General features: G+C 71.6%; 57 protein-coding genes (2 of these 57 only partly in view). 18 read left to right on the top strand and 39 right to left on the bottom strand.

From position 1 onward, the window contains the following. On the top strand, positions 1 to 420 hold the final stretch of the coding sequence (locus ACFVTR_RS14735; RefSeq protein ID WP_387038428.1) for a serine hydrolase domain-containing protein. It extends 942 nt beyond the left edge of the window; only the last 420 of its 1,362 coding nucleotides appear in the window; its start codon lies off the left edge, out of view; the stop codon is at positions 418 to 420. 19 nt (positions 421 to 439) lie between these two features. On the opposite strand, the gene ACFVTR_RS14730 is transcribed toward ACFVTR_RS14735, so the two are convergent. Beyond that, positions 440 to 622, bottom strand: a complete 183-nt coding sequence (locus ACFVTR_RS14730; RefSeq protein ID WP_387038426.1) for a hypothetical protein — start codon at positions 620 to 622, stop codon at positions 440 to 442. Positions 623 to 745: 123 nt separating this feature from the next. Here ACFVTR_RS14730 and ACFVTR_RS14725 point away from each other — a divergent pair, with 123 nt between their 5' ends. Both ACFVTR_RS14725 and ACFVTR_RS14720 read left to right on the top strand, forming a co-directional pair. Further along, the gene (locus tag ACFVTR_RS14725; protein ID WP_387038424.1) at positions 746 to 1,540 is read left to right on the top strand and encodes an HAD-IIA family hydrolase; all 795 of its coding nucleotides are present in this window, start codon (positions 746 to 748) and stop codon (positions 1,538 to 1,540) included. A 40-nt stretch (positions 1,541 to 1,580) separates the two neighbouring features. Next, positions 1,581 to 2,072, top strand: a complete 492-nt coding sequence (locus tag ACFVTR_RS14720) for a hypothetical protein (RefSeq protein ID WP_387038422.1) — start codon at positions 1,581 to 1,583, stop codon at positions 2,070 to 2,072. A gap of 48 nt (positions 2,073 to 2,120) precedes the next feature. On the opposite strand, the gene ACFVTR_RS14715 is transcribed toward ACFVTR_RS14720, so the two are convergent. Beyond that, on the bottom strand, positions 2,121 to 3,128 hold the full coding sequence (locus tag ACFVTR_RS14715) for an aldo/keto reductase (RefSeq protein ID WP_387038420.1): 1,008 nt from the start codon (positions 3,126 to 3,128) through the stop codon (positions 2,121 to 2,123). A 110-nt stretch (positions 3,129 to 3,238) separates the two neighbouring features. Between ACFVTR_RS14715 and ACFVTR_RS14710 the strand changes: the two genes are divergently transcribed. After that, positions 3,239 to 4,723: a PLP-dependent aminotransferase family protein gene (locus tag ACFVTR_RS14710; protein WP_387038418.1), complete on the top strand. Its 1,485-nt coding sequence runs from the start codon at positions 3,239 to 3,241 to the stop codon at positions 4,721 to 4,723. A 46-nt stretch (positions 4,724 to 4,769) separates the two neighbouring features. On the opposite strand, the gene ACFVTR_RS14705 is transcribed toward ACFVTR_RS14710, so the two are convergent. From ACFVTR_RS14705 to ACFVTR_RS14690, 4 genes are all read right to left on the bottom strand, one after another. Further along, positions 4,770 to 4,973 carry a hypothetical protein gene (locus ACFVTR_RS14705; RefSeq protein WP_387038416.1) on the bottom strand — a complete coding sequence of 68 codons (204 nt, stop codon included), beginning with the start codon at positions 4,971 to 4,973 and terminating at the stop codon, positions 4,770 to 4,772. A gap of 69 nt (positions 4,974 to 5,042) precedes the next feature. Beyond that, on the bottom strand, positions 5,043 to 5,228 hold the full coding sequence (locus ACFVTR_RS14700; RefSeq protein ID WP_387038414.1) for a hypothetical protein: 186 nt from the start codon (positions 5,226 to 5,228) through the stop codon (positions 5,043 to 5,045). A gap of 51 nt (positions 5,229 to 5,279) precedes the next feature. Further along, positions 5,280 to 5,984, bottom strand: a complete 705-nt coding sequence (locus tag ACFVTR_RS14695) for an NUDIX hydrolase (RefSeq protein WP_387038413.1) — start codon at positions 5,982 to 5,984, stop codon at positions 5,280 to 5,282. Positions 5,985 to 6,016: 32 nt separating this feature from the next. Next, entirely contained in the window at positions 6,017 to 6,559 is a 543-nt protein-coding gene (locus tag ACFVTR_RS14690) for a peroxiredoxin family protein (protein WP_387038411.1), read from the bottom strand. Between the two features lie 62 nt (positions 6,560 to 6,621). Between ACFVTR_RS14690 and ACFVTR_RS14685 the strand changes: the two genes are divergently transcribed. After that, positions 6,622 to 7,047, top strand: a complete 426-nt coding sequence (locus ACFVTR_RS14685; RefSeq protein ID WP_387038409.1) for a MarR family winged helix-turn-helix transcriptional regulator — start codon at positions 6,622 to 6,624, stop codon at positions 7,045 to 7,047. 53 nt (positions 7,048 to 7,100) lie between these two features. Here ACFVTR_RS14685 and ACFVTR_RS14680 read toward each other — a convergent pair whose 3' ends face one another. The 8 genes from ACFVTR_RS14680 to ACFVTR_RS14645 form a co-directional block, all read right to left on the bottom strand. Next, positions 7,101 to 8,033 (bottom strand): nucleoside hydrolase, encoded by a 933-nt coding sequence (locus tag ACFVTR_RS14680; RefSeq protein WP_387038407.1) that lies wholly within the window; start codon positions 8,031 to 8,033, stop codon positions 7,101 to 7,103. Then, positions 8,030 to 8,989 carry a ribokinase gene (locus ACFVTR_RS14675; RefSeq protein WP_387038404.1) on the bottom strand — a complete coding sequence of 320 codons (960 nt, stop codon included), beginning with the start codon at positions 8,987 to 8,989 and terminating at the stop codon, positions 8,030 to 8,032. The genes ACFVTR_RS14680 and ACFVTR_RS14675 overlap by 4 nt, the downstream gene beginning before the upstream one ends. A 1-nt stretch (position 8,990) precedes the next feature. Next, positions 8,991 to 12,623: a septum formation family protein gene (locus tag ACFVTR_RS14670; protein ID WP_387038403.1), complete on the bottom strand. Its 3,633-nt coding sequence runs from the start codon at positions 12,621 to 12,623 to the stop codon at positions 8,991 to 8,993. After that, positions 12,623 to 13,195, bottom strand: coding sequence for an orotate phosphoribosyltransferase (gene pyrE / locus ACFVTR_RS14665; protein WP_387038401.1), 573 nt, complete (start codon positions 13,193 to 13,195; stop codon positions 12,623 to 12,625). The genes ACFVTR_RS14670 and pyrE overlap by 1 nt, the downstream gene beginning before the upstream one ends. A gap of 9 nt (positions 13,196 to 13,204) precedes the next feature. Beyond that, on the bottom strand, positions 13,205 to 14,632 hold the full coding sequence (locus tag ACFVTR_RS14660; protein WP_387038400.1) for a threonine/serine exporter ThrE family protein: 1,428 nt from the start codon (positions 14,630 to 14,632) through the stop codon (positions 13,205 to 13,207). Positions 14,633 to 14,645: 13 nt separating this feature from the next. Next, entirely contained in the window at positions 14,646 to 16,001 is a 1,356-nt protein-coding gene (locus ACFVTR_RS14655) for an anaerobic C4-dicarboxylate transporter family protein (RefSeq protein ID WP_376943188.1), read from the bottom strand. After that, on the bottom strand, positions 15,998 to 16,738 hold the full coding sequence (locus ACFVTR_RS14650; RefSeq protein WP_387038398.1) for a Type 1 glutamine amidotransferase-like domain-containing protein: 741 nt from the start codon (positions 16,736 to 16,738) through the stop codon (positions 15,998 to 16,000). The genes ACFVTR_RS14655 and ACFVTR_RS14650 overlap by 4 nt, the downstream gene beginning before the upstream one ends. A 303-nt stretch (positions 16,739 to 17,041) precedes the next feature. Further along, positions 17,042 to 17,164, bottom strand: coding sequence for a hypothetical protein (locus ACFVTR_RS14645; protein WP_281349888.1), 123 nt, complete (start codon positions 17,162 to 17,164; stop codon positions 17,042 to 17,044). A 139-nt stretch (positions 17,165 to 17,303) separates the two neighbouring features. Here ACFVTR_RS14645 and ACFVTR_RS14640 point away from each other — a divergent pair, with 139 nt between their 5' ends. Then, complete coding sequence (locus ACFVTR_RS14640; protein ID WP_387038395.1) at positions 17,304 to 18,227, top strand: LysR family transcriptional regulator; 924 nt, start codon at positions 17,304 to 17,306, stop codon at positions 18,225 to 18,227. Between the two features lie 32 nt (positions 18,228 to 18,259). On the opposite strand, the gene ACFVTR_RS14635 is transcribed toward ACFVTR_RS14640, so the two are convergent. Beyond that, complete coding sequence (locus tag ACFVTR_RS14635) at positions 18,260 to 18,856, bottom strand: dihydrofolate reductase family protein (RefSeq protein ID WP_387038393.1); 597 nt, start codon at positions 18,854 to 18,856, stop codon at positions 18,260 to 18,262. 69 nt (positions 18,857 to 18,925) lie between these two features. Between ACFVTR_RS14635 and ACFVTR_RS14630 the strand changes: the two genes are divergently transcribed. Both ACFVTR_RS14630 and ACFVTR_RS14625 read left to right on the top strand, forming a co-directional pair. Further along, positions 18,926 to 19,765, top strand: a complete 840-nt coding sequence (locus ACFVTR_RS14630; RefSeq protein ID WP_387038391.1) for a helix-turn-helix transcriptional regulator — start codon at positions 18,926 to 18,928, stop codon at positions 19,763 to 19,765. A 132-nt stretch (positions 19,766 to 19,897) separates the two neighbouring features. Next, on the top strand, positions 19,898 to 20,671 hold the full coding sequence (locus tag ACFVTR_RS14625) for an enoyl-CoA hydratase/isomerase family protein (protein ID WP_387038389.1): 774 nt from the start codon (positions 19,898 to 19,900) through the stop codon (positions 20,669 to 20,671). An 18-nt stretch (positions 20,672 to 20,689) separates the two neighbouring features. Here ACFVTR_RS14625 and ACFVTR_RS14620 read toward each other — a convergent pair whose 3' ends face one another. The 9 genes from ACFVTR_RS14620 to ACFVTR_RS14580 all read right to left on the bottom strand — a co-directional run bounded on the left by ACFVTR_RS14620 (position 20,690) and on the right by ACFVTR_RS14580 (position 30,752). Next, complete coding sequence (locus tag ACFVTR_RS14620) at positions 20,690 to 22,183, bottom strand: CoA-acylating methylmalonate-semialdehyde dehydrogenase (RefSeq protein ID WP_387038388.1); 1,494 nt, start codon at positions 22,181 to 22,183, stop codon at positions 20,690 to 20,692. 25 nt (positions 22,184 to 22,208) lie between these two features. Further along, entirely contained in the window at positions 22,209 to 23,531 is a 1,323-nt protein-coding gene (locus tag ACFVTR_RS14615; RefSeq protein WP_387038386.1) for an aspartate aminotransferase family protein, read from the bottom strand. A gap of 73 nt (positions 23,532 to 23,604) precedes the next feature. Then, positions 23,605 to 24,753 (bottom strand): ABC transporter substrate-binding protein, encoded by a 1,149-nt coding sequence (locus ACFVTR_RS14610; protein WP_387038384.1) that lies wholly within the window; start codon positions 24,751 to 24,753, stop codon positions 23,605 to 23,607. Positions 24,754 to 24,771: 18 nt separating this feature from the next. Further along, on the bottom strand, positions 24,772 to 25,611 hold the full coding sequence (locus ACFVTR_RS14605; RefSeq protein WP_387038382.1) for an ABC transporter permease: 840 nt from the start codon (positions 25,609 to 25,611) through the stop codon (positions 24,772 to 24,774). After that, positions 25,611 to 26,513 carry an ABC transporter ATP-binding protein gene (locus tag ACFVTR_RS14600; RefSeq protein ID WP_387038381.1) on the bottom strand — a complete coding sequence of 301 codons (903 nt, stop codon included), beginning with the start codon at positions 26,511 to 26,513 and terminating at the stop codon, positions 25,611 to 25,613. Before ACFVTR_RS14600 ends, ACFVTR_RS14605 begins: the two co-directional genes overlap by 1 nt. Next, complete coding sequence (locus ACFVTR_RS14595; protein ID WP_387038379.1) at positions 26,510 to 27,394, bottom strand: ABC transporter permease; 885 nt, start codon at positions 27,392 to 27,394, stop codon at positions 26,510 to 26,512. The genes ACFVTR_RS14600 and ACFVTR_RS14595 overlap by 4 nt, the downstream gene beginning before the upstream one ends. Continuing rightward, entirely contained in the window at positions 27,391 to 28,407 is a 1,017-nt protein-coding gene (locus tag ACFVTR_RS14590) for a TIGR03842 family LLM class F420-dependent oxidoreductase (protein ID WP_387038378.1), read from the bottom strand. Before ACFVTR_RS14590 ends, ACFVTR_RS14595 begins: the two co-directional genes overlap by 4 nt. A gap of 40 nt (positions 28,408 to 28,447) precedes the next feature. Next, the gene (gene hydA / locus ACFVTR_RS14585; RefSeq protein ID WP_387038377.1) at positions 28,448 to 29,890 is read right to left on the bottom strand and encodes a dihydropyrimidinase; all 1,443 of its coding nucleotides are present in this window, start codon (positions 29,888 to 29,890) and stop codon (positions 28,448 to 28,450) included. A gap of 13 nt (positions 29,891 to 29,903) precedes the next feature. Beyond that, on the bottom strand, positions 29,904 to 30,752 hold the full coding sequence (locus tag ACFVTR_RS14580) for a nitrilase-related carbon-nitrogen hydrolase (protein WP_376943160.1): 849 nt from the start codon (positions 30,750 to 30,752) through the stop codon (positions 29,904 to 29,906). A gap of 263 nt (positions 30,753 to 31,015) precedes the next feature. On the opposite strand from ACFVTR_RS14580, the gene ACFVTR_RS14575 reads away from it, so the two are divergent. From ACFVTR_RS14575 to cofD, 5 genes are all read left to right on the top strand, one after another. Next, complete coding sequence (locus ACFVTR_RS14575) at positions 31,016 to 32,410, top strand: PLP-dependent aminotransferase family protein (RefSeq protein ID WP_387038375.1); 1,395 nt, start codon at positions 31,016 to 31,018, stop codon at positions 32,408 to 32,410. Positions 32,411 to 32,447: 37 nt separating this feature from the next. Further along, positions 32,448 to 32,837, top strand: coding sequence for an MmcQ/YjbR family DNA-binding protein (locus ACFVTR_RS14570; RefSeq protein ID WP_387038373.1), 390 nt, complete (start codon positions 32,448 to 32,450; stop codon positions 32,835 to 32,837). 82 nt (positions 32,838 to 32,919) lie between these two features. After that, positions 32,920 to 33,981 carry a DNA polymerase IV gene (locus ACFVTR_RS14565; RefSeq protein ID WP_387038504.1) on the top strand — a complete coding sequence of 354 codons (1,062 nt, stop codon included), beginning with the start codon at positions 32,920 to 32,922 and terminating at the stop codon, positions 33,979 to 33,981. A 27-nt stretch (positions 33,982 to 34,008) separates the two neighbouring features. Then, entirely contained in the window at positions 34,009 to 36,162 is a 2,154-nt protein-coding gene (locus ACFVTR_RS14560) for a bifunctional lysylphosphatidylglycerol flippase/synthetase MprF (RefSeq protein ID WP_387038371.1), read from the top strand. Between the two features lie 21 nt (positions 36,163 to 36,183). Further along, on the top strand, positions 36,184 to 37,197 hold the full coding sequence (gene cofD / locus ACFVTR_RS14555; protein WP_387038368.1) for a 2-phospho-L-lactate transferase: 1,014 nt from the start codon (positions 36,184 to 36,186) through the stop codon (positions 37,195 to 37,197). A 50-nt stretch (positions 37,198 to 37,247) separates the two neighbouring features. Here the strand turns inward: cofD and ACFVTR_RS14550 are convergent, their stop codons facing one another. Beyond that, positions 37,248 to 37,628 (bottom strand): VOC family protein, encoded by a 381-nt coding sequence (locus ACFVTR_RS14550; protein WP_387038366.1) that lies wholly within the window; start codon positions 37,626 to 37,628, stop codon positions 37,248 to 37,250. Between the two features lie 89 nt (positions 37,629 to 37,717). Here ACFVTR_RS14550 and ACFVTR_RS14545 point away from each other — a divergent pair, with 89 nt between their 5' ends. Continuing rightward, positions 37,718 to 38,461 (top strand): TetR/AcrR family transcriptional regulator, encoded by a 744-nt coding sequence (locus ACFVTR_RS14545; protein ID WP_387038364.1) that lies wholly within the window; start codon positions 37,718 to 37,720, stop codon positions 38,459 to 38,461. A gap of 65 nt (positions 38,462 to 38,526) precedes the next feature. Here the strand turns inward: ACFVTR_RS14545 and ACFVTR_RS14540 are convergent, their stop codons facing one another. Beyond that, complete coding sequence (locus tag ACFVTR_RS14540) at positions 38,527 to 39,945, bottom strand: cellulase family glycosylhydrolase (protein ID WP_387038362.1); 1,419 nt, start codon at positions 39,943 to 39,945, stop codon at positions 38,527 to 38,529. Between the two features lie 166 nt (positions 39,946 to 40,111). On the opposite strand from ACFVTR_RS14540, the gene ACFVTR_RS14535 reads away from it, so the two are divergent. Beyond that, entirely contained in the window at positions 40,112 to 41,041 is a 930-nt protein-coding gene (locus tag ACFVTR_RS14535) for an EamA family transporter (protein ID WP_387038360.1), read from the top strand. Between the two features lie 76 nt (positions 41,042 to 41,117). Further along, complete coding sequence (locus ACFVTR_RS14530; RefSeq protein WP_387038358.1) at positions 41,118 to 41,360, top strand: hypothetical protein; 243 nt, start codon at positions 41,118 to 41,120, stop codon at positions 41,358 to 41,360. Between the two features lie 37 nt (positions 41,361 to 41,397). Here ACFVTR_RS14530 and ACFVTR_RS14525 read toward each other — a convergent pair whose 3' ends face one another. The 5 genes from ACFVTR_RS14525 to ACFVTR_RS14505 are packed head-to-tail and all read right to left on the bottom strand — an operon-like array spanning position 41,398 to position 45,634. Continuing rightward, positions 41,398 to 41,745, bottom strand: a complete 348-nt coding sequence (locus ACFVTR_RS14525; protein ID WP_387038356.1) for a hypothetical protein — start codon at positions 41,743 to 41,745, stop codon at positions 41,398 to 41,400. Continuing rightward, positions 41,742 to 42,587, bottom strand: coding sequence for a hypothetical protein (locus tag ACFVTR_RS14520; protein ID WP_387038355.1), 846 nt, complete (start codon positions 42,585 to 42,587; stop codon positions 41,742 to 41,744). Before ACFVTR_RS14520 ends, ACFVTR_RS14525 begins: the two co-directional genes overlap by 4 nt. 11 nt (positions 42,588 to 42,598) lie before the next feature. Continuing rightward, entirely contained in the window at positions 42,599 to 43,462 is an 864-nt protein-coding gene (locus tag ACFVTR_RS14515; protein WP_376943136.1) for an amidohydrolase family protein, read from the bottom strand. Next, entirely contained in the window at positions 43,459 to 44,625 is a 1,167-nt protein-coding gene (locus ACFVTR_RS14510; protein WP_387038353.1) for a CaiB/BaiF CoA transferase family protein, read from the bottom strand. The genes ACFVTR_RS14515 and ACFVTR_RS14510 overlap by 4 nt, the downstream gene beginning before the upstream one ends. After that, the gene (locus ACFVTR_RS14505) at positions 44,615 to 45,634 is read right to left on the bottom strand and encodes an alcohol dehydrogenase catalytic domain-containing protein (protein WP_387038351.1); all 1,020 of its coding nucleotides are present in this window, start codon (positions 45,632 to 45,634) and stop codon (positions 44,615 to 44,617) included. Before ACFVTR_RS14505 ends, ACFVTR_RS14510 begins: the two co-directional genes overlap by 11 nt. A gap of 260 nt (positions 45,635 to 45,894) precedes the next feature. Here ACFVTR_RS14505 and ACFVTR_RS14500 point away from each other — a divergent pair, with 260 nt between their 5' ends. Continuing rightward, positions 45,895 to 46,974 (top strand): ABC transporter substrate-binding protein, encoded by a 1,080-nt coding sequence (locus ACFVTR_RS14500; RefSeq protein WP_387038349.1) that lies wholly within the window; start codon positions 45,895 to 45,897, stop codon positions 46,972 to 46,974. A 151-nt stretch (positions 46,975 to 47,125) separates the two neighbouring features. Here ACFVTR_RS14500 and ACFVTR_RS14495 read toward each other — a convergent pair whose 3' ends face one another. The 8 genes from ACFVTR_RS14495 to ACFVTR_RS14460 form a co-directional block, all read right to left on the bottom strand. Next, a complete protein-coding gene (locus ACFVTR_RS14495; RefSeq protein WP_387038346.1) occupies positions 47,126 to 47,374 on the bottom strand; it encodes a hypothetical protein in 249 nt (82 codons plus the stop codon). Between the two features lie 222 nt (positions 47,375 to 47,596). After that, positions 47,597 to 48,004 (bottom strand): RidA family protein, encoded by a 408-nt coding sequence (locus tag ACFVTR_RS14490; protein ID WP_387038344.1) that lies wholly within the window; start codon positions 48,002 to 48,004, stop codon positions 47,597 to 47,599. Beyond that, complete coding sequence (locus ACFVTR_RS14485; protein WP_157423589.1) at positions 48,001 to 48,840, bottom strand: ABC transporter permease; 840 nt, start codon at positions 48,838 to 48,840, stop codon at positions 48,001 to 48,003. The genes ACFVTR_RS14490 and ACFVTR_RS14485 overlap by 4 nt, the downstream gene beginning before the upstream one ends. Then, positions 48,837 to 49,673, bottom strand: a complete 837-nt coding sequence (locus ACFVTR_RS14480; protein WP_387038342.1) for an ABC transporter permease — start codon at positions 49,671 to 49,673, stop codon at positions 48,837 to 48,839. Before ACFVTR_RS14480 ends, ACFVTR_RS14485 begins: the two co-directional genes overlap by 4 nt. Beyond that, positions 49,670 to 50,509: an ABC transporter ATP-binding protein gene (locus ACFVTR_RS14475; RefSeq protein WP_387038340.1), complete on the bottom strand. Its 840-nt coding sequence runs from the start codon at positions 50,507 to 50,509 to the stop codon at positions 49,670 to 49,672. The genes ACFVTR_RS14480 and ACFVTR_RS14475 overlap by 4 nt, the downstream gene beginning before the upstream one ends. A 123-nt stretch (positions 50,510 to 50,632) precedes the next feature. After that, on the bottom strand, positions 50,633 to 51,625 hold the full coding sequence (locus ACFVTR_RS14470; protein WP_387038338.1) for an LLM class flavin-dependent oxidoreductase: 993 nt from the start codon (positions 51,623 to 51,625) through the stop codon (positions 50,633 to 50,635). A 1-nt stretch (position 51,626) separates the two neighbouring features. Continuing rightward, entirely contained in the window at positions 51,627 to 53,042 is a 1,416-nt protein-coding gene (locus ACFVTR_RS14465) for a dihydroorotase family protein (RefSeq protein WP_387038336.1), read from the bottom strand. Then, the gene (locus ACFVTR_RS14460) at positions 53,039 to 54,016 is read right to left on the bottom strand and encodes an alpha/beta hydrolase (RefSeq protein WP_387038334.1); all 978 of its coding nucleotides are present in this window, start codon (positions 54,014 to 54,016) and stop codon (positions 53,039 to 53,041) included. The genes ACFVTR_RS14465 and ACFVTR_RS14460 overlap by 4 nt, the downstream gene beginning before the upstream one ends. A 281-nt stretch (positions 54,017 to 54,297) precedes the next feature. Between ACFVTR_RS14460 and ACFVTR_RS14455 the strand changes: the two genes are divergently transcribed. Continuing rightward, a protein-coding gene (locus tag ACFVTR_RS14455; RefSeq protein ID WP_387038332.1) for a putative F420-0 ABC transporter substrate-binding protein crosses the window boundary here: on the top strand, positions 54,298 to 54,758 show its start. Its footprint extends 562 nt past the window's final position; the window shows 461 of its 1,023 coding nt (coding positions 1-461); the start codon lies at positions 54,298 to 54,300; its stop codon lies off the right edge, out of view.

The following is a 54,758-nucleotide window of genomic DNA, read 5'->3' as shown; positions in this document are numbered from 1 at the left end:
TTCGAGCCCGACGCGGCCGGCACGCCCGTCTGCTCCTCGTACCTCTGGGCGACGCCGCGCGACTGGGCCGCGATCGGCCAGTTCGCGCTGCAGAACGGCGAATGGAACGGCGAGCAGCTCCTTCCCGCCGACTGGATGGCGAAGAGCCTCGAGGTCCTGCCGGTCGACGCGACCGACGACCCCGGCTACGGCATGGGTTGGCGGGTCAACGTGCTCGCCGACGGCAGCCTGCGCTGGCCCGAGCTTCCCGAGGACACGTACTACGCGTCCGGCCACGACGGTCAGAAGGTCATCGTCGTGCCGTCGGAGGACCTCGTCGTCGTGCGCATGGGCTTCACGCCCGAGGTCGACGACGAGCCGAGCGAGGTGCAGCTCGTCGCCGACGTGATCGCCGCGCTCGGCGCGGACGCGGCGGGATAGGCGTGGGCTCGCCGCCGCCTCACCCGACGTAGCCGTCGCGGCGGCCCTGCTCCCTGAGCTGCTCCGCCTCGGCCCTCGCCTGGTCGCGCCAGGGCTCCGCCGGGAGTCGCTTCCCTCGCGCCCGCACGATCAGGAGCACCACGACCGAGATGACGGCGATCCCGACGATGCCGCCGAGTCCGATCCAGAACGTTCCGTCCACGGCACGCTCCCTCCTCGATAGGCGTCACGATAGTCCTCCGACCCCGGCGCGGCCAGTGCGGGCGACTCGCACCGGTAACCGCGGCGACGCGGCCCGGTCACGTGTGCGGCCTAGGCTTGACCCATGGGACGACGTGACGAAGTCGAGTGCTGGCTGACCGACATGGACGGCGTGCTCGTGCACGAGAACCACGCCCTGCCGGGCGCCGCCGAGCTGCTGCAGCAGTGGGAGGACGCGGGCACCCCGTACCTCGTGCTCACGAACAACTCCATCTTCACCGCCCGCGACCTCTCGGCGCGGCTGCGGTCGAGCGGGCTCAACGTGCCCGAAGACCGCATCTGGACCTCCGCGCTCGCGACGGCCGACTTCCTCAAGCAGCAGCTGCCGGGCGGCTCGGCGTTCGTGATCGGCGAGGCCGGCATCCTGACGGCGCTGCACGACGCCGGCTACATCATGACCGAGACGAGCCCCGACTTCGTCGTCGTCGGCGAGACGCGCAACTACTCGTTCGAGGCGATCACGAAGGCCATCCGGCTGATCGATGCCGGCGCGCGCTTCATCGTCACGAACCCCGATGCCACGGGGCCCAGCGCCGACGGTCCGCTGCCGGCCACCGGCGCGATCGCCGCACTCATCACGAAGGCGACGGGCAAGGAGCCGTACGTGGTCGGCAAGCCGAACCCGATGATGTTCCGCTCGGCGCTGAACAAGATCGGTGCGCACTCCGAGAACACCGCCATGATCGGCGACCGCATGGACACCGACATCGTCGCGGGCATCGAGGCCGGCCTGCACACCGTGCTCGTGCTCACCGGCATCAGCGATCAGGCCGAGATCGAGAAGTACCCGTTCCGGCCCGACGAGATCCTGTCGGGCGTCTCCGAGCTCGTCGGCGACCCCGCCGAGACCGAACTCTGACCGCAGCAACCCCGAACCGCTTCACCCGAAGGACAGCACCATGATCGAACTCACCGACATCGACCTCGACGAGGACGGCGAGCTCAGCGCCGTCGTCAGCCTCCCCGGCGACCGCCAGGTCGCCGTCCTCTTCGCCCTCGACGAGGGCGAGGAGCTCGAGTCCGCGGTGATGCTCGCCACCGCGCAGCGCGCGCTCACCCCGCTGACGGCCGAGCAGCTCGACCGCCTCGAGCAGGAGATCGTGCGCGAGCTCGTCGACTCGGAGTTCGAGGGCGGCGAGCAGGAGGCGACCGACGACGACTACACCGAGCTCGCCGACGAGGTCGAGCTGCAGGGCGCGATCGTGTCGAGCGACGCGACCCTCGTGCTCGTCTACGAGGCGCCGACGCAGTACGCGGGCCTCGTGATCTACGCGCAGCTCGACGAGGACCTCGAGATCGAGGTGCTGAGCGTCGCCGCGACCGACGAAGACGAGCTCGACGATGCGGACGACGCAGCCGACGCGGAGGAAGAGGTCGAGCAGGGCGACTGACACCGCCCAGCTCGACCCGGCGTGCTCGCGACGCGAGCACGCCGCGCCCTACGCCGCGAGCGGCGCCTCCTCGGGGTCCGCGTCGAGCCGCGCCCGCACCTCGGGGTCGAGGTCGAGCTCGGCCGCGCCGAGCACCTCCTCGAGCTGCGCGACGCTCGACGGCCCCGCCACGGGGATCACGGGCACCTCGCGCCCGAGCAGCCACGCGAGCGCGACCTGGTTCGGCGTCGCGCCGACGTCGCGGGCGACCTCGCGCAGCAGCGCGATGCGCGCGTGCGTGGTCGGGTGGTTCACGCCGCCCCAGAGCTTCTTGTCGTTCCGGGTGAACGCGCCCTGGTGCAGCGGCGAGTAGGCCGTCACGGCGAGCGGCGGGCGGCCGTCGACCCCCGTGGATGCCGCGTACGAGAGCAGCTCGGGCGTCACGAAGTTCTGCCGGCCGAGCTTCGGCGCGGGGTAGACGTAGCTGTACTGCTGCTGCACGAGGCCGTAGGGGGCGATGCCCTGGCGGATCGCCTCCTCGCGCGCCTCGACGATGCGCCAGAGGGCGACGTTCGAGATGCCGGCGACGCCGACGAGTCCCTCCTCCTGCAGCGCGCCGAAGGCGCCGACGGTCTCGGCGAGCGGGGTCTCGAGGTCGTCGACGTGCCCGTAGACGACGTCGAGGTGGTCGACCCCGAGGTGCTTCGCACTCTCGCGCGCCTCCCAGTCGATCGTCGCCGCACCGAGCCCCTGGAAGTTCGTCGGCGGCGTGTTCGAGAGCGGCAGCGCCGGGTCGGCCTTGGCAGCGCCGAGCTTCGTGGCGATGCGCAGCCGGTCGCGCACGCCGCGCGACGTCAGCCAGCGGCCGAGGAGGTCTTCGCTGTCGCGGCCGTAGCCGCCGTCCCAGAAGCTGTAGTTGTTGGCGGTGTCGATGAAGGTGCCGCCGGCCTCGACGAAGCGGTCGAGGATCGCGAACGAGGTCGCCTCGTCGATCTTGGTGCCCATCTGCATGGTGCCGAGGCAGATCGTCGAGACGTCGAAGCTCGTGCGGCCGTTGCCGATCGTGCGGTATCGCATGGGATGTTCCTCCGTTGGTGTGGGTGACGTCGTCCAGCGTAGGAATCGATCGGTTCGGGCATACACTCCAATCACGACAACGTTCACCAGACCAATCGAGAGGCGACCGGATGCCTCGCTCCCGCCCCGCGCCGGGCCCCTCCCTCGCCTGGGAGACCCTCCTCGACCTCGGCCCGGGACCCGAGCCGCTGCGCGATCGGCTCGAGCGCGCCATCCGCGACGCCGTCACGAGCGGGCGAGCCCCCGCCGGGGCGGCGCTGCCGCCGAGCCGGGGCCTCGCCGAGACGCTCGGCGTCTCGCGGTGGGTCGTCACCGAGGCGTACGGGCAGCTCGTCGCTGAGGGCTTCCTCGAGGCGACGGTGGGCTCGAGCACGCGGGTGCCCACCACCGCGATTGCTTCTGCAGGAGATCTGACGCGAGGCACGCCCTCAGCAGACCATGGAGCCCATTCTCCTGCAGGAGCAGCGCGGGATGCTGGGCTGCGCCCCGAGTACCGGCGACCGCCGTACGACCTCGGGCCGGGCGTCGCCGACCTGCGGCACGCGCCTCGCGCGCGATGGGCGGCCGCCGTGCGGCACGCCCTCGAGGTGCTGCCCGATGCCGAGTTGGCGGTCGTCGATCGGCTGGGGCATCCGACCGCGCGTACGGCGGTCGCCGACTACCTCGCCCGGTCGCGCCGTGCCGTCGCCGCGCCCGACGACGTCGTGATCACGCACAGCGCGACCGACGGCATGACCGCGGTGGTGGCCGGGCTCCACGCCGCCGGGCACCGATCGATCATCGTCGAGGATCCGAGCTGGTCGCGCCTTCGCGAGGTCGCCGCCGCGGCCGGCCTCACCCCCGTGCCGGTGCCGGTCGACGGGGACGGGATCGACGTCGACCGGCTCGTCGCGGCCGCGGCCAGAACGGGCGCCCGCGCCGCGCTCATCACGCCTGCGCACCAGTTCCCGCTCGGCGCGGCGCTGTCGCCGGCGCGACGCGACGCGATCGTGCGCTGGGTGCGCGAGGTCGACGGCGTGCTGATCGAAGACGACTACGACGCCGAGTTCCGCTACGACCGGCGCCCGATCGCCGCCCTGCAGAGCCTCGCTCCCGAGCGCATCGTGCTCGTCGGCTCGCTCTCGAAGTCGATGGCGCAGGCGTACGGACTCGGCTGGGCCCTCCTTCCCGCGACGCTCCGCGAGCGGGTGCGGCTCGCGGAGCGCCCGCGGCCCTCGACGCTCGAGCAGGCGGCGCTCGCGCGATTCATCGAATCGGGCGACCTCGAACGACACCTCCGAGCGGCCCGCGGCCGGTTCAAGCGCCGGCGCACGGCGCTGCTCGCCGCGCTCGACCGGGAACTGCCCGCGCTCGAGGTGACCGGCATCGCCGCAGGCATGCACGCGGTGCTCGCGCTGCCGCCGGGGGTGCGCGCCGTCGAGGTCTCGGCCGCCGCGGCCGAGCACGGCATCGCGGTCTCGGACCTCGCGCGCTACCGCGCGACCGGCGCGCAGGCCTCGCCCGAGGCACTCGTCCTCGGCTACGGCAACCTCTCCGACGCGCTCGTCGACGAGGCGGTCGCGCGTCTCGCGCGGGTCATCCGATCGCTCGCCTGAACCGCGCGCGGCGACAGAACCTCAGGACGAGCGCCGCGTGCCGGGCTCAGAAACCGGTCGGCCCGTGCTTCGACTGATCCTTCGCCTGCTCCCTCGCGCGCTCGGCATCGAGAACACCGTCGGCCGCTTCGGGGTTGCGCCCTCGCGCCTTCTCCGAGGTGCGACGCGCTGAGAACGCCCATTTGACGACCACCCAGACCACGACGATCACGCCGAGCCCGACCCAGAATGTCCAGTCCATCTCGACCACCCCTCGCACCGAAGCTACTCCGACTCTCCCACGAAAGGCAATGAGGATTCCTCAGCTAAGACAAGTCCGTCAACCGCCGAACGTCGTCCAGAACCCGCCTCGCGCCTTGTCGCGCTCGACCTCCAGCATGCCGTCGGCGGCCTCGCGGTTGCGCCCCCGGATCTTCTCCGATCCGCGCCGGAGCGAGAACGCCCACTGCGGCAGCACCCACGCCACGAGGATGACCCCGATCAGCAGCCAGCCGGTCCAGTCCATGATGCCGCCTCTCCGTCGAAGTCCCCCGAGTCTACGGTCAGCGCGTCGAGCTCAGGGCGTGAGCTCGAACTCGTGCGCCGGGTCCCACGGCTCGGCCCAGCCGAGCCGGTCGAGCATGCGGTCGAGCACGAGCGCGGTGAAACCCCACACGAGGTGCCGCTGCCCGTCGACCGTCGGCAGGAACCCCGGCCCTCGCCACTCCTGCCCGGCTCGGCGGGCGACCGTCGTGACCCGGTTGCGAGGATCGACGAGGTCGGCGACCGGCGTGCGGAACACCGCCGATGACTCGGCGACATCGACGACCCCGACGGGCGACGGCGCCCGCCACCAGCCGAGCACCGGCGTCACGAGGTGCCCCGAGTACGGCACCGGGATGGACGGCAGCGCACCGAGCACTTCGACCCCGGTGGTGTCGAGCCCGGTCTCCTCGCGCGCCTCGCGGAGCGCGGCGTCGACCGGCCCGCGATCCTCGGGGTCGAGCCGTCCGCCGGGGAAGGCGACCTGCCCGGCGTGCGATCGCAGGGTCTCTGCACGCGCGAGCAGCAGCACGTCGAGGTCGCGGGAGACCGCACGGTCCTGCGCGGCATGATCGCTCGGAAGGTCGTCGAGCACTCCGAAGAGGATCAGCACGGCCGCGTCGCGCAGCTCGACGTCGCCGAACCGTTCGTCAACCGGCCAATCGGCGAAGAGCCGGGCGTCGCGCGCGAGCGCGGCCAGTTCATCGCGGGCGGCTCCGACTCCGTCGAGTGCAGTCACCCTCCCGAGGCTACCCCGCGGCGACCGTCTGCTCAGCTGTCCGATCCGGCCGCGGGCGCACGCTCCTCCGTCTCGCGGTCGACGTCGGGCATGGGGTCGACCGGCGACAGGGCCTCGACCGCCCTCATGATCGCGGTGCGGTCGTAGGCACCGGTCGGCAGCGTGGATCCGAGCGCGTACTGCACGATCCCGGTGCCGTCGATCAGCAGGGTGCCCGATTGCCGCATCACCCCGAAGACGCGGCGCGTGAGCCCGACCTCCTCGTGCGCCGTACCCGACCCGCCGGTCACGACAGGGAACGGGATGCCTCGCCGCAGCCGCCAGGCCTCGGCCTCGTCAGGCCTCTCGGGCACGACGAGGAGCACGCGCACGCCGCGTGCGGCGAGCTCGTCGGCGTGCCGCTCGAGGTCGCGGACGTGCGCGTTGCAGATCGGGCAGCTCGCGGTTCGCATGAAGAAGACGAGCAGGCCGCCCGCCCCGAGTTGGTCGCGGAGGCGCTGCGGCCGGCCCGAGCTGTCGAGCAGGTCGAGGTTCGGAATCGGGGTGCCGACGCTGATCATGTTCGCTCCAGTCAATTAATAAGGGTACCTGATCGACAGGCTACCTGATGAATCTTCGCTCGACTACCGTTGAGGGCATGGCTCAGGAGCACGCAATTCCACTCGGGATGCTCGCCGCGCGCCTGGCCAAGGAGTTCGAGAACGAGGTCTTCGAACAGCTGACCCTCGCCGGGTATCCCGAGCTGCGGGTCCGCCACTCGGTGCTGCTGAGCGCGCTCGACGGCACGGCGCTCCGTCTCGGCCAGCTCGCCGCCCAGGCCGGCATGACGCCGCAGGCGATGGGCGAACTGGTCGACGACCTCGAAGCCGGGGGCTACCTCGCCCGGCACAACGACCCCGCCGACCGCCGGGCGCGACTCATCGTGGCGACCCCCCGGGGCGAACGCGCACTCGCCGAGTGCCTGCGCATCGTGGCGACGATCGAGGAGTCCTACGCGACGGCGCTCGGCGCCGACCGCCTCGACGACGCGAAGCAGGCCATCACCGAGCTCCTCCGCCCCTGACGGCGCACCGGGCGCACCGGGCGCACGGCGGGGTCCGCCGACGCACCGGCCGCTCAGGCGAGGCGGGCGACCGCCGTCTCGACGAGGCCCCAGAACCGCTCGACGTCGAGGTCCACGGCGACGTGCGCATTGGGCTCGCGGCGGAGCATCCCGTCGAAATCGACGCTCGTCGCGCCGAGCGTCTCGGTGCCCGTGAGCTCGATGTCGAGGCGCGTGCGCCGCAGCGTCACGACGTCGGGGGCGACGAGCACCGCGACCGCGACCGGGTCGTGCAGCGGCCCGTCGGGCATGCCGAACACCTCGTCGTTCGTGCGGCAGAAGAACTCGAGCAGCTCGTCACCGAACGCGGCCGTGCGGGTGCCCGTCGCCGAGAGGCGGTCGCGCACCGACTGCGTCACGAGCGCCCGATGAGTGACGTTGAGCCCGACCATCGTGAAGTCGACGCCGCTGCGCACGACGAGGTCGAGCGCGTGGGGGTCGACCCAGGCGTTGAACTCGGCGTAGGGGGTGGCGTTGCCGCGCTCCGTCGAGCCGCCCATCCAGACGATCCGGGCGATGCGCGCCGCCAGCTCGGGACGATCGCGCAGCAGGATCGCCACGTTCGTGAGCGGACCCGTCGCGATGATCGCGACGGGCTCCTCCGCAGCCAGCAGGGTGTCGGCGATGAGCTCGGTCGCCCCGCGCGCCTCGAGCGGCACCGTCGCCTCGGGCAGCTCGGGGCCGCCGAGGCCGTTCTCCCCGTGGATCCACTCGGCCGTCTCGAGCTCGCGCACGAGCGGGGCGGCGGCGCCCGCCGCGACAGGCACCCCCGTGACCCCGGCGATGCTCAGCGCGACGCGGGCGTTGCGGCTCGTGTGCTCGAGCGCGACGTTGCCGCCGACAGTGGTCACCGCGCGAAGGTCGAGGGCCGGATGCCCCGCGGCGAGCCAGAGGGCGAAGACGTCGTCGTGTCCGGGGTCGCAGTCGACGATCACGGGCAGGGTCATGCGGGCGAGGCTCCTTCGTCGTCGAGCTGCGCGGCGGCGAGCACCGCCGCGCGTGGGGCGTACGAGTCGACCGTGCCGCGCGCCTGCACGGCGAGGGCGCCGGCGACCACGGCGATGCGCATCGAATCGGCGAGTCCTCGACCTTCGGCGAGGAACGCCGCGAGGGTGCCCGTGAAGCAGTCGCCCGCCCCCGTCGTGTCGACGGCGACGACCTCGGGCGCGGGCTCCGCCCAGTCGCCCTCGAGCGACGCCCCGACCGCGCCCATCGCACCGAGTGTCACGACCACCGATCGCGCGACCCGGCCGACCGCGGCGGCCGCATGCGAGCGCCACTCCTCCAGCGGTGCGCCGACCGGGACCTCCGAGCCGATGCCGATGGCCCGCGCCTCGTGCTCGTTGAGGACGAGCGGGTCGCACACCGCGAGCGCCTCGGCGGAGACCGCGACGGGCGGTGCGAGGTTCACGACGAGCCGCACGCCGAGCGCCGTGCAGTGCTCGGCGAGGCGCTCGATCGTCGCGATCGGGAGCTCGCCCTGGCTCAGCACGAGCGCGGCCGAGGCGAGGCTTGCGCGCTCGGTGTCGAGCGCTTGCGGATCGAGTGCGAGGTTCGCCCCGCCCGTGACGATGACCGTGTTCTCGCCCGAATCGGCGACCGTGATCTGCGCGACGCCGGTCGGGGCATCCGCGACCCGCCCGACGCCCCCGGTCGCGAGACCGAGACGTTCGAGCACGCCGAACGCGAGCGCGGCGTTCGCGTCGTCGCCGACCCGCGCGACGAGCTCGACCTCGGCGCCGGCCAGGTGGGCGGCCACCGCCTGGTTCGCGCCCTTGCCGCCGAGCGCGGTTCGGAACGTGCGCGACGTCACCGTCTCGCCGGGTTCGGGGAACCGCTCGACGTAGCTCGTGGCGTCGACGTTCAGCGAGCCGACGACGACGACCCGGGCGCCGCGTGCCAACTCAGGCCGCCGGCCCCGGGCCCGCGATGCTCGCCGTCAAGGGCTCGCCGCCCGAACGGTTGGCGAAGCAGTAGTAGTCGCGCGCTCCGGCCTCCCACTGGGCGGCCTCGGCCGGGTACGACGCCTGGACCTGCAGGTCTTCCATGCCCGAGACCGCGGACACGTTGATGACGCCCGACGCCGTGCACAGCAGGTTCATCTGCGTGGCGAGTTCGGCCTCGCCCGGGTAGGGCGCGGCGGCGTCGCCCGGGAGCGTGCCGCGGTAGACGAGCTGCGCGGCATGCGGCGTCGCGCAGTCGACGACCGTGTACTCCTCCTGCCAGGCGTCGGTGAAGGGCTCGAGGCATTCGCCGCCGAAGAGGGTGTTCCAGGCGTGGACGCCCGCGGGCTGCGGAGCGGTCGGCACCGGAGTCGGCGTCTCGCTCGCGCTGGCCGACGGGGAGTTGCTCGGCGTGTCGGCGCCGGCGCCCTTCGTGAGCATCGTGCCGAGGAAGAACAGCCCGGCGAGCACGAGCAGGGCGACGAGCCCGCCCGCGATCCAGACGAGCGGTCGGATGCCGCCCTTGCCGCCGCCGTCCTTGCCGCCGCCGGCGTTGCCACCGTTGCCCGAGGAGCCGTTGCCGAAGCCGCCTGCGCCCGCTCCGGAACCGGAGCCCGACGACCCTCGAGGGCCCTGGCCCCCGCCTGCGAAGCCGCCGCTCGCGCCGCTGCCGCCGGCCGCGAAGCCGCCCGTCGCGCCGGAGCCGCCCGCGAAGAGCTGCGCGGTCGCATCCGTCTGCAGCAGCGCGGTCGCCGGATACGCCTCGGCCGGCCGACCGGCCGACGGATCGACGAGTCGGAGCGGACCGGTCGCGGTGACGCTGCCGAACAGCGCCGCGAGACCGTCGTCGGCATGATCGGCCGGCTCGGCATGCGCGTCGAAGCGGTCGTCGGCCGTGACATCCGCGGCCCACGGGTCGGACTCGGCCTCGAACGGCTGAGCGCCGAACTGCTGCTCCGCGTCGAACGCGTCGAACGTCGCGGTGCGCGGGTCGAGGGCGTCGAAGAACTGCTCGTCCGGCGCGAACTCCGCCGCGTGCTCGGCGGCGAGGTCGGCCGCCGGGTCGAACTCGGGCTCGGGCTCGGGCTGCGGCGCGATCCGCACGAGCGATCCGAGGCCGCTGCTCATGGGCGGCTCGTCGACGACCGCGGTCGCACCGCTCGCCGGGGCACCTCCCGCGAGGATCGCGGACACCGAACCCGGCGACTCGGCACGCGGGTCCTCGGCGGTCGGGTCGGGCTGGAGGTTCCAGAGGTAGCCGGGCTCCTCGGAGGCGTCGTCGAACTCGTCGTCAGCGGAATCGGCGCGGTCGACCTCGTCGAGTCGCCGGTCGGACGAGAACGACCGGCCCCGGCTCCGCGGCTCCTCGACGACCTCGTCGTCGGGACCGTGGTCGTCGTCGGCGTCATCGGCGTCATCGGCTCCGAAGGCGAGACCGAGTCGGTCGAAGGCATCGGTGCCGGTAAGGGCGGACTGGGCTGCCGCCCCGGCCGCGACGCCCGTGAACGCGGCGCCCGCCGCTGCGGCCGTGGGTGCCGCGGGGGTCTCGGCGGCCGCGGCTCCCCCGCCGAGTGCGGCGAGCAGGTCGTCGACCGGCGGGACGGCGCCGAACGAGGTGGGCGCGGGGCGGGAGTCCGCCGCGGCGAAGGCGGGGAACGGCGCTCGCGGTGCCGCGAGCATGCCGTCGGCCGGGTGCTGCTGCTCGTGCAGGGCCGGCAGGGCGACGGTCTGCGGGTCGGATGCCTCGACCCCCCGATCGTCGAACGCCTGCGGCGCCTCGACCTGGTCGAGGGCGGCGCGCCGCTCGGCGCGAGGAGTCCACTCGAGCTCCTCGGCGAACGCGTCGAAACGGCCGGCGCGGCGGGGAGCGGGCTCGACGTCGTCGGAGAACCCAGGAGCCGTCTGCTCAGTGCGGCCGAAGTCCTCCGAGACCGTCTCGACGGGCGTCGAGCCGGGTTCGGGGTACTCGGGTGCGGCGTACTCGGGTGCGGCGAACTCGGCCGCCGGGTATGCGGGCGCGGGATGCTCCGTCGCCGGCGCCGGAGCGCCGTACTCGACCGGCAGGGCCGGCGCCTGCGAGAACTGATCGGGCTCCGCGACCGGTCGAGGCTCGACGGCCGTCTCGGGCTTCGCGGCGGCGAAATCGGTCCAGGCACGACCCGGCGTCCACGACGGCGCCGCTGCTGCGGCCGTCGCGTCGGGCTGAGAGGCACCGGGAACGATCGGATCGGCCTCGTACGTCGGCGCCGGAGCGGGCGCGGGAGCGGGCGTCACGGGCGCCGACGGCGCGAGCGACGGGGCCTGCGCGGACCGACTCGTCGGCTCGGGCTCGTTGAGCGCCGCCCACAGCTCGTCGTCGTAGCTGGCCGCACGCGGCGCTGGGGCCTCGCCCCACCCGGCCGGAGCCTCGGGCGGCGCGGTCGGGTGCGGCTGCTGGACCGGGATGCCGCCCACCGGCGTGAACGAGCTGCGCGCCACCGCGGGCGCGGAGAAGCCCGCGAACGGGCCGTCCTCGATCGGCGCCCTCGGCTCGGCCGGGGCCGGCTCGGGCACGACGGGCTCGGCGACGGGCGCCTGCGGGGCGACCGGCTGGGCGGGGCCGCTCGTCGGCGCCGGGTCGCTCGTCTGCAGCGGGTCGTTCGTCTGCACGCCGAGCGACGCGGTGCTCTCGGAGAGCTGCTGGAACGCCGCCCGGAGCGCGGCCTCGGACTCGAGCTCCTGATCGCCCCAGGTGAGCGCGAAGGATGCGGGCGGCGTCACGGGCCCGGGCGGCGGCGCCTGCGTCGGGGAGGGCGGCGGCGCGACTGGCGCCGTCGACGCGGCGGGCGGCACCGGGCTCGCCTGGGGCGGCTGCCAGGGCGCCGCGGGCGGCTGGGCCGAGGCCATCGGATTCGGATCACCGAACTGCGGAATCGGCGCAGGCGCAGGGGCGGGCGCAGGGGCGGGAGCGGCCGCGGGTGCGGCCGGAGCGGTTCCGACGGGCGGCTCGACCTCGGTCAGACGGACGGTCGGCGCCGGCGGCGCGACGGTGAAGGGCGGGGACCAGGTCGGCAGCCCCGACTGGACGGGCGGCAACGCGGCCGCACCGGGGCCGGTGGCACCGGCTCCCGCGCCGTTCGCGACTCCGGCGGCACCGGCAGCTCCCGCGGCGCCGGCGAATCCGGTCGCACCGGCGGCACCGGCGGCGCCGGCCACGAAGCCGGCATCGCGCCACGGCGCCGGCTGGGCAGACTCGAGCGGTGCCGACGGGTGCGCGGGTGCGGGCGTGTACCCGGGGTCGCCGATGACGGGCAACGCCCGGGTGGCCGAATCGTCACGCGCGGGCGGCTCGGCCAGCGAGAACCAGTCGAGCACCTCCTCGTGGTGCGACCGACGCGGCGGGGTCGCGGGCGCGGCGGGCGGCTGCGGCGTCGGGGCGAGGTGCGGGGAGACCGGGGCGGGAGCGGCGGGCGCGGCTGGGGCTGCGAACGCCGATGGAGCCTGCGGCGGGGACTGCGGCGGGGACGACTGCGGCGCGGAGCCGGAGGCTCCGCCGCCCGCGAGCTGCGCGAGCAGCCAGTCGGCGCCGTCGTCGAATCCCTGCCGCTCGCTCATCAGGCCAGGCCCAGGTCTTCCAGGCCGATCGCGTACAGGTACGGCACGCCCTCGGCTTCGATGATCTCGCGGGCCCCGGTGGCCCGGTCGACGACGACCGCGACCGCGACGACCTCGGCGCCGACCTTGCGCAGCGCCTCGATGGCCTTGATCGGCGAGCCGCCGGTGGTCGAGGTGTCCTCGAGCACGATCACGCGCTTGCCGGCGAGATCGGGACCTTCGACCTGCTTGCCGCGACCGTGGTCCTTCGGCTCCTTGCGCACGACGAAGGCGTCGTACGCGAGGCCACGTGCGGCACCCTGGTGCAGGATCGCGGAGGCGATCGGGTCGGCGCCCATCGTCAGCCCGCCCACGGCGGCGACGTCGGGGATGTCGGCGATCACGTCGAGCATGACCTGGCCGATCAGCGGTGCGACGCGGTGGTCGAGGCTGACCTTGCGGAGGTCGACGTAGTACGTCGCCTTCTTGCCGCTCGTCAGCGTGAAGTCGCCGTGGAACACGGCGTCGGCGGAGATGAAGTCGATGAGCCGGCGGCGTGCGTCGGCGGAGTCGAGGGGCTGGCGATCAGTCACCCGAATACTCTACGACCCGCCTGCCTGAGAAGAAGGGGAGGATTCATCGGCCGACGACTCCTCCGGGGCATCCGTGGGGGTCTTGCCCGACCGGGCGCGGCGCTCGCGCCGGCCGCCCCAGAACGACTGCGGGGTCCCGGGAACGAGGCGCGCCCAGAAGGGCGGCTCCTCCTCCTCGGTGAGCGCGGCGGGCACGTCGACGTGGAAGTCCGCGAGCTCCTCGGCCCCGTGATGCACGACGCGGTAGAGGGCGGTGCCGATGAGCACACCGAGCGCGATCGACATGATCGAGGTGATCGCCTCCGCGAAGTCCTCCAGCCCTCGCGTGGTGCCGACCGCCTCGGTGAGTCCGAGCAGCCCGGCCGCGCCGGGGACGAGGAGCCAGAACGCCGGGAGGAAGGTCAGCTGCGAGGGCGCTCCGTGCCGCAGGGTCGCGATCCAGAGCACCACCGGCGTCATCGCGACGGCGCCGATGAACCCGCCGACCGTCGAGCCGATGAGCACCGTGCCGGCGTACTGCCCCACGTACGCCACGATGAGCACCAGCAGTACCCAGCCGAAGGTACGCCGCGGCGCCGAGAAGTGCAGGTAGTTGCCGATGGCGAAGAGGAGCACGCCGAGCACCGGGATCCACCAGGGCAGCGTCGTGGATGCCTCGAGCGCCTCGTAGCTCGAATCCTCGACGCCGACGACGGTGCCCGCCGCGAGGATGCCGAACGCGAGCAGTGCGAGCTGAACGAGGCCGAACACGAGGCGCGACGCTCCGGCGAGCATCTGCCCGGCCGCGAGCTCCCCCACGCCGGTGGTGAGCACGCCACCGGGGAGGAAGGTCGCGAGCGGCGCGATCAGCAGGCGGATCGGGTCGCCGATCTCGATGTGCGGTGCGATCAGGAAGACGACGATCGCGCAGGCGAACGCCGCGAACACGGGGAAGATGAGCTGCAGCGTGGGCGAGCGGACGAGCTTCGCCAGACCGACGAAGGCGCCGAGCCCGAACGCGATGAGCGCGCCCTGCCAGGTGGGGGCGAGCAGCAGCGAGAGGCCGGTGACGAGCACGGCGTGCCCGAAGGTGCGGACGATCCATCCGTGGCCGGCCTTCATCGCGCCGATCTCGTTGAGGCGCCGGAGGCCCTCGATCGGTTCGAGCTCGGCGCGTTCGGCCTCGCCGATCAGGTTGTAGAGCGCGGCGATCTGGTCGAAGCGGAACGAGGCGTTCACCGCCGAGCGGATCTCGACCCGCCCCTCCTCGCCCTCGCCGGTCTCGACGATGATCACCGTCGGCAGCACGATGAAGTCGGTGTCGTCGCGGCCGTACGCCCGGGACACCGTGACGAGCGTGTCCCTGATGCGGTCGACGGATTCGGCGGCCGCGTTCATGCCCTCCGCGAGCCCCAGGAGAAACTGGCGGAGCAGTGCGCGATCGGCGATCTCGGCCATCAGGGCGCCCGGATCAGACCACCACGAAGGACAGCAGCACGCCGACGATCATCGCCGACACGACGTACACGAGGTTGGGCAGCTGGAACGAGTGGTCGAACACGAACTTGCCGAGCTTGGTCGTGCCCGTCTGGTCGAAGGCGGCCGTCGCGACCTGCGAGCCGTTCGCCGGCAGCGTGTACATGCCCATCGCCGAGGGCCAGAGGCCCACGATGAGCGACGCCGGCAGCCCGATCGCGAGACCGATCGGCACGATGGCGTTCGTCGCGCTCGACTGGCTCGTCGTGAGCATCGCGACGAGGAACAGCGCGAGGGCGAAGAGCAGTGCGCCGACGAAGGCAGTCGACCCCGAGACGAGCGACCCGAGCCCGTCGACGATGAGCTGGTTGTTGTTCGCGACGAAGGTGTTCGCCAGCCACGCGATGCCGAAGAGCGCGAAGGCACCGACCATGCCGGCGGGGAACGTCGACTGCTTGGGCACGTCGGCCGACTTGACCTTGCAGAACACGAAGATGAGCGCCGCGATGACACCCATCGTCACCTCGATGATGATCGTCACCGAGACGCGCACCGGGTCGCCGTTGTCGTCGGTGCCGATGATGGGGCGCAGGCCCTCGAACAGGCCCATGATCACGATGAACGCGACGCCGGCGAGGAAGATCGACGCCGACAGCACCGCGGTCTTCGGCAGCTTGCGTTCGGTCGTGTCCTCGGCCGGCGGCTTCACGAGGTGCTCGGCGAGTCGCCGCTGGTACTCGGGGTCGTCCTCGAGGTTCTTGCCGTGCCGCACCATGACGAGCGCGGCGAGGAAGAGTCCGACGATCGAGGCCGGCCACATGATGAGCAGCACCTGCCCGAGGTCGACGCCGCTCGGGGCGAGGAGCACGACGAGCGACGCCGTCGCCGCCGAGACCGGGCTGCAGAGGATGCCGACCTGCGACGCGACGGCCGAGACCGACAGCGCACGCTCCGGCCGGATCTTCTGGTCGTACGAGACGTCGTAGATGACGGGGAGCAGCGGGTAGAAGATGTTGCCCGTGCCGGCGCCGACCGTGAAGAGGAACGACATCGCGGGCGCCAGGAAGACCACGCTCTTCGGTCTCGACTTGATCGCCTTCGCCGCGACCGACACCATCCAGTCGATGCCGCCGGCGGCCTGCATGACCGAGGCCGCGGTGATGACCGTGAGCACGATGAAGACCGCATCGACCGGCGCGTTGCCTGGGGCGGTCTGGAAGCCGAACACGAGCACCGCGACGCCGACGAGGCCCCAGACGCCCAAGCCGATCCCGCTCGTGCGGGTGCCCATGAAGATCGCCAGGACGACGACGATCAGCTGCGCGACGAGGATCCAGACGTTGTCGTTCACGCGCTCGGTCCCTTCACGATCGGGCCGGTCGCCTCGAGCACCTGCACGGGCAGCGGCGTCTCGACGATCTCGCCGTCGATCGCCTCGACCCGGAGGGCGAGCGCGGGATCGACCGGGCTGATCGCCGTGACGAACTCCTGGTTCTCGAAGTGCAGCGACTGGAGGTTGCCGACGGCGTACCCCGTCGCGAGCTCGCCGCTCCGGAGGGCCGCGTGGAAGAGCGGCTGCCGCTGGTCCTCCGCGTCGTAGTGGGGGCAGAAGCTGCCGTGCAGGAAGCCGAGCCCCTCGGGCAGCACCTGCAGGGTCGGGCCGTAGCTGTCGGTCGTGCCGCCCTCGAACCAGCAGATGCCGCCGGCCGAGCCGCCGGTGAAGACGACGTTGGACGCCGGGTCCTCCCACATCTCGCGCATGATCTCGTCGAGGCCCTGCCGCTTCCATACGTCGAGCATGTTGGCGGTGTTGCCGCCGCCGACGTGGATCACGTCGAAGCCCTTCACGTAGCCAGCGAGGTCGTCGAGGTCGCGGTGGAAGAGCGTGAGGTGGTGCGGCGCGCAGCGGTCCGAGTCGTACGTCTTGTAGAAGCTCAGCGTGTACGGGGCCTCATCGCCCGTCGCCGTGCCCACGAAGAGCACCCGCGGCCGCTCCTTGCCGGTCAGCCCCAGGATGTAGTCGTGCGTCGGATCGGCACGCCGCTCCATCATGGCCTTGCCGGCCCCGGTCGCCACCACGTGCGCCATCGCGCCCCCCTCTTCGATGTACCCCTCGCGTCACGCTATCGGTCGGCGAGGAACGGTGTCGAGAGGCTCGTGGGCCGTGTCGCGGGCGTCAGCGAGCGGGGCGACCACGAGGGGCGCAGCGGCCGGACGGCGGCGCGCCGTGCAGGCGCGCCGGTCGCGCGGCATCGCGATCCCCCCAGCTCATCCCGATGCGCACGGCGACCGGTCGCGACGGCACAGAAGAAGGGCCGCCCCGCGGGGTGTCCCTCCCCCGCGCGGCGGCCCTGCAGTCCCGGAGAACGGACCTCCGGGGATTCGCGGCACTCAGACGGTGCGCGCGAACGTCTCTCGCGGCTGGCGGCGGTAGCCGTCACGAGCGGTGACGACGATCGCGCCGGCGACGGCGGCGACGGAAACGGTGCCGAGAAGCACGATGATGCTGATCACGATGGATCCTTTCGACGAAGACGGTGCAGGCTGGTCGAGCGACTTTGCGCCGTTGCACGTGTTCGACATGCACTATTCTTCCGCGTCGAAACATTCAGCACAAGCTCACGGTTCTACAAGCACGATGTAGAATCGCTACATGGATGTACGCCGCCTCGACCTCCTCCGCGAACTCGCCGAGCGCGGCTCGGTGACTGCGGTCGCCGAGGCCACGGGGCGCACGCCGTCGGCCGTCTCCCAGCAGCTCAAGGTGCTCGAGCGCGAAGCCGGCATGCCGCTCACCGAACGCAGCGGGCGGGGTGTCGTGCTGACGAGCGCGGGGCACGCGCTGGCGCGCAGCGCGACCGACGTCGCGATCGCCCTCGAACGCGCGACCTCCCTGTGGGACGAGTTCCGCAACCACCCGAGCGGCGAGGTCACGCTCATGACCTTTCCGACCATCGGCGCGACGGTGCTGCCCGCAGTACTGGCAGAGCTCGCGCAGATCGCAGGCCTCGTCGTGCACGCCACCGACCTCGACCCCGAGCTCGCCGAGTTCGCCGACCTCACGAGCGACTACGACATCGTCCTCGCCCACACCATGCCCGGCGTGCTGCCGTGGGGCGGCCGCGGGCTCAGGGCCGTGCCGTTGCTCACCGAGCCGCTCGACATCGGCCTGCCGGCCGACCATCGACTCGCGGGCCGCTCGCACCTCACGCCGGGCGACCTCGTCGACGAGACCTGGCTCGGCGTGCCGCCCGGCTTCCCCTTCGAGCGCATCCTGCACGCGATCGAGCAGCAGACCGGCCGCCGGGCGCGGGTGAGCCAGCGCTTCAGCGACATGCGCATCATCGAGGCATTCATCGAGGCGGGGCTCGGCATCGCGTTCGTGCCGCGCTTCACGAGCGGCGCCGTCCCCGAATCGATCGTGCTGAAGCCGCTCCGCGGCGTGGCATCCGCTCGCCAGATCGTCGCCCTCGTGCGCCCCGACGTCGCCGAGCGCCTCGCCGTGCGCACCGTGCTCGACGTGCTCGTGTCGCAGTCGGCTCGGCTCGAGCGGCAGCACACCGAGACGGCGCCCTGACGCGACCACGCGCCAGGGGGCGCCAACGGCCGTCAGGTTCCGGTTCCGCGCTCGAGGTCGTAGGCGAGCACGAGACTTCCGAGCGGGGTGGTGTCGAACCCGGTCAGCCTGAGTGGGCGCGGGCTCTCGAGCTCGCCGAAGAGGCGCTTGCCCGAGCCGATGATGAGCGGGTGGACGAAGAGCCGCAGCCCGTCGACGAGGTCCTGCCGCAGCAGGGCGCGCACGAGCACTCCGCTGCCGAGGATCGCGATGTCGCCATCCCCCGCCTGCTTCAGCGCCCGGACGCCGTCGACGAGATCGCCGGCCAGGGGCTGCGTGTTCCGCCATCCGAACTCGGTCAGCGTGCCGGTGACGACATGCTTCTCGGTGGCGTTCAGGTGGGCCGCGATCGGGTCGTCGTCCGAGACCGACGGCCAGTAGGCGGCCATCTTCTCGTAGGTCTTCCGCCCGAACAGGTATGCGGTGGTGCCGCCCAGGCCGTCCGAACCGCTGGAGGCGTGGATGGCATCGGCGTAGGGTGCTCCCCATCCGCCGTGCTCGAAGCCGCCCTCGCGGTCCTCGTCGGGCGACCCCAGCCCCTGCATGACTCCATCGACCGAGAGGAACTCGATCGCGATCACTCTGCGCATCAGGTACTCCTTCCTCGACTCATGGTCATTCAGGCGGGACGAGCCCGTCTTGAAGGAAATCGACCGGCGGTGACCGACGACACGAGGCACGAGGCCACCGCACCGGGGCCGGTCCTGGTGCGGCATCGGGTGCGCCCCGAGTTCGCGGGGCTCGTCGCGGGGATCGTCGGACACGACGAACACACCGCTGCGCCGGTCGTCCGCCGTCAGGTGGCGGGAAGCCTGATCCCCGTCGTGCTGTCGTTCGGGCCGCCGCTCGACGTCGTCGACCTCTCCGTCGGCGAGGGCGTCGGGCGCCACACCTCGTTCGTCGCGGGCATCATGCCCGGCCACGCGACCACCTCGTTCGAATCCGAGCAGCACTGCCTGCAGATCTACCTCACGCCGCTCGGCGTCACCCGCCTCCTCGGCCTGCCGGGTCGCGAGCTCGCTGCACGGGTGGTCGAACTCGCCGACGCCGTCCCGGCATTCGACGACCGGCTCCTCGAGGTGCTGTGGTCGGCCGGCACGTGGCCGCGCCGCTTCGAACTGATCGACCGGGTGCTGCTCGGCCTGCTCGACGGCGGCCGCACGCCCGAGCCCTTCGTGGGCTGGATGGGGCGGCAGATCGATCGCTCCGGCGGCCGCGTGCGGATCGCCGAGCTGGTCGAGGAGACCGGCTGGAGCCCGCGGTATGCGAGCTCGCACTTCGCGGAGCAGGTCGGGATCGGGCCGAAGGCGGCCGCCGGCCTCGTGCGGTTCGAGCGCGCCGCGATCGCCCTCCGACGCCTGCCCGCCGCAGAGGTGGCGGCCCGCTTCGGCTTCGCCGACCAGAGCCACCTGGTGCGCGAGGTCCGCCGCTACTCGGGCTGGACTCCGTCAGTCCTCGCCGGCACCGTGCCGACCACCGCGCACACGGCCATCGGCTGACGAGGCCGACCGCTGCGGTCTGCGACCCGGTTGGCGATGGCCCACTGCGAAGATGCCCGTGTCGGGGGCACCGCGTGAGGCCGCCGCCAATCCACACGCGACGACGAGCCCGGCCCGGTAGGCTCCCGCACCATGGCCGATGACGCGATCCTGTTCGACGTGACCGACGGGCTCGCCCGCATCACGCTCAACCGCCCCGCCCGCCTCAACGCGGTCGATCCCGAGGCGATCGGCCTCTGGCAGTCGATCGCGCACGAGATCTCCCGCCGCGACGACATCGGCGCGGTGCTCTTCGACGCCGAGGGCCGGGCGTTCTGCGCCGGCGGCGACGTCGTCGCCATGTCCGAGCTGGCCGCGGCGTCGAGCGACGCGGGCGCCGTCATCACCGGGCTCGCCGATCGCATCCACGACGGGCATCGGATGCTCCGTGAGAGCGCGAAGCCGATCGTCGCCGCTGTGCAGGGCCCGGTCGCCGGCGGCGGCCTCGGCTTCATGCTCGTCGCCGACCTCGTCGTCGCGAGCGAGCAGGCGAGCTTCGCCAGTCGCTACGCGGATGTCGCGCTGACGCCCGACTGCGGGGTGAGCACGCTCCTCCCCGAGGCGATCGGCACGCGTCGCGCCCTCGAGCTCACCCTCACCTCGCGCCGGCTGACCGCCGCCGAGGCGCTCGACTGGGGCCTCGTCACCGAGGTCGTGCCGCCCGAGGAGGTCGCGGGCCGGGCGCGCGCCATCGCGCAGTCGTGGCTCGACGGCGCGACGGGCGCCTTCGGCCAGGCCAAGCGGCTCGTGCGGTCAGGCCTCGAGCGCCCGTTCCAGGACGCCCTCGACGACGAGGCCCGCACGATCGGCGCCGCCTTCGCGACCCCCGACGCGCAGGCCGCCGTCGCCGCCTTCGCGCGGCGCTGACGTCGGGGGCCTCGCGGCTCAGTCGTGCTGCGGGAAGCCCAGGTTCAGCCCTCCGTGGCTCGGGTCGAGCCAGCGCGAGGTGATCGCCTTCTCCTGCGTGAAGAAGTCGAAGCCGCGAGCGCCGTACGCCTTCGCATTGCCGAACAGCGAGGCCTTCCAACCGCCGAACGAGTGGTAGGCCACCGGCACCGGGATCGGGACGTTGATGCCGACCATGCCGACGGTCACCTCGCGCTGGAACCGCCGCGCGGCCCCACCGTCGTTCGTGAAGATCGCCGTGCCGTTGCCGTAGGGCGAGCCGTTGATGATCTCGAGACCGTCCTCGTACCCGTCGACGCGCACGACCGAGAGCACCGGCCCGAAGATCTCGTCGCGGTACACGGACGACGACGTCGGCACGCGATCGACGAGGGTCGGCCCGAGCCAGAACCCGGCCGCGTCGCCGTCGACGACCGTGTCGCGACCGTCGACCACGACGCTCGCCCCGTCGACGGCGGCGACGTCGAGGTACCCCGCGACCTTGTCGCGGTGCTCGCGCGTGATGAGGGGGCCCATGTCGCACCCCCGGGTCCCGTCGCCGGTCTTCAGCCGCGACATCCGCTCGGCCACCTTCGCGACGAACTCGTCGGCGATCGAGTCGACCGCGAGCACCGCCGAGATCGCCATGCAGCGCTCGCCCGCCGAGCCGAAGCCGGCGTTGACGGCGGCGTCGGCCGCGAGGTCGAGGTCGGCGTCGGGCAGCACGAGCATGTGGTTCTTCGCGCCGCCGAGAGCCTGCACGCGCTTGCCGTTCGCCGTCGCGGTCGCGTAGATGTACTGCGCGATGGGCGTCGAGCCGACGAACGAGATCGCCCGCACGGTCGGGTGGTGCAGCAGCGCGTCGACGGCGACCTTGTCGCCGTGCACGACGTTGAGCACGCCGTCGGGCAGCCCCGCCTCCTGCATGAGCTTCGCGAGCCAGACGGCGGCCGACGGGTCCTTCTCGGACGGCTTCAGCACGACCGTGTTGCCCGTCGCGATCGCGAGCGGGAAGAACCACAGCGGCACCATCGCCGGGAAGTTGAACGGCGAGATGATGCCGACGACGCCGACCGGCTGCCGCAGCGTGTAGACGTCGATGCCGGTCGAGACGTTCTCGCTGTACTCGCCCTTGGTGTAGCCGGGCATCGCGCACGCGAGCTCGACGACCTCGATGCCGCGCGCGATCTCCCCCGCCGCATCGCCGAGCACCTTGCCGTGCTCGCTCGTGAGGATCGCGGCGAGCTCGTCGGTGCGACCGGTGAGCAGCTCGCGGAACTTGAACATCACCTGCTGCCGGCGCGCGATCGACGTGTCGCGCCACCCGGGGAAGGCGCGCGCCGCCGCCTCGACCGCGCCGTCGACGTCGTCGGTCGACGCGAAGTGCACGCGACGCTGCTCGACGCCGAGTGCTGGGTTGTAGACGGGCCCGCTGCGGGCGGGGTCGCCGGCGACGGATGCCCCGTCGATCCAGTGCTCGATGAAGTCGGTCATGATCTCCTCTTTCCTCGTCGGAAGTTCAGTCGCCGGATGCGACGGTCGCCAGCACGTCGTCGTAGATCGGCATCGCCTCGGCGACCTCCTCGGCCGTCACCACGCACGGCGGCACCACGTGGATGCGGTTGTCCTGGATGAACGGCAGCAGCCCGCGGCCGACGAGCGCGGACTTGATGCGGCCCATCGCCGCGGCGGACAGCGGCTCCCGGGTCTTGCGATCGGCGACGAGCTCGATCGCCCAGAAGACGCCCTCGCCGCGCACCTCCCCGATGACGGGGTGCCGCTCGGCGAGCTCCTCGAGCGCGGGCCCGATCGACTCGGCGCCGATCTCGCGCGCGTGCTCGACGATGCCCTCGGCCGCCATGGCGTCGAGCGTCGCGACGATCGAGGCCATCGCGAGCGGATGCCCCGAGTAGGTCAGCCCGCCGGGGAAGACCCGCTCGTCGAACGTCGCCGCGATCTCGTCGGAGATGACGACGCCGCCCGCGGGCACGTAGCCCGAGTTCACGCCCTTCGCGAAGGTGATGAGGTCGGGGCGCACGTCGTAGCCGTCGAAGGCGAACCAGCGCCCGGTGCGGCCGAAGCCCGCCATCACCTCGTCGAGGATGAGCAGGATGCCATGCCTGTCGCACAGCGCACGCACGCCCGCGAGGTATCCGGGTGGGGGCACCAGGATGCCCGCCGTGCCGGGGATCGTCTCGAGCAGCACCGCGGCGATCGAGGCCGGCCCCTCGGACTCGATGACCCGGGAGAGGTGGCGCAGCGCCCGCTCCGACTCCTCCTCGGGGGTCGCCGCCCAGAACTCCGAGCGGTAGAGGTAGGGGCCGAAGAAGTGCACGTGGCCTCGGGCGAACTCGTTCGGCACGCGCCGCCAGTCGCCGGTCGCGACGATCGCCGCGCCGGTGTTGCCGTGATACGAGCGGTAGGTCGAGAGCACTTTGTCGCGCCCCGTGTGCAGTCGCGCCATGCGCACGGCGTTCTCGTTGGCATCCGCGCCGCCGTTCGTGAAGAATACCTTCTTGAAGCCCCCCGGCGCGCGTGCGACGATGCGCTTCGCCGCCTCGCCTCGGGCGAGGTTCACCGTCGACGGGGCGATCGTCGTGAGCAGTTCGGCTTGCTCGCGGATCGCGGCGACGACCGCGGGGTGCTGGTGCCCGATGTTGACGTTGACGAGCTGGCTCGAGAAGTCGAGGTACTCGCGTCCGGCGTGGTCCCAGACGCGCGCGCCGCGCCCGCTCGCGACGACGAGCCCCGAGGACTGCGCCTGCGCCGACCAGGAGTGGAAGACGTGCTCGCGGTCGAGCTGCCGCGCGATGTCGTCGAGGTCTTCGAGGTTCTCGCTCATGGCTTCACTGCCTTTCGCTGGAGGTTCCGGGGATGCTGCGCCGCCGTGGGCCGGCGGCGCAGCATCCGCATTGCTAGTTGCCGCCCTCTTCGAGGGTGACGTCGATGGGCGACCAGTCGGCGCCCGTGAGGTCGAGGTCCTCGCCCTCGAGCTCCGAGAGCGCCTTCTCGATCCACTCGTTCGACCAGGCGGTCGCGGGCGGCTCCTCGGTGATGAGGTGGTCGCCCGCCTCGTTCACCGCGGCGAGCGCGCCGGCCACGGTCTTGTCCCAGGCGGCCTCGTCGATCATGCCGATGCCGTCGTCGGAGGGCCAGATGAGCTTGTTTGTCTCGTTCACCATCCAGAGCTCGTGGCTCGGGCCCCAGCCCGAGCCGGCGGCGATCGTGATGTCGGCGGCATCCTCGGGGTTGGCCGCGGCGAACGCCCAGCCCTTGATGACGGCCTTCAGGAACTTGACCGTCGTCTCCTGGTAGTCGGTGTCGCTCTCGAGGCGCTCGGTGTCGGCCCAGATCGCGTCCTGCAGCATGGCCCCCTCGGTGTCCTCGTACGAGATCACGTTGAAGTCCTCGGGCTGGTACAGCTCACCGGTGTCGGGGTTCGGGGTCTCGAGCAGCTGCGCGTACTCGTTGTAGGTCATCGCCTGGGCCGCATCGATGTCGCCCTGCAGGAACGCGTTCATGTTGAAGTCCTGCGTGATGATCTCCACGGTGGTGGAGTCGAGCCCTTCCGCGGCCATCGCCGCGAAGATCTCCCACTCGTTGCCGAAGCCCCACGAGCCGATCTTCTTGCCCTCGAAGTCGGCGACCGACTCGATGCCCGAATCGGCCCACGAGACCTGCAGGGTGCCCGAGCGCTGGAAGATCTGGGCGATGTCGGTGAGGTTCGCTCCCTGCTCGATCGAGCCGAGCACCTTCGGCACCCACGCGATCGCGTAGTCGACGTCGCCGTTGGCGAGCGCGTCCTGCGGCACGATGTCGCCGCCCGACGGGATGATCTCGACGTCCAGGCCCTCCTCCTCGAAGTAGCCCTGGTCGGCGGCGGCGAAGTACCCGGCGAACTGCCCCTGCGGCAGCCACTGGAGCTGCAGCTTCACGGGGGTGAGCTCGCCGTCGGCGGAGTCGCCGCCCCCGCCCGAGTCTCCGGACGAGCAGGCGGCGAGGATGAGCGCGGCCGTGACGGCGAACGCTCCGGCCGCGAGTCCGCGGCGTGTGCTGTGCTTCATGTCAGTCCTTCCCTGTTCTCAGTGCGAAACGGTGGTGCTGGTCGTGCTGACGGTGCTCGTGCTGGTGGTGCGGGTTCCTGGGCTTCGGTCGGCGGGCCTGCGGCCGCGCAGCACGAGCCGCTCGAGGGCGAGGGTCGCGAGGTAGAAGAGCAGGCCGAGTGCGATGGATGCCACGACGTACGCCCAGGCGCGCGCGTACGCGCTCGACGCGGCCGAGGTCGAGATGAGGCTGCCGAGGCCGCCGCGCGGTCCGCCGAAGTACTCGGCGACGAGCGCGGAGATCACCGCGAGCGAGGAGGCGATGCGGATGCCGGTGAGGATGAACGGTCGCGCGGTCGGCAGTGTCAGCGAGCGCAGCACCTGGCCGGGGGTCGCCGCGTAGGCGCGCATCAGTTCGCGGTGCACCGGCGTCGTCTGCCGGAAGCCGCGCAGCGTGTTGAGGAACACGGGCACGAACGAGGCGATCGCGGCGATCGCCTGGCGCCCGAACTGGCTGTCGGCGCCGAACATCGAGTTCAGCACGGGTGCGAGGGCGACGATCGGCACGACGGCGAGCGCGGCGATGACGGGGGCGCTCATCCGGTCGACGGCACGCCACCTCGCCGCGAGCGCGGCAAGCCCGATGCCGAGCAGCGACCCCACCACGAGGCCGATGAGCGCGTTCGTGCCGGTGATGATCGTGGCCTGCACGATCGAGTCCCATGAGGCGATGAGGGCTTCGACGATCGAGGCGGGGCTCGGCAGCAGGTAGTCCGAGACGCCGACGACGCTCACGAGGAACTGCCAGATGCCGAGCACGATCAGCCCCACCGCCACCGGTGCGACGATGCGCAGGGTCGTCTCGGTGCGGGGGCTCATCATCGCGTCTCCACGCCGCGGGCGCCCGTCGCGACGGGGGCGCCGTGCAGCGCCTCGCGGACGGCGGTCACCATCTCGAAGAACGAGCGGTCCTCGCGGAGGCCCTCGGTGCGGGCGGCCCTGGTCGCGACCCCCTCGGCGGCGGCGCCCGCAGCGCTCGCGGGAGCGGCCGCCCCGGCGAGCCGCATCGGCACGATCTCGCGGATGCGGCCGGGTCGCGGCGACATGACGACGACGCGGTCGGAGAGGAACACCGCCTCGGGGATCGAGTGGGTGACGAAGACGACCGCCGCGCCCGTCTCGCCGGCGATGCGCACGAGATCGGCCTGCATCTTCTCGCGCGTCATCTCGTCGAGGGCGCCGAACGGCTCGTCCATGAGCAGCAGCCGGGGCTGCTCGGCGAGCGAGCGGGCGATCGCGACGCGCTGCTGCATGCCGCCCGAGAGCTGATCGGGGTAGCGCTCGGCGAACTCGGTGAGGCCGACCATGTCGAGCAGTTCGTCGACCTTCGCCCGCCGCGCGGCCTGGGCCACGCCGTGCAGCTCGAGCGGCAGCGCGACGTTCGCGGCGACGGTGCGCCAGGGCAGCAGGCCCGCCTGCTGGAACGCGATGCCGTACTCCTGGTCGAGGCGCGCCTGGGTCGGCGTCTTGCCGAACACGGCGATCGAGCCGGACGTCGGGGCGTCGAGGTCGGCGATGAGCCGCATGAGCGTCGACTTGCCGCACCCGCTGGGGCCGATGAGCGAGACGAACTCGCCGGCCGCGACGGCGAGGTCGATGCCCTCGAGCGCGTGCACCCGGCCGCCCTGCGTCTCGAACACCTTGTCGACGGCGGTCACCTGCACGGCCGTCGCGGGCGAGGTGGTCGCGCCGGGTGCGGCGGTGGTCTCGGGAGCGCTCATGCGGCTTCCTCCGTTCGTCGGTAGTTCTTCAGGATCACGCCGAGCAGCGCCACCGAGCCGGCGGCGACGAGCCCGAGCACCACGGCGCCGAAGATCGGCCCCCATGCCTTGGCCGGGTCGCCCGAGGCCTGCCCGGCGAACTGGATGAGGAGGCGGCCGATGCCGCCTTGCAGACCGGTCGACACCTCGGCGACGACCGCGCCGATGACGGCGTTCGCCGCACCCAGCCGCAGTGCCGGCAGCAGGTACGGCACCGCTGCGGGAAATCGCAGTTTCACGAGCGTGGCCCAGTAGCCCGCGGCGTAGCTCTGCATGAGCTCCTCGTGGATGCGGTCGGGCGACTGGAGCCCCTTCAGGGCGCCGATCGCGATCGGGAAGAAGGCGAGGTAGCTCGCGATGAGCGCGACCGACATCCAGTCCTGCCATTCGAACGAGCCGATCTCGACCCGGGAGCCCCAACTCTTCACGATGGGCGCGAACGCGATGAGCGGCACCGTCTGGCTGAGCACGATCCACGGCAGCAGGCCCCACTCGGCGATCCGCCAGCGCTGCATGACGAGGGCGAGGCCGACGCCCACCACGACGCCGACGACCCAGCCCGCGGCGGCGATGCCGAGAGTCGTGAGCGCACCGAGCAGGATCACGATCCAGAGCGCCTGCGCCGAGGGCGAGCGCGTCACCGGCTCGGCCAGGCGGCCGAACATGTCCCAGACGTGCGGCATGGCGAGGTCGGTGGTACGCGGCAGCACTCTTGTCTCGCCGATGAGCACGCCGTCGGCGGGCGCGAGCAGCTTGTAGCCCTCCCACAGCGCGACGAGCAGCAGCAGGCCGGCGACGCCCCATCCGACGACGGCCGTTCGGCGAGCCGCGGTGGTGGTCATGCCTTCGCCGTGATGTGCTCGGTGAGCGCCGGGATCACGGTCTCGCCGTAGACCCGCAGCGTCTCCTCCTTGTTGTCGTGCTGGAGGTAGCCGGCGAACTGGTCGACCCCGAGGTCGGCGAGCTGCTTCAGCTTCTGGATGTGCTGGTCGGCCGAGCCGAGCACGCAGAAGCGTTCGACGATCTCGTCGGGCACGAAGTCGACGTGGTCGTTGTCGGCCTTGCCGTGGGTGTTGTAGTCGTAGCCCTCGCGACCGCGGATGTAGTCGGTCAGCGCGTCGGGCACGGTGCCGTGCATGCCGTACTTCGCGACGATGTCGGCCACGTGGTTGCCGACCATGCCGCCGAACCACCGGGTCTGGTCGCGCATGTGGGTCCAGTCGTCGCCGATGTACATCGGGGCGGCGACGCAGAACTTGATCGACATGGGGTCGCGCCCCGCGGCCTCGGCCGCGTCGCGGACGGTCTTGATCATCCAGGCGGCGATGTCGGGGTCGGCCAGCTGCAGGATGAAGCCGTCGCCGACCTCGCCCGTGAGCTTCAGCGCCATCGGCCCGTACGCGGCGACCCAGACCTCGAGCTCGGATCCCTTCGACCACGGGAACTGCAGCTGCGAGCCCTTGTACTCGACGCTTCGCGAGTTCGCGAGCTCTCGGATGACGTGGATCGACTCACGCAGCTCGCTCATGCTCACGGGCTTGCCGTTCGTGACCCGCACGGCAGAGTCGCCCCGGCCGATGCCGCAGATCGTACGGTTGCCGTACATCTCGTTGAGGGTGGCGAAGATCGACGCCGTGACCGTCCAGTCCCGGGTGGCCGGGTTCGTGACGAACGGGCCCACCTTGATGCGGTGGGTCTCGGCGAGGATCTTGCTGTAGATGACGTACGGCTCCTGCCAGAGCAGGTGGGAGTCGAATGTCCACGCGGTGCTGAAGCCGTACTGCTCGGCGAGCTTCGCGAGGTGCACGGTGCGTGAGGCGGGCGGGTTGGTCTGGAGGACGACGCCGAAATCCATGGGGGCTCCGTTCAGTGGCGGGCGGTCGGGGTGGCTCTGCTCAGATGAGGTACTGGCTGAGCCCCCGCTTGAGGTACTTCCCGTCGCCCTTGGCGCCGAGGTACTCGTCGCCGTCGACGATGACCTTGCCGCGCGAGAGCACCGTGTCGACGTGCCCGTCGATCTCGTAGCCCTCCCAGGCCGAGTAGTCCATGTTCATGTGGTGGGTGCGCCCTTCGCCGTACCCGATCGAGGTGTGCCCGTTCGGGTCGTAGACGACGATGTCGGCGTCGGCGCCGGGCTGGATGACGCCCTTCCGGCCGTACAGCCCGAACATGCGCGCGGGCGTGGTGCTCGTGAGCTCGACCCAGCGCTCGAGGCTGATCTCGCCGGTGACGACGCCCTGGTACATGAGGTCCATGCGGTGCTCGATCGACCCGATGCCGTTCGGGATCTTGCGGAAGTCGCCGAGCCCGAGCTCCTTCTGGTCCTTCATGCAGAAGGGGCAGTGGTCGGTCGAGACCATCTGCAGGTCGTTCGTGCGCAGCGCCTGCCACATCGAGTGCTGGTGGCCCTCGGCGCGCGAGCGCAGCGGCGTCGAGCACACCCACTTGGCGCCTTCGAAGGCGCCCCATTGGTCGCTGGATGCCCCGAGCTGGTCCTCGAGCGAGAGGTAGAGGTACTGCGGACAGGTCTCGCCGAACACGTTCTGGCCCTTGTCGCGCGCCCAGGCGAGCTGCTCGACGGCCTGCTTCGCCGACACGTGCACGACGTAGAGCGGGGCGCCGGTGAGCTTCGCGAGCATGATCGCGCGGTGCGTCGCCTCCTCCTCCATCTCCCAGGCGCGGGCGATGCCGTGGTAGTACGGGTCGGTGTTGCCCGAGTCGACGAGCTGCTGGGCGAGCACGTCGATGGCGGGGCCGTTCTCGGCGTGCATCATCGTGAGCAGGCCGGTCTCGCGCGACACCTGCATGGCCTTGAGGATCTGCGCGTCATCCGAGTAGAAGACGCCCGGGTAGGCCATGAAGAGCTTGAAGCTCGTGATGCCCTCGTCGGGCAGTCGCTTCATGGCGGCGAGCGAGTCGGCGTTGACGTCGCCGACGATCTGGTGGAACCCGTAGTCGATTGCGCAGTTGCCCGTGGCCTTCTCGTGCCAGGCGGCCAGTCCGTCCTCGATGCGCTGGCCGTAGGTCTGCACCGCGAAGTCGATGATCGAGGTCGTGCCGCCGTGCGCGGCGGCACGGGTGCCGGTCTCGAAGGTGTCGGAGGCCTCGGTGCCGCCGAACGGCAGCTGCATGTGGGTGTGGGCGTCGATGCCGCCGGGGATCACGTACTTGCCGGTGGCGTCGATGACGCGGTCGACGGCGGCCGAGACATCCGTGCCGAGCAGTTCGCTGCCGGGTTCGATGACGGCGACGATGCGCTCGCCGTCGATGAGCACGTCGGCCGCGGCGCGGCCGGTGGCGCCGACGACGGTGCCGCCGGTGATGAGGGTGGTGGTCATGGCGTCGTCTCCCTTACGGCTTCGCGATCTTCGCGTACGAGTCGGGCCGGCGGTCGCGGTAGAACTGCCAGTCGTCGCGCATCTGCTGCACCATGTCGAGGTCGAGGTCGCGCACGAGCAGCTCCTCGTGCTCGCTCGAGCCGCGCTCGCCGACGAAGTTGCCTCGGGGGTCGATGACCTGGCTCGTGCCGTAGAAGTCGACGGCGAGGTCGCCGTACTCGTTGTCTTCCCTGCCGACGCGGTTCGGCTGCAGCACGAAGTAGCCGTTCGCGACGGCGGCGCACGGCCCCTCGACCTCCCACAGTCGGTTCGAGAGCCCGGGCTTCGTGGCGTTCGGGTTGAACACCATGTGGGCGTCGTTCAGGCCGAGCTCGCGCCAGCCCTCGGGGAAGTGCCGGTCGTAGCAGATGTACATGCCCACGCGGCCGACGGCGGTCTCGAAGACGGGGTAGCCGAGGTTGCCGGGGCGGAAGTAGAACTTCTCCCAGAATCGGTCGAGGTGCGGCAGGTGGTGCTTGCGGTACTTGCCGAGGATCGTGCCGTCGGCGTCGACGAGCACGGAGGTGTTGTAGTAGACGCCCGTCTCGGCCTCTTCGTAGATCGGCAGCACCATGACGGTGCCGAGCTCCTTCGCGACCTCGGCGAAGCGCTGCACGATGGGACCTTCGGCAGACTCGGCGAAGCGGTAGTACTTCTGGTCCTGGGTGATGCCGAAGTACGGGCCGTAGAACAGCTCTTGGAAGCAGACGACCTCGGCGCCCTGCGCCTTCGCATCGCGGGCGAACTGCTCGTGCTTGTCGAGCATCGAGGCCTTGTCGCCGGTCCAGGTGGTCTGCGTGATGGCCGCTCTGACGATCGTCATGAATGTCTCCTGAGTCGGGCGGCGCCATTGCCGTTCACTCGAGGATCGCCTGGCGTGGTGCTCGTGTCAGGTGCTCGCCGGGTGCTGCTGCGACGCCGAGATGTACCGATTGAACTGCCGGTGGAACTGCCGAACCAGGGGCTTGTGGCCCGTTCTGTTATTGTTCGGCTTGAACATTTCTCTTCTGTTTCACTCTGTGACGCTGTGGTTACATATCTTGTCCCTTGCGCGGTTCGGAGGCAATGGTGGTGTCAGGTATTCGAATGGATGCCTCGCGATTGATCGAACTCGCCGAGTTCGCCGATGCCTCGCCGCGCACGATCGCCGGCGACGTGGCCCGGCTCGTGAACGGCGGAGAGCTCGCCGCAGGCGACCGGCTGCCCACTGTGCGCGAGCTCGCCGCCGCCCTCGGCGTGAGCCCGGCGACGATCAGCCAGGCCTGGCAGGCCCTCGCCCGCGCCGGCGTCATCGAGAGCCGCGGCCGCGCCGGCAGCTTCGTGCGCGGCGCCGAGGCGCTGCGACTGGCCCCGCGCATGCGCGGCATGGCCGCCCCCGACGACCCCGTGCGGCTCGACCTCTCGCGCGGCACCCCCGACCCGCTGCTGCTGCCCGCCCTCGGCCCGGCGCTCTCGCGCGTCTCGGCGAAGGCCGAGACCGGAAGCTACCAGGCCGAGCCCGTGATCCCCGCGCTCGCACGTGCGCTGCGCGACTCGTGGCCGAGCGACGCCGAGTCGATCATGGTCGTCGACGGCGCCCTCGACGCGATCTCGCGCACACTCGAGGAGCTCGTGCGCTTCGGCGACCGCGTCGTCGTCGAGAGCCCCGGGTTCCCGCCGTTCCTCGACCTGCTCGAGGTGCTCGGCGCGGTCGCGGTGCCGGTGCGGCTCGACGAGCACGGCATGGTGCCCGAGGCGCTCGCCGTCGCCCTGCGCAAGCGGCCCGTGGCCGTGCTGCTGCAGCCGCGCGCACAGAATCCGACCGGGGCATCCATGACGCCCGAGCGCGCCGAAGCGCTCGCCCGGGTCATCGCCACCGCCGAACGCGTCGACGACCTCGTCGTCATCGAGGACGACCACTCGGGCCTCATCTCGATCGAGGGCGATGTCACGCTCGGCACCTGGCTGCCGGGGCGCGTGGTGCACGTGCGCAGCTTCTCGAAGTCGCACGGCCCCGACCTGCGCATCGCCGCCCTCGGCGGTCCGCGCGAGCTCATCGAGCACATCGCCGGGCGACGGATGCTCGGCCCCGGGTGGACCTCGCGCATGGTGCAGACGATCCTGCTCGACCTGCTCACCGACGGCGCCTCGATCGACGCCGTCACCGAGGCGCGCCGCCAGTACTACACGCGCCAGCGCATGCTCGGCGACGCCCTCCGCGAGCGCGGTGTCGCCGTGCAGGAGGCCGACGGCATCAACCTCTGGATGCCGGTGCTCGGCGAACGCTCGGCCCTCGTGCAGCTCGCCGTCGCCGGCATCAGGGTCTCGGCCGGGTCTCCGTTCCTCGCCGCCGCGAACGGCACGGATGCCACGGGCGCCGGCCGCACGCGACGCCCGGGCGAGTTCGTCCGCGTCACCGTCGGCATGGTGCGCGAGGGCACCGAGGAGGTGGCCGACGCGCTCGCCTCGGCGGCGACCCACCTCGTGGCCGGGGGCTACTGACCTCGGCGGTGTCGGTGTCGCGGCCTAGGCTCGCACCATGCCCGAACTCGACGACGTGCGCCGCATCGCCGCCGAGCTGCCCGGCAGCGAAGAGCGCGCGATGACGGGCGGCGCCGCGTGGTTCGTACGCGGAAAGCTGTTCGCGTGGGAGTGCCATCCCTGGCCGAGCATCCCCGAGGACATGCGCGAAGTCATCGCGGCCGAGCTCGTCGTCGGGGTGAAGGTCGCCGACCCCGTCGATGCGTTGGCCCTCCGCGAGATGCAGCCCGAGGTCTTCCTGCGCGCGACGACGCGGTGGGGCGAGCCGAAGATCGCGTTCCGCATGGCCGGCATCGCCGACGACCACCTCGAAGAGCTCGTGACCGAGGCGTGGCGGGTGCAGGCGCCGAAGTACCTGCGACGCGAGTTCTTCGGCGACGACGCGTAGGTCCGCCGCTCCACGATTCCATGCGGCATTCGCCGCCCGGGCGCGGCAGACTGAACCTGTGAGCCAGGCCAGACAGGCATGGGTGCTGCACGTCGACCTCGACCAGTTCATCGCGGCGGTCGAGGTGCTGCGGCGCCCCGAGCTCGCCGGCAAGCTGGTGATCGTCGGCGGTCGGGGCGATCCGAACGAGCGGGCCGTGGTGTCGACGGCGTCGTACGAGGCGCGGGCGTTCGGCGTCGGCTCGGGCATGCCGTTGCGCATCGCTGCCCGCAAGGCGCCCGAGGCGATCATCCTGCCGGTCGATCACGAGGCGTACCTCGCGGCATCCGATGCGGTGATGGCGACGCTGCGCGCGCAGCCGGGCGCGACCGTGCAGGTGCTCGGCTGGGACGAGGCGTTCGTCGGCGTCGAGACCGACGACCCCGAGGGCTATGCTCGCACCCTGCAGGGCGCCGTGCTCGAACGCACCCGGCTGCACTGCAGCGTGGGCATCGGCGACACCCTCGTGCGGGCCAAGGTCGCGACCGGGTTCGGCAAGCCGCAGGGCGTATTCAGGCTGACGGCGGCGAACTGGCTCGAGGTCATGGGCGACCGGTCGACGATCGAGATGTGGGGCATCGGCACGAAGATCTCGCGCCGGCTGGCCGCGCTCGGCATCACGACGATCGGCGAGCTCGCCGCCGCCGACCCCGATACCGGTGGCCTCGTCGCCGAGTTCGGCCCGCGCATGGGGCCCTGGTACGCGCAGCTCGGGCGCGGCGAAGGCGCGCGCGTCGTCGACGACACCCCGTGGGTGGCGCGCGGCCACAGCCGCGAGACCACCTATCAGCACGACCTCACCGAGCCGCCGCAGATCGAGGACGCGATCCGCGAACTGGCCGCGCAGGTGCTCGCGGATGTCGCAGCCGAGGGCCGCCCGGTCGTCGGCCTCGGGCTCAAGGTGCGGTACGCGCCGTTCATCACGAAGACGTTCACCAAGAAGATCCCTGAGACGGCCGACCACGAGCTCGTGCTCGCACGGATGCTCGAGCTCGCGGGCCGCATCGAACCCGATCGTCCCGTGCGCCTGCTCGGCCTGCGCGCCGAGATGCGCATGCCCGACGAGGCCCGCGACGGGCACACGCCCACGCGCAGCGGGTGGTGAGCGGGCACCGCGTGCGAGACTCGCGACATGACGGACCGCGATCGACCGACCGCCCCTGACGCCATCTCGCCCGCCCCCGTCGGGAACGCGCGGCGAGCGATCCACCTGCTCGGGCGCATCCCCGTCACGCTCTCGGTGCTCGTCGTACTGATCGTCGTCGGCATCGTGAGCGGCGGCTTCACGAGCGCGAGCGACCAGGCCCCCTGGTACGAGACCTTCGCCTACGGCGTGCCCTCGTTCGCCGACGGCCGCTGGTACACGGTCGCCACCGGCACCGTGCTCGTGGCGGTGCCGCTCGGGTACCTGCTGATCCTGCCGGTCGCCGCCGCGGGGCTCGGCTGGCTCGAACTGCGGCGCGGCTCGGGGCTCACCGCGGCGACCTTCCTGATCGGGCAGGCGGTCGCCGTCATCGGCACCGCCTTCATCGTCGCCGGGTTCGCGACCTTCGGCTCCCCCTGGGCCGAGGAACTGGCGAAGCAGGTCGACGTCGGCCCCTCGGGCGGGGTGTTCGCCGCCATCACGATGGCGGCGTTCTCGTTGCGCTCGCCGTGGGCGGGCCGCGCTCTGCTGATCGTGTTCGCGGTGGTCGCCATCGGCGTGCTCTTCGTCGGCACCCTCGCCGACATCGAGCACGCCGTCGCCGTCGTCGCGGTGATGCTCGTGCAGGCCCGCGCGTTCAGTCGCCCCTCGCTGCGCGAGCAGCGCTTCATCACGTGGACCGTGCTCCTCGCGATCGGGGCGGCCCAGCTCATCCTCGTGTTCGTTCCGACGTTCGGGCCCTTCGGCGCCAGCGAGCCGGGCGGTGTGCAGTTCGTCGACGTGGCGATCGACGCGGTGATCGTGCTGCTTCTCGCCGACGGGCTCCGCCGGGGCCTCCGCCTCGCCTGGATCGGCGCCGTCGTGCTGGGCGCCCTGAACGTCGCCGGTGGCATCCTCGCATTCCTCCTGCTGACCCTGCTCGACGCACTCGGCTCCGATTCGAGCGCGACCGAGGTCGGCGCCGCCGAAGCGCGCGACGCGCTCACGCTCGCGATCACGACCTCGGTGCTGTGGCTCGCCATGCTCGTCTGGCTCGTGATCACCCGGCGTGCGTACCGCGCCCGCCTGCGCCGACGCCTGCCTGGCGCTCGCGACGCGCAGAGTCCGGGCGCCCTCGCCGAGACCGCCCGCGAACTGATCCGCGAGACCGGCGGCGGCCCGCTGTCGTGGATGGCGACGTGGCCCGACAACCGCATCTTCCTCGGCTCCTCCCCCGAGACCGCGGTGGCGTACCAGACGCACCAAGGGGTGGCGATCGCCCTCTCCGACCCGATCGCGCCCGACGACCGCGTCGGCGAGACGCTCGTCGAGTTCCTCGACACCGTCGTGCGGGCGGGCTTCACGCCGTGCGTGTTCGGTGCGACCGAGCGTGCGCGTGCCGTCATCCCGGCGGGGTGGCGGGCCGTGCAGATCGCCGAGGACACGATCGTCGACCTTCCCGGCCTCGAGTTCACCGGCAAGGCGTGGTCGCCCGCACGGCAGGCGCTCAACCGCGCCGAGCGCGAGGGCGTGATCTTCCGCATGGGCGCCCTCGCCTCCGAGTCGCGGCGGGTGCGGGCGCAGGTCGACGAGATCTCGTCGCAGTGGGTCGGCGAGAAGGAGCTGCCCGAGATGCGCTTCACCCTCGGCACGGTGGACGAGGCGCTCGACCCCGAGGTGCGCATGGCGTTCGCCGAACACGACGGGCAGCTCGAGGGCTTCCTCAGTTGGCTGCCCGTGTACGGGACCGACGGCGAGGTCGCCGGGTGGACGCTCGACCTCATGCGCCGACGTGCGAACGGCACCTTCCCCGCCGTCATGGAGTACCTGATCGCGTCGTCGGCGCTCGCGTTCCGCGACGAGGGCGCCGCGTTCCTCTCACTCTCGGGCGCACCGCTCGCCCGCTCGACGCCGGCGTCGCCCGAGGAGCTGAGCCCGATCGACGGCTGGCTCGACCGGCTCGGCGCGATGCTCGAGCCGGCCTACGGCTTCCGCTCACTGCACCGGTTCAAGCAGAAGTTCCGGCCGCGGGCCGAACCGCTGTACCTGCTCTTCGCCGACGAGGGCGACCTCGCGCGCATCGGCCTCGCGCTCGCGCGCGCCTACCTGCCGGATGCCTCGATGCCCGAGCTCGTCCGGATGGGGGCGTCGCTCACCCGCTGAGCGCACGGCTAGCGTGGAACCGTGAAGATCACGGTGCTCGCCGGCGGAGTCGGCGGTTCGAAGTTCGTGCGGGGCGTCCGCGAGGAGTGCGCGCGGCGGTGGCCGGGTGACGAGGGCGGCACGGAGGCATCCAGCGCCGAGATCACCGTGGTCGTGAACACCGGCGACGACGTCTGGCTCGCGGGCGTGCGGCTCATGCCCGACTTCGACTCCCTGCTCTACGCACTCGCGGGCGTGAACGACACCGAACGCGGCTGGGGTCGCGCCGGCGAGACCGAGCGCGTGGCCGCCGAGCTCCGAGAGTGGGGCGTCGGCTGGCCGTGGTTCACGCTCGGCGACCTCGACCTCGGCACCCACCTCGCCCGCACGTCGTGGCTGCGCGACGGCCTCACCCCGTCGCAGATCGGCGAGCGCCTGCAGCGGCGCTGGCCGCTCGGCGCCCGGCTCATCCCGGCGACCGACACCGAGGTCGACACGTGGGTTCGGGTCGCCGACTCCGAGGCACCCGGCGGCGAGTGCGAGATGCACTTCCAGGAGTGGTGGACCCGCCACCGCGCCACCGTGCCCGCGCTCGCGTTCACGCAGCGCAACCTCGACTCGGCGCGGCCCGCGCCCGGCGTCGGCGAGGCGATCGCCGACGCCGACGTCGTGCTTGTCGCGCCCTCGAACCCGGTCGTCTCGATCGGCACGATCCTCTCGATCCCTGGCATCCGCGAGGCGCTCGCAGCGACCACGGCCCCCGTCGTCGGCGTCTCGCCGATCATCGGTGGCAAGGTCGTGCGCGGCATGGCCGACGCCTGCCTGCCGGTCATCGGCGTCGAGACGAGCGCCGAGGGCGTCGGACGGCACTACGGCGCCCGGGCGGCCGGTGGCCTGCTCGACGCTTGGCTCGTCGACGAGACGGATGCCTCCGCGCTCGCCCCGCTCGCCGAGGCCGGCCTCGTCGCGGCGGCCGCCCCGTTGTGGATGCGCGACCTCGACACCTCGGCCGCCCTCGCGGGCGCCGCGCTCGACCTGGCCGCCTCGGTCGCGTAGTCGCCGCGCGCTCGGACTCGGGGCAGCGAGCGACAGACCAGCCGAGCGCGTCAGGCGACCCACTCCACGAGCTGCCAGATGAGTCCGTTCGGGTCGGCGAACTGGCAGAAGCGCTCGCCCCACGGCTCGGTCTCGGGCGCGGTCACGACGCGGGCACCGGCCGCCTCCATACGCGCGAACTCGTCGTCGAGGTGCTCGACGACGAGGGCGAGCAGGAGCCCCTGGCCCGCGCTCCCGGCGATCTCGGCCGGCTTGAAGGTCGCCAGTCCGGTCGCGAGGAAGATGAGGTTGGTGTTCGACACGGGGTGCGTGAGCGAGACGAATCCGTCGGCCGCCATCGCCTCCTCGTAGCCGAAGTGGGTCTTGGCGAAGCCGGCCGAGGCCTCGACATCGGGCACGTTGAGCGAGACGGCGGTCTGGGTGATGTGCATGGAGTCTCCCGTCGAGTAAATCTCTGTACGTTGTACAGTTTGATGTACAACGTACAGTTATAGCGCAGAAATTCCCGAGGAGGTCCGCATTGCCCGAACCGCTGCTCGACCTCCTCTGGCGCGACCGCGCGGCCGCCCCCGTCGCTCGCCGCCGTGGCCCCAAGGCGCGCCACTCCACGACCGACGTCGTCACGCTCGCCATCGACATCGCCGACAACGGCGGGCTCGGCGCGGTCACGATCCGAGCGCTGGCGCAGAAGCTCGACCTGACGCCGATGTCGGTCTACACGCACGTGAACAGCCGCGACGACCTCCTCGTGCTGATGGCCGACCAGGCGCACGCCCGCATGACGCCGACGCCGTTCGGACGTTCGGCATGGCGCGCCCGAGTGCGCCGCGTTGCCGACGACAACCTCGCGCTCCTGCGGGAGCATCCGTGGCTGCTCGACCTCGACGACGCGAGAACCGCCCTCGGGCCGGGCACCATCGCGAAGTACGACCGCGAACTGCACGCCTTCGACGGCACCTCGCTCGACGACGTCGCACGCGACGCCGCGCTGACCTTCGTGCTCGACTTCACGCGCTCGACCGCCGAGCGCATCGTGGTGCGGCCGGCGACCGCGGAGTTCGGCGCGCTGTGGGAGCAGTCGGTGACTGGGCTCGCCGCGTATCTCGGCGACGACCTCCCGCTCGCGCAGCGGGTCGGCCGCGCCGCCGGCGAGAGCATGGGCGGCCCGTACGACGCCGAACGCGCCTGGGAGTTCGGCCTGGCCCGGGTGCTCGCCGGGCTGGCCGATCTCGACGGTCTCCGCGACGCGCCACCGGCCGCGTAGCCGAACGGCGCCGGGGTCGGGTGGTCACCCGAGCCCGGCGCCGCAGTTCCTCAGCGTGCGACGGCTCAGCGCCCGAGCGTCAGCGACACTGCCGCCCCAGGCTTCGCCGTGATGCGCAGCGTCTGCTTCTTCCGGTCGTAGTGCGCCTTGCCGCCCGTGATCGTCACCTTCGGCGAGCTCGCGTACGCCGACGACGGCACCCAGACCTCGGTCGGTCCGCCGGCCGCGGTGTAGCTCAGCGTGTAGGTGCCGGCCGCCGCGTCGAAGTGCTCGGCGCCGGGCATGCCCGCGATGGCCTTGGCGTAGGGGCCGAACGCGGGCTCGTTGCCCGGTGCGGCCTTGCCCGAGGCATCCATCGCGCAGTAGCCGCCGCCGTCGGCGCGGCACCAGTACCACATGGCCCAGCCGCTCGCGAACCGCTCCATCGACGCGACCTGCGCGGCGACGAGCGCCGCGTTGCCGGGCGTGCGCGAGTTCGGCACACCCCATTCACCGACGATCAGCGGCATGCGGTTCGCCGTCGGGTACGCCGAGATCGCGGCCTCGTAGTTCACGACGAAGTCGTCGCCCGGCCAGTCGCCGCCCTCTTCGACACCCGTGTTGTAGAAGTGCGGGGCGTAGCCGAGCTTGGGGTCGTCGAAGGTGCGCAGCTGCGTGGGAACGCCGTAGCCGACGAGCACGGTCGGCTCGAGGAAGATCCACGACTCGTCGTCGACCGAGCGGATCGCGCCGATGAGCCGCTCGTACATGTCGCTGATCTTCGTCGACTCCATGCGGGCCGAGGCGGACACCCAGTCCTCACCCTCGGCGAACTCGCCGAACGGCTCGTTGAACAGGTCGTAGCCGATGAGGCTGTCGTGGCCGCCGAAGCGGTGGGCGATCTCGACCCAGAGCTGCTGCTGCGCCGCGCGCAGGTCGGCGTCGTCGTAGAGGTGCGTGAAGGCGCGCATGACCGCGGGCTGGAAGTAGTTGTTGAACCAGTTGTCGGGGTCGTCGACGAACGGCAGCCCGTCGGTGCGGGTCGCCCACTCAGGCGCGCCCGAGGCGCCGAAGACAGGCCCGTACACGTCCTGGTGCATGTCGAGCATGACGTGGATGCCCTCGCGGTCGGCCGCGTCGAGCACCGACTCGACGTAGTCGAAGTAGGCCTCGTCGTACTCGCCCTGCTCGGGCTCGAAGTACTGCCACTGGACGACCAGCCGGAGGAACGTGGAACCCTGGTCCGCCATCGCCGCGACCTCGGCCGGCGTCAGGCGGTCGTGAACGTACTTGGCCGCGTTGAACCCGCGCAGCTGCAGCGCGCGACCCTGCTGGTCGGTGATGAAGGTGCGGCCGTCGGGCGTCGTGACACGGTCGGACTTCACCGACTTCGCCGCGGGCGGCGGAGTCGTCGGCGGGGCCGCCACGGCGGCCGTCGGGATGGCGAGCGCCGCGGCCGCCGCGAGGGCGAGACCGGCGGCGGCACGGGGCAGGAATGAAGGCATCGGCGCTCCTTTGCGCGTCCTTGCGACCAGGGGTTGCGAGCGAGCCTAGGGGAAGTGGGTCATTTGTCCAAGTAGTTTCTCGAGGGGTCCGTTCGGGCACCGGCCGGCGCAGTCTCACTCGCGCGAGAGCCGCCCGATGTCCCCGGTTCAGGGCAGCATTGACCCCGTGATCGCGATCGTGGCGCTCGCACTCGGTGCGGCCCTGGCATACGGCATCGCCGACTTCCTCGGCGGGGTCGCCGCCCGGCGCGCCACCGTGTTCGCCTCGACGACCGTGAACTACGTGGTCGCAGCGTTGCTCCTCGTGGTGGCCGTCGCGCTGACCGGCGGCGTCTGGTCGACGCAGGCAGTCATCGGCGGGCTCATCGGCGGGGTGCTCGCCCTCATCGGCTTCCTCGCCTTCTTCGCGGCCCTCGCCGCCGGGCCGATCTCGCTCGTGACGCCCGTCATCGGACTGCTGAGCTCGGCGGTGCCCGTCGCGGCCGCGCTCGTGCTCGGCGACCGGCTGAGTCTGATCGCCTGGGTCGCCATCGCGATCGCCGTGGTCGGCGGGGTGCTCATCGGCATGGAGCACCGGCTGAGCGTCACGGGCCTCAGCACCCGCACCGTGCTCTTCACGGTGAGCGCGGGCCTCGGGTTCGGCTTCGCGACGGTCGCGCTCGACCGGGTCCCCGCCGACGCGGGACTGATCCCGGTGCTCCTCGACTCGGGGCTCGGCGCGGTGGCGCTGCTCGCCGTGGCGGCACTTCGACCGTTCAGCGGGTCGCTGCGGCGGTTGCTCGCACTGCTCGACCCGCCGACGGCGGAGGCTCCCGCGCCTCCACCCGCCCCTGAGGCCGCGACGACCGGCACGGGCATAGCCTCCCCCGCGTTCCTCCTCGCCGCGACCGCGGGCCTCCTGACCGGGGTCGCGAACCTGCTGCTCATGCTGGGCCTCCACGCCGGGTCGGTCGCCGTCGTCGCGGTGCTCACGAACCTGTACCCGCTCGCCACGATGGTGCTCGCGTGGATCGTGCTGCGCGAGCGCCTCTCGCGGATGCAGCTGCTCGGCGCCCTGCTCGCGCTCACCGCCTCGGTGCTGCTCGGCGTCGCCTGAGGCGCTGTCAACCCGTTGCCGCGCCGCCGGGCGCCTGCGAGCGTTGCCGGTACGCAACGACGAGCAGGAGGCAGCCATGACCTCGATGAACGATCCCGAGACGACCGCCCGCACCGAGGCCCGTCGCGCCGGCGACGAGGAGACCGAGCGACTGGCCCGCGACGTCGAGGAGCGCGAGCGCGAACGCGACGCCGACCCCGAGCGGGCCGAGGGCGAGTCGGGCGGCGACGACGTTCCCGGCGCTCCCGGCAACGACGAGCCGATGACCGACTCGACCGACGGCGGGCTCTCGGGCGGCGACCCCGGCGTCGAGGAGTGAGCGCACCGGCGTCGAGGAGTGAGCCGGTCGGCCTCGCCTACGGGATGTAGTCGACCAGCCCCTGCGGCGCGACCGCCGCACGGTAGCGCTCCACGAGTTCGCGCCAACCCGCCTCGGGCGTGAACTCGTGCGCGTGCACGGCCTCGGTGAAGTGCCACAGGAGGTACGGATGAGCACCGAGCGCGTACAGCGCGGCGTAGTCGCGTGCGGCGAAGGCCGCCTGCTCCTCGGCGGTGAGCTCGCGGTCGTCGCTCGCGGCCTCCGCCCCGGCGCCGGCCCCGAGCCATCCCTCGACGTAGCCGGCGGGGTCGCCGACGTACGCGGCGACCCGCTCGTCGCTCAGCTCGACCCATCGCATGAACTTGTCGACCATGTACTTCGTCATCGCTTGCCCTCCCACAGGAAGAACGGGCTCGACGCGAACCGCGACTCCGCCACGTCGACGAAGTCGGCGGGCCGGCCCCCCATCGCGGCGAGCGCGGCGACCGCGTTGAGGTACTGGTAGGTCATGCAGCCGGCGTCGAGGAGGCGCTCGAAGTCGCTGCACACGCTGATGGCGCCCTCGAGGTCGCCGTCGCGCATCCACGCCGCGGCGGCGCGGTCGAACTCGGGGTCGGGCGAGCCGGCGAAGGTGCGCGGCCCGCCGACGTCGTTCGCCATGTGCCCCGAGGTCAGCAGGGCGACGCGGGCGTCCGAGTCCCATGAGGAGATCGCCGTGCGGAGGTGCTCGCCGAGGGCGACGAAGCGGCGCACGCTCGGCACGGGCGGCATCGACGCGTTCGTGTGGATCGGCACGACCGGGAGGTCGAACTCGGGCCTGACGTACTGCAGCGGGATGACGAAGCTGTGGTCGAGACGCCACTCGAGGCTCACCGAGAGGTCGACCGTCTCGGGCAGCACCGTGCGGCCCGTGATCTCGTCGGCGAGCTCGCGGTGCCCGGTGATCTCGACGTGCTCCATGCCGAAGGTGCGCACCTCGTTCTCCCAGGTGCCGTGATACGACTCGGCCTTGCCGACGACGAACGCGGGCGAGTTGTCGTAGAAGAACTGCCGCAGGTGGTCGGTGCCGATCACGACGACCGCGTCGAGCTCGTGCGCGGCGAAGGCCTGCCGGATCCGGGCGAAGCCCGCGGCGACCCCCGCGAGGTCGTCGGGCATCGGGTCGCGCATCGAGCGCCAGAGCAGCGGGTTGTGCGGCGTGGCGGCCGCGAGCACGAGTTCGGCCATGTCGCTCCCTCTCAGATTCCGAACAGCTTGCGGGCGTTGTCGAGCAGGATCTTCTGCCGCGACTCGGGCTTGAACGGCAGCTCGGCGAACTCGTCCATCCATCGGTCGACGGTCATCACGGGCCAGTCCGAGCCGAACAGCACGCGGTCGGTGATGAGCGAGTCGGCGTAGCGCACGACCTCGGGCGGCAGGTACTTCGGGGCCCAGCCCGAGAGATCGAGGTAGACGTTCGACTTGTGCCACACCATCGCGAGGTTCTCGAGGTGCCACGGCCATGCGGGGTGCGCGCTGATGATCTTGAGCTCAGGGAACTCGGCAGCGACGTCGTCGAGGTACGGGATCGGCCGGGCGTTCTCGAGGCGGTACCCGCCGCCGCCGGGAGTCCCGGCCCCCGCACCGGGGAAGCCCGAGTGGAACATCACGACGAGCCCGAGCTCGGCGCACGCCTCCCAGATGGGGAAGAAGCGACGGTCGTTCGGCAGGAACTTCTGGCGAGAGGCGTTGAGCTCGCCGACCCCCTTGATGCCGTACTCGCCGTGCATGCGGCGGATCTCGGCGATCGCCGCCTCGCCCTTCCACGGGTCGATACCGGCGAAGGAGAGGAACACGTCGGGGTGGTCGACCTGGGCGCGACCGAGCAGGTCGTTCGGCGCGCCCTTGATGCCCGAGGTCGTCTCGGAGTCGGAGTTCACGATGACCGCCATCATCCGGCGCTCGCGGTACTGGTCGGCCTGTTCGGCGAACGAGACCGCAGGGCGCTCGCGCCCGAAGTGCTTCGCCATCTGCTGGTGGCGCTTGCCCATCGCGGCGAGGAACTCCTCGGTCTGCGGGTGGGTGTGCACGTCGATCGCGACGAGCTCGTCGGGGCGGGTCATGCGAGGGTCCTCTCCTGAGCGTCGGATGCTTCGCCGAGCAGTTCTCCGTCGTGCTCGCCGAGCCCGGGCGCGGCACGCAGGGCCGGCCGCCCGCTGCGGCTGAACCGAGTGCTCGGCACGGGCACGCGCAGGGGCGCCCCGTCGGGGCCGGTGATCTCCTCGACGAGCTGCATGGCGGCGATCTGCGGGTCGTCGAACAGCTCGGCGACGGTGTTGAGAGGGCCGTGGGGGATGTCGTGGGCGGCGAGCCGGTCGAGCCAGTACTGCCGTGGCATCCGCGCCGTGATCGCCTTCAGCTCGACGTCGAGCGCGTCGTAGTTCGCGACCCTCGCCTCGCGGCTCGCGAAGCGCGGGTCTTCGGCGAGCTCGGGGTGCTCGAGCACGTCGAGCAGCCCCGTCCAGAACTTCTCGGGCACCGACATGTGGATGACGAAGGCGCGCCCGTCGGAGCCGCGGCAGGCGTAGGCCTGCGCCCGGCGGGGACGCGAGTCGGGCCCCGCCACCTGCCCGGTCTCGAGGTAGGTCGACGCCGCCTCGGTGAGGAAGTCGATGAGCGAGCCCACCATCGACACCTCGACGTGCTCGCCGAGACCGGTCGCGTTGCGCGCGTGCAGCGCCGCGAGCACGGCCTGCGCGGCCTGCATGCCCGAGAGCAGGTCGGAGAACGCCGGGCCGAGCGGCCTCAGGATGTGCTCGGGCACGACCTGGCTGTACATGCCGCCGACCGCCGAGATGACGGTGTCGTAGGCGGGCCGGGCAGTGTACGGGCCTTCGGCGCCGAAGCCGGTGATCGCGCAGCTCACGAGGCGCGGGTTGCGCTCGCGGAGCACCGCGGGCCCGAAGCCGAGGCGCTGCGCGACGCCGGGGCGGAAGTTCTCGATGAGCACGTCGGCATCGTCCGCGAAGCGCAGCAGCTCGGCGAGGCCGGCCTCGCTCTTGAGGTCGAGCACGACGGCGCGCTTGCCGCGGTTGTACGCCGCGAACTGCGGGCTCATCGTGCCGTGCCCCTCCCAGCGGCGCATGGGGTCGCCGCCCGGCGACTCGACCTTGACGACGTCGGCGCCGAGGTCGGCGAGCAGCTTCGCGGCATACGGCCCCGAGATGTACTGGCCGAGTTCGACGACGCGGATGCCGGCGAGCGGGCCGGCCTGTTCAGCTGACATCGATGATCACCTTTCCTGGGGGCGAGTCGGCGAAGCCGCGGTAGGCGCGGCCGATCTCGGCGAGGGGATGCCTCGCGCCGATGAGCGGGACGACGGCACCCGCCGCCACGAGCTCGAGGGCGCGCCGCACCTGGGCGTAGTCGGCGCTCGCGACCCCGATGAGTCGCTTGCGGCGCAGGTAGAAGTCGAGGGTGTCGAGCTCGAGCGTGCGATCCGACACGGCGGCGCAGAACACGGCCCGTCCGCCCCAGGCGAGCGCAGCGACCCCGGCGCCGAGCGTCGGCCCGTTGCCGCTCACGTCGATCACGACGTCGAAGCCGGCGGGGTGGCGCTCCGAGAGCTGCGCGCGGAGCGCGGCGGCATCCTTCGCGGCGATGCTCGCGACCCCCTCGGGCAGCTCGGATGCCTCGAGCGCCGAGCGCGATGCGGCGACGACCTCGGCGCCGAGGTGCGCCGCGAGGGCGGTGGCGGCCCGGCCGAGCGTGCCGGCGGCGCCGGTGACGAGCACGCGTTCGCCCGCCGTGACGCCGGCGGTCTCGATCGCGTTGAGCACGATGGGCACGCTGTGCACGGCGGCGGTCGCGACCTCGGCGGGGATGCCTCCGCGGGCGATCGCGTTCTTCGCGGGCACGGCGACGAGCTCGGCTGCTCCCCCGTCGCGATGCACGCCGACGACCGTCTGGGCTGGGCAGTCGGCCTCGCGGCCACGCGCGCAGGCCGCGCAGAACCCGCACGCGATGTTCGGCTTCACGACGACGGCCTCGCCGAGGCGCGCGCGGTCGACACCGTCGCCGACCGCGACGACGACGCCTGCAGGGTCGAGACCGAGCACCCGCGGCAGCTTGGCGGCGGTGCCGGGGCCGCGCCCGGCGATGACGTTGAGGTCGAGCTGGTTGACGCCGACGGTCTCGACGCGCACGAGCACCTCGCCCGGAGCGGGCGTCGGGTCGGGGCGAAGCGCGACGGCGAGTCCGTCGACGCCGTGGCTCGAGAGCACCGCTGCGTGCACCGCCCGCCTCCTTCTCGTCGTCGAGTCGCGGCCGTCTCCGCGAGGTCTTCGGAAACGGTACCCATGCCTTGCGTGAACGAGCCAGCGCTCTGCCATGCCCAATCAGCTCTGGGTCATGCCTCTTCGCGGCCCTGCCTCGCGTGGCTCTGGACAAAACCATAGACAGTTCTGCTCATTTTGGATACCGTATCCAGCAATCGCGATGAGGCGAACGCTCTCCGCGGGAGCCTCAGCGCACCACCCGTCAGGAACGGAGCATCATGCGCAGATCCATCCCCCGATCAGGCCGGGCGGCGATCGCCGCCCTGGCAGCCCTCGCGCTGCTCGCCGGCTGCGCCGCCTCGAGCGGCGCCGACCCCGCCGAGCCCGTCGAACTCGCCGACGGCGAACCCGGCGCGGCCGAGGACACCGACATCACGGTGGCCATCCCCTTCCCCGACATCACGATGTACTCGATGTACGTGCTCGCGACCGACCTCGGCTACTACCAGGAGGAGGGCCTCACGGTCGAGGTCATCACCGCCGACAACGTCACCGCGGCGGTCGCCTCGGGCAGCGCCGACATCGGCGTCGAGTCGACCGGCACCGTCATCGAGGCGATCCGCGGCGGCGTCGAGGTCGACCTCGTCAGCGGCCACTACTGCCGGCAGAACTTCGACTTCGCCGTGCAGCAGGGCATCGAGGATGTCTCCGACCTCGACGGGACCTCGGTCGTGCTCGCCGGCACTCCCGGCGACCCGGCCGAGTTCCAGCGCAAGCGCGTGCTGAAAGAGGAGGGCTGGGACCTCGACACGGTGAACGTCGAAGTGGTCTACCCCGGCCCCGGCTCGGAGTCGTGGACCGAGTTCTTCGTCAACGACAAGATCAGCCTGCAGCCGTTCTACGGCGACGACCGCCCCGCGCTCGAAGAGCACGACGCCGAGTTCCCGGTGGAGGCGCTGCGCAACTGGGCCAACGATGTGATGGTGTCGGGCAGCGCGTACGCCGCCGAGAACCCCAACACGCTCGTGCGGTTCCTGCGTGCGACGCTCAAGGCGACCGACTACATGACGGCGCCCGCGCCCGGCGAGTTCCCCGAGAACGTCGACTCGGTGCTCGACATCTACGAGGCCAACGACTTCGACGTCTCGGCGCTCCGCGGCTCCGACAGCGTCTGGGTGCTCGACGGCCACCTCGCCTGCCAGAACCTGTACTTCGGCACCGAGGCCTGGGACACGACGGTCGAGACGCAGGAGCTCGAACCCATCGAGTTCGACGAGTCGCAGCTCGTGTATCTCGAGAAGGCGCAGGAGCTGCTCGGTCTCGACAACGAGGGGCCCGAGACGCTGCCCTACCCCTGAGGCACGGCGAGCCCTGCTCGCACTCGCCTCGCACCTCGCACCTCGCACCGAGAGCCCCCGCCGCAGCGCATGACGGCGGGGGCTCTCGCGTGCCGTGCGCCGCGATAGGGCGCACACGAATCAGGCCCGCCGCGCCGACGGCCGCCGCGAACTAGGCGGCACGGCGCGCGAGGAGCCCCCGACGGAGCTTGTGCAGGACGGGCATGACCGCGTAGATGACGATCGGAACGGCGATCGTGACGACGACGATCGTGCGCAGCACGAGCGGCAGCACCGCGAGCAGGGGTCCGAGCACGAGGTTGATGACCAGCAGCGTGGGCGTCACGGCGAGCCAGATCATGAGCGCCAGCTCGTGCTGGCTGGGCGGCTTCGGGGCGGATGCGGGAATCGACGTGCTCAAGGGCGCCTCTCGTGGTGGACGGACCGCGTACGAGAGCCAACAGTGCCGAGCTCCGCCGTGCGCGCGCAACGACGCTTGCCGAAACCGCAACGCGCTCATGCTGCCGACCCGAGCACACCTCCGCCGTCGGCAACGCGGAAGCCGACCCCCGTCATCGCGCATGAGACGGGGGCCGGCGGTCTGTGGGTTGGGGTGGGGTGGTCTCGAGACGCTCCTTCGTCGCTACTCGACCGACGGGCGGGGCGCGACCGCGGCGATCGCCTCGATCTCGAAGCGGTAGTCGGGCGAGGCGAACCCCGCGACCTGCACGAGCGTCGAGACCGGGAAGTCGTGCGTGAAGTACCGCGCGCGGATCCCGCGAAGGTCGTCGCGCACGAGCGAGAACGACTCCCCGACGAACACGTTCACCTTCACGACGTCCGCAGGCGTCGCGCCCGAGGCATCCAGCACCTTCGCGAGGTTCTCGAACGCCAGTTCAACCTGCTCGCGCGTGTTGGCCGGCATCGAGCCGTCGGACCGCATGCCGATGATGCCGCTCACGAACACGAGGTCGCCGCCCGAGACGCGGATGGCCTGGCTGAAGTCGGCCGTCGGCGGGTAGACGCCCTCGGGCCGGATCACCTGCTTCACGACGCCCCCGCGATCTTGCGGTCGTCGTACCAGGGCGCGAGCCGCCGCCGCAGCGTCGAGATGAGCAGCAGCGTGAGGTTCGCGATGATCACCATCACGATGACCATGGCGATCGCCTCGGCCATCTCGAACTGGTACGCCGCGTACTCGAGCAGGTGCCCGAGGCCGCCGGTGCCGCCGAGGAACTCGCCCAGCACCTCGCCCGTGAAGGCGAGCGCCGCGCCGCGCTGGATGCCCGAGAGGCTGTACGGCAGCGTCGCCGGGAAGATGACCTTCCACCCGAGCGCGAGGCCGTTCACCCCGTAGACCCGCCCCGCGTTCACGAGCGAGGGGCTCACGGTGACGGCGCCCTCCATCGTGTTGAGGATGATCGGGAACACGGCCAGCAGGAACACCAGCGCGATCTTCGACTCGCTGCCGAGCCCGAGGCCGAGGATGAACAGCGGCGCGAGCGCCACCTTCGGCGTCGAGTACAGCAGCCAGAGGAACGGTGCGACGGTGAACCGCAGCACGGGCGACCAGCCGACGGCGAGGCCGACAACGACGCCCACCACGACGGCGAGCACGAGGCCGATCGCGACGTTGCCGAGGCTGTACGCGAACGCCGACCAGAACTCGGGGTCGACCATCAACTGCGCGAAGGATGCGGCGACCGCGGTGGGCGGCGGAAGGAACGCCTCGGGCACGAGGTGCAGCCAGCTGACCGCGGCCTCCCAGACGAGCAGGATGGCGGCGATGACGCCGATGAGGAGCCAGGTCCACTTCGCCTCGTCGCGGCGCACGACCCGGCGGGGTCGCACAATGCGCATGGTTCCGGTCGCACTGGTGACGCTCATCGCCGGCCCTTCCTCGTCCACGGGGCGACCCATCGTTCGACGAGGGTCACGAGCTGGGCCATACCGACGCTCCACGCGACGATGATCGCGATCGCGGCGAAGGCCTGGTCGGTCTGGTACGTGTTGACCGACTTGATGATGAGGGCGCCCATGCCGATGGCCGAGCCCGAGAGCTCGGCGACGACCATGCCGATCGTCGCGAGCACGACCGCCTGGCGGAGGCCCGCGAAGAGGAACGGCACCGTCGACGGCAGGTACACCGATCGGTAGAGCTGCGTGCGACTCGCGCCGTACACGCGCCCCGCGCGGATGATCGACGGGTTCGTCGTGCGCATGCCCGCCGCCACGTTGAGCAGGATGGGGAACAGCGCGCTGATCGCGACGAGGAAGATGACGGGCCCGATGCCGAAGCCGAACCATGCCTTCGCGAGCGGCTGGTACGCGATCGACGGCGTCGCGTAGATCGTCCACGCGATCGGCCCGACGACGCGGTCGACCGGCAGCGAGGTGCCCATGAGCAGTCCCACCGGGATGGCGATGACCGCGGCGATGACGAAGCCGATCAGCCATGCCTGCAGCGAGATGAGCAGGTTCGGCCAGAGCACCCCGCTCGAGACGAGCTCGACGAAGCCCTGCCAGATCGCCGTGGGCGGCGGCAGGAACACCGGGTTGATCCACCCGAACACCCCGACCACGAGCTGCCAGACGACGAGCATGACGACGACCTCGACGGCGAGCACGCCGGCCTTGCCCGCGGGGCTGAGGCCCGCGAGCCAGGCGCCCACGCCGCCGCTGCGGCCGACGTTCGGCCCGCTCGCGAGGAAGGTGCTCATTTCGAGACCGCCGCAGCCGTCGCCTCGCCCTGCAGCGCCTCCCACAGGTGGTCGCGCAGTTCGAGGAACCGCGGGTCGTGCTGCACGCTCCGCTCGGAGCGCGGCCGCTCGAGCCCGGTCTCGATGACCTCCTTGATCGCGCCCGGGTGGCTCTTGAACACCACGATGCGGTCGCCGAGAAGGATCGCCTCCTCGATCGAGTGGGTGATGAAGAGCACGGTCTTGCCGGTCTTCTGGATGAGCTTGTCGATCTCGTCGCGCATCACCTCTCGAGTGAGGGCGTCGACGGCGCCGAGCGGCTCGTCCATGAGCAGGATGCGCGGCTCCGCGACGAACGCGCGGGCGAGGCCGACGCGCTGCTGCATGCCGCCCGACAGCTCCCGCGGGTACGACGACTCGAAGCCCGCGAGGCCGACCATCTCGATCGCCTCCTGCACCCGGTCGCGCCAACCCTCGCCCTTCAGCCCCTTCTGCATCTCGAGGCCGAACTTCACGTTGTCGAAGACGGTGCGCCACGGCAGCAGCGCGTAGTCCTGGAACACCACGGCGCGATCGGGGCCGGGCCCGGTGACGGGCGAGCCGTCGACGAGCACGGTGCCCGTCGACGGCTTCACGAGGCCCGCGACGACGTTCATGAAGGTCGTCTTGCCGCAGCCCGACGGCCCCAGAACCGTCACGAACTCGCCCTCGTGCACGTCGAGGTCGACGCCCTCGATCGCGATGAGACGTTTGCCGGTGCGGGCCACGTCGTACGTCACCGAGAGGTCTCGCACTGAGATCAACGGTGCAGGTGGGGATGCCTCGGGGCGGCGTGGTTCGGTCGTCGGGGTCGTCATTCGCTCCTCCTCGTTGAGGTGTCGTGTCGATGTCTTCGCCGGTCGAGGAGCGGAGCGTGTCGAGACCCGTGTGATGGTCTCGACACGCTCGCTTCGCTCGTTCCTCGACCGGCAGAGGCAGGGTCAGGCCGCGGCCTGGCCCTGGCGGAACTTCGGCAGCACCTCGGTGCCGAGCAGCTCGATCTGCTCGAAGAACCGGTCGAACTTGAACCGGAAGTCGAACACGAGGTGCTCGACGCCGAGCGCCTCGAACTTCCGGATCTCCTCGACGGCCTGCTCGGGGTCGCCCACGATGAGCTGGCCCTCGAGGTCCTCGACGGTCTGGAAGCTGCCCGACTCGGGCTTCACGGTGAACCGCGCCTTGTTCGCCCAGGCGAGCAGGCCCGGGATGTTCACGTGCTTCAGGGCCTCCTCGCGGGTGTCCTCGATGGAGGTGGGCGGGATCACGGCGACCGTCGGCATGGGGCGGCCCGAGGCATCCGTCATGTCGCGCATCGTGGCGATGCGCTTCTCCATCGTGCGCAGCGAGATGCGTCCGGGCATCCAGCCGTCGGCGTACTCGGCCGCGAGGCGGGCAGAGGCGGGGGTCGCGCCGCAGTACCAGAAGGGGATGCGGCCGCCGACGGGCTTCGGCTCGATCGTGACGTTCTCGAACGAGAAGATGCCGTCGTCGTAGGTGACGTCGTTCTCGGTGAAGACCCGCTTCAGGATCTCGGCGTTCGAGCGCACCATCTCGACGCGGTTGAGGTCGCCCCAGCCGACGGCCTCGAACTCGTGGTCGAAGGTGCCGGCGCCGAAGCCGAGGATGAGGCGCGGCCCGACGAGCTGCGTGATCGTGCCGGCCATGAGCGCCGTCACGAGCGGGTGGCGGAACGGGATGAGCGAGCCCGTGCCGAGCTCGAGCTTCTCGGTGACGGCGCCGATCGCGGTGAGCGTCGTGAGCGCGTCGTAGAAGGTGCGGTTCGGCTTCTCCATCTCGCCGTGCGGCTCGAACACCAGGTGGTCGCGCACCCAGACCGAGTCGAAGCCCTTGTCCTCGGCGAGCTTCGAGCCCTCGAGCAGCTTCTCGCGGCTCGCCTCTTCACCGAAGTGGGGCAGCAGCAGTCCGAACTTCATGTCAGTTTCCTTCCTCTGCGATCGCAGCGATCGCGACGTCGGCCCGAGCGGCCGCGAGCTTCCCGTCGCCGGGCTTGCCGACGACGACGCCGTCGGCGTAGACCTCCCGGCCGCGCACGAGGGTGCGCTCGATCCGGGCGGAGATGGTGCGGCCGTCGTACGGGGTCCAGCCGATCTTCGACAGCACGTCGTCGTTCGTGATGGTCCACTCATGGGCCGGGTCGGCGATCACGATGTCGGCGTCGGCGCCGACCTCGAGCGAGCCCTTGACGCCCGCGAGGCCGAACTTCTCGGCGGGGATGCGGGCGACCATGTCGACCGCGCGCTCGAGCGTCAGCTGGCCGCGGTTGACGGCGTCGAGCATGAGCTCGTAGTAGTACTGGATGCCGGGCGTACCGGTGTGGGCGCTCCACATCTCGGTCCAGCCGATCTCCTTCTCCTCGCGCGTGTGCGGCGCGTGGTCGGAGCTCGCGATGTCGATGGTCCCGTCCCGCATGCCCTCCCAGACGGCGGCGCGGTTGTCGTCGGGCACCCAGTAGCTGAGCGCGTACGGGCCGAGCGTCTCGACGTCGTTCCAGGTGGAGAGGAACGGCGCCCAGTGGTTCACCTCGCACGTCACGTCGACGCCGGCGGCCTTCGCACGGCGCACCGCGTCGATCGAGCGGCGCGTCTGGATGTGCGCGATGTGCACGGGGCATCCGGATGCCTCGGCGAGTCGCAGCACGACGTCGATCGCCGTGTCCCAGATGACGCCCTCGCGAGCCGCGTACGCCGAGGCGTAGCCCTGCGGCGTGTTCTCGCCGCGGGCGAGCACCTCGCCCTCGATGTAGTCCATGAGGGCCTGGTCGTGCGGGTGCACGATGAAGCGCTTGCCGGTGGTGGCGATGCGGTCCATGATCTGCAGCAGGTGGCCGTGGTCGTGGATGCCGGTGCCGGCCGGGTGCGGGTAGGTGCGACCCGTGTCGACGACCATGTAGATCTTGTACGCGCAGATGCCCATCTCGGCCATCGGCACGATGTCGTCGAACTTCGTCGGGGCCGGGTTGTGGTTCCAGTCGACGATCGAGCTCGCGGCGTAGCGGTCGAACACGTCGCGGAGCGTCGTCACGTCGACGGTCGGCGGGTTGAGGTTCGGCATGCCGAACATCGTGGTGACGCCGCCGGCGGCGGCCTGCTGCGAGGTCGTGAGGATGTCGTCCTTGTGCTCGTAGCCGGGCTCGCGGGTGTGCACGTGCACGTCGACCATGCCGGGCAGCACGAGGCGTCCGGATGCGTCGAGCTCGCGTGCCGCCGCGACCTCGACGCCGGGTGCGACGAGGCCGGCGATGCGCCCGTCGTCGCCGACGAGCAGGTCGGCCGCGACCGGGCCGCTCGGGGTGACGACGATGCCGCCCGAGATTCTCAGGTCGATGCTCATCGCACGGCCTCCAGACGCGTTGCTTCCATGGGTGCCTCCAGGCGTTCTGCGGTCTCGCCCTGACCGGGCGAGCGGGTGGTGCGGACCTCGACGTCGCTCGGCCGCACGTAGCGGTCGAGCCAGTCGACGATCAGCGGGGTGGTCTCGGTCCAGTAGCGGTCGTACGCCGCGTAGTGGGTGGTGTGCCGCTGCATGACGAGCTGCTTCGGCCCGCGCGCCACGGCGTAGAGCTGCTCGGCGTGGTCGGTGGGGGTGGTCGCGTCGCCCTCGACCCCGATCACGAGCAGCGGGGTCTCGAGGCGGGCGGCGGCGTCGATCGGCCGGTAGGCGAGGATCTCCTCGGCGCACGAGAGCGGGATGGCGCTCGGGATCTTGTCGTCGACGTCGGCCTTGATGTTCGTCGCGCGGCGCTCGGGGGTCGGCACCATGATCTCCTCGCGGGGGTGCACGAGCCGGCCTGCGCCGGTGGTGACGCGGAGGCGCCGGTCCTCCTCGAGGCCCGCGAGGAACGCGAGCCACTCGTGCTCCTGGCGCATGCGGTGCAGCCAGTCGGTGCCGTCGGCGACGGGCACCTGGCTGACGGCCGCCTTCACGCGCGGGTCTGCGTCCGCGAGCAGCACGGCGTTGCCGCCGCCCGTGCCGCCGGTGCCGAAGACGCCGATCGCGTCGGCGACGACGTCGTCGCGGGTGGTCAGGTAGGTGACGGCGTTCACGAGGTCCTGCAGCTGCCGGTTCGGCGAGAGGATGCCACGGTCGCCGCCCGAGTCGCCGAAGCCGCGGTAGTCGAAGACGAGCACGGCGAAGCCGGCGGCCGTGAGCGCCTCGTGGTAGCGCACGTAGAGCTTGGCGTCCTTCAGTCCCAGCCAGCCGGGGCCCTGCACGATGGCGCGGTACGGGCCGGGGGTGTCGGGAGTGCGCCAGATCGCGGCGATGCGATCGCCCTCGCTGTGGAACTCGACCTCGGTGTGCTTCATTCTGCGGGTCCTCCCGGATCTCGACGCTGCGTTGCGCGCGGGCCCGGTACGGCGGGCGAACCGTCGCCCCGGCCCGTTTCGAATCACTCGGTTCGGGCCCGCGAGGCCATCATCACTCATTTTGGATCCAGAATCCAGTATTGATTCGAAACTCGCTGCGGGGCTATGCTGGCGACGACCACCGGGCTGACTTGCCCGGTCGTGGTGGCCCGGGATTGGGCCGCGAGTCGCCGACTTCGTCGGAGTTGCACCCTGCACCCATTCCCGGAGGAACTCTGCCCATGCGCACCCACGCCACCCGTCCCCTGCTCGCCGTCGCCGCACTCGGCGCCACCGCCGCCGTCGCCCTGCTCGCCGGATGCGCGGGCCCCGCGGGCGCCGACCCCGCCACCGACTCCGCCGCGAACGGCGCCGGCGCCGCGGCATCCTCGTACCCGCTCACGATCGACAACTGCGGCACCGAGGTGACCTTCGACGCCGCCCCCGAGCGCGTCGTCACCGTGAAGTCGTCGACCCTCGAGCTCATGCTCGCGCTCGGCCTGGAGGACAAGGTCGTCGGCACCGCGTTCAGCGACGGACCCGTGCCGCCGGAGGTCGCCGGCGCCGCGGCCGACCTCGAGGTGCTGAGCGACAAGGTGCCGTCGCAGGAGGCGACCCTCGCCGTCGAACCCGACCTCATCTACGCGGGCTGGGAGTCGAACCTCTCGGCCGAGGGCGCCGGCGAGCGCGACTCGCTCGCTGC

The sequence above is a fragment of the Agromyces sp. NPDC058126 genome (genome assembly GCF_042884595.1).
In the GTDB taxonomy this organism is placed as follows: Bacteria; Actinomycetota; Actinomycetes; order Actinomycetales; family Microbacteriaceae; genus Agromyces.
Note: the sequence above shows the minus strand (reverse complement) of the source record. Positions and strands in the feature narration are given on the sequence as shown.

Excerpts from the sequence above, each read along its gene's own strand:
- ACFVTR_RS14540 (WP_387038362.1), bottom strand. The coding sequence starts at position 39,945 with ATGCCTTCATTCCTGCCCCGTGCCGCCGCCGGTCTCGCCCTCGCGGCG.
- ACFVTR_RS14580 (WP_376943160.1), bottom strand. The coding sequence starts at position 30,752 with ATGACGATCGTCAGAGCGGCCATCACGCAGACCACCTGGACCGGCGAC.
- ACFVTR_RS14725 (WP_387038424.1), top strand. The coding sequence starts at position 746 with ATGGGACGACGTGACGAAGTCGAGTGCTGGCTGACCGACATGGACGGC.
- ACFVTR_RS14470 (WP_387038338.1), bottom strand. The coding sequence starts at position 51,625 with ATGAAGTTCGGACTGCTGCTGCCCCACTTCGGTGAAGAGGCGAGCCGC.
- ACFVTR_RS14525 (WP_387038356.1), bottom strand. The coding sequence starts at position 41,745 with ATGACGAAGTACATGGTCGACAAGTTCATGCGATGGGTCGAGCTGAGC.
- ACFVTR_RS14700 (WP_387038414.1), bottom strand. The coding sequence starts at position 5,228 with ATGGACTGGACCGGCTGGCTGCTGATCGGGGTCATCCTCGTGGCGTGG.
- ACFVTR_RS14650 (WP_387038398.1), bottom strand. The coding sequence starts at position 16,738 with ATGGCGCACGTGGTGGCGACCGGGGCCGGCAAGGCCATGATGGAGCGG.
- ACFVTR_RS14635 (WP_387038393.1), bottom strand. The coding sequence starts at position 18,856 with ATGCGCAGAGTGATCGCGATCGAGTTCCTCTCGGTCGATGGAGTCATG.
- ACFVTR_RS14570 (WP_387038373.1), top strand. The coding sequence starts at position 32,448 with ATGCCCGAACTCGACGACGTGCGCCGCATCGCCGCCGAGCTGCCCGGC.
- ACFVTR_RS14590 (WP_387038378.1), bottom strand. The coding sequence starts at position 28,407 with ATGGATTTCGGCGTCGTCCTCCAGACCAACCCGCCCGCCTCACGCACC.
- ACFVTR_RS14560 (WP_387038371.1), top strand. The coding sequence starts at position 34,009 with ATGACGGACCGCGATCGACCGACCGCCCCTGACGCCATCTCGCCCGCC.
- ACFVTR_RS14460 (WP_387038334.1), bottom strand. The coding sequence starts at position 54,016 with ATGAAGCACACCGAGGTCGAGTTCCACAGCGAGGGCGATCGCATCGCC.
- ACFVTR_RS14640 (WP_387038395.1), top strand. The coding sequence starts at position 17,304 with ATGGATGTACGCCGCCTCGACCTCCTCCGCGAACTCGCCGAGCGCGGC.
- ACFVTR_RS14520 (WP_387038355.1), bottom strand. The coding sequence starts at position 42,587 with ATGGCCGAACTCGTGCTCGCGGCCGCCACGCCGCACAACCCGCTGCTC.
- ACFVTR_RS14550 (WP_387038366.1), bottom strand. The coding sequence starts at position 37,628 with ATGCACATCACCCAGACCGCCGTCTCGCTCAACGTGCCCGATGTCGAG.
- ACFVTR_RS14620 (WP_387038388.1), bottom strand. The coding sequence starts at position 22,183 with ATGACCGACTTCATCGAGCACTGGATCGACGGGGCATCCGTCGCCGGC.
- ACFVTR_RS14680 (WP_387038407.1), bottom strand. The coding sequence starts at position 8,033 with ATGACCCTGCCCGTGATCGTCGACTGCGACCCCGGACACGACGACGTC.
- ACFVTR_RS14710 (WP_387038418.1), top strand. The coding sequence starts at position 3,239 with ATGCCTCGCTCCCGCCCCGCGCCGGGCCCCTCCCTCGCCTGGGAGACC.
- ACFVTR_RS14615 (WP_387038386.1), bottom strand. The coding sequence starts at position 23,531 with ATGAGCGAGAACCTCGAAGACCTCGACGACATCGCGCGGCAGCTCGAC.
- ACFVTR_RS14625 (WP_387038389.1), top strand. The coding sequence starts at position 19,898 with ATGGCCGATGACGCGATCCTGTTCGACGTGACCGACGGGCTCGCCCGC.
- hydA (WP_387038377.1), bottom strand. The coding sequence starts at position 29,890 with ATGACCACCACCCTCATCACCGGCGGCACCGTCGTCGGCGCCACCGGC.
- ACFVTR_RS14600 (WP_387038381.1), bottom strand. The coding sequence starts at position 26,513 with ATGAGCGCTCCCGAGACCACCGCCGCACCCGGCGCGACCACCTCGCCC.
- ACFVTR_RS14605 (WP_387038382.1), bottom strand. The coding sequence starts at position 25,611 with ATGAGCCCCCGCACCGAGACGACCCTGCGCATCGTCGCACCGGTGGCG.
- ACFVTR_RS14510 (WP_387038353.1), bottom strand. The coding sequence starts at position 44,625 with ATGTCAGCTGAACAGGCCGGCCCGCTCGCCGGCATCCGCGTCGTCGAA.
- ACFVTR_RS14500 (WP_387038349.1), top strand. The coding sequence starts at position 45,895 with ATGCGCAGATCCATCCCCCGATCAGGCCGGGCGGCGATCGCCGCCCTG.
- ACFVTR_RS14480 (WP_387038342.1), bottom strand. The coding sequence starts at position 49,673 with ATGAGCACCTTCCTCGCGAGCGGGCCGAACGTCGGCCGCAGCGGCGGC.
- ACFVTR_RS14485 (WP_157423589.1), bottom strand. The coding sequence starts at position 48,840 with ATGAGCGTCACCAGTGCGACCGGAACCATGCGCATTGTGCGACCCCGC.
- ACFVTR_RS14515 (WP_376943136.1), bottom strand. The coding sequence starts at position 43,462 with ATGACCCGCCCCGACGAGCTCGTCGCGATCGACGTGCACACCCACCCG.
- ACFVTR_RS14475 (WP_387038340.1), bottom strand. The coding sequence starts at position 50,509 with ATGACGACCCCGACGACCGAACCACGCCGCCCCGAGGCATCCCCACCT.
- ACFVTR_RS14685 (WP_387038409.1), top strand. The coding sequence starts at position 6,622 with ATGGCTCAGGAGCACGCAATTCCACTCGGGATGCTCGCCGCGCGCCTG.
- ACFVTR_RS14610 (WP_387038384.1), bottom strand. The coding sequence starts at position 24,753 with ATGAAGCACAGCACACGCCGCGGACTCGCGGCCGGAGCGTTCGCCGTC.
- ACFVTR_RS14530 (WP_387038358.1), top strand. The coding sequence starts at position 41,118 with ATGACCTCGATGAACGATCCCGAGACGACCGCCCGCACCGAGGCCCGT.
- ACFVTR_RS14720 (WP_387038422.1), top strand. The coding sequence starts at position 1,581 with ATGATCGAACTCACCGACATCGACCTCGACGAGGACGGCGAGCTCAGC.
- ACFVTR_RS14670 (WP_387038403.1), bottom strand. The coding sequence starts at position 12,623 with ATGAGCGAGCGGCAGGGATTCGACGACGGCGCCGACTGGCTGCTCGCG.
- ACFVTR_RS14575 (WP_387038375.1), top strand. The coding sequence starts at position 31,016 with ATGGATGCCTCGCGATTGATCGAACTCGCCGAGTTCGCCGATGCCTCG.
- ACFVTR_RS14595 (WP_387038379.1), bottom strand. The coding sequence starts at position 27,394 with ATGACCACCACCGCGGCTCGCCGAACGGCCGTCGTCGGATGGGGCGTC.
- ACFVTR_RS14660 (WP_387038400.1), bottom strand. The coding sequence starts at position 14,632 with ATGGCCGAGATCGCCGATCGCGCACTGCTCCGCCAGTTTCTCCTGGGG.
- ACFVTR_RS14465 (WP_387038336.1), bottom strand. The coding sequence starts at position 53,042 with ATGAGCATCGACCTGAGAATCTCGGGCGGCATCGTCGTCACCCCGAGC.
- ACFVTR_RS14715 (WP_387038420.1), bottom strand. The coding sequence starts at position 3,128 with ATGCGATACCGCACGATCGGCAACGGCCGCACGAGCTTCGACGTCTCG.